This window comes from Streptomyces sp. NPDC088254, assembly GCF_044740925.1.
Taxonomy (GTDB): Bacteria; Actinomycetota; Actinomycetes; order Streptomycetales; family Streptomycetaceae; genus Streptomyces.
On sequence record NZ_JBIURQ010000006.1, the window covers coordinates 450,885 to 508,555 of the forward strand.

The following is a 57,671-nucleotide window of genomic DNA, read 5'->3' on the forward strand; positions in this document are numbered from 1 at the left end:
ACCGCATCCGTGAGGCGGTCGGCCCCGATGCGGTCCTCTGTCTGGACGCCGCCCAGAGCGTGGGCCACCTGCCGGTGTCCGTGACCGATCTGGACGTCGACTTCGCCGTCTTCTCCGGGCACAAGGCCATGGCCCTGCCCGGCACAGGCGCCATCTGGGCCCGCCAGGCGCGCGGACCGGGGTTCACGCCCGGTGGCTGGTCGGGCACCCCCAACACCGTCGGTATCGCCTCCCTTACCGCGGCCCTGGACTGGCTGGACACTGCCGGCACCGACCGGATCGACCGCTGGACGGTGGCACTGACGGCCCGGCTCACCGACGGGCTGCGCCATCTGGACGCCTACGAGATCCTCGGCTGCCAGACCAGCCTGGCCGTCGATTCCCCCGTCCAGCAACGGTGCGGCATCGTCACGTTCCGGCACCGCGCCATCGACTCCGGCGACCTCGGGTTCATCCTCTTCAGTCACGGCTTCATGGTCCGCTCCGACAACCACTGCCAAGGCAGCGCGGGCGAGCAGACCAGCTCCGTACGTGTGAGCCTGCACGTGTACAACAGCGTCGAGGAGATCGACCGGCTGCTGTCCGTCCTCGCCTCACTCGTATGAGCCCATGCTCACGCGCCCCCGACGAAAGGCGGAATGGAAACCGTTTCCACCTGTAGGCTCGGACGCAAAGCAGAGACAGCAAGTGCGAGACGGCAAGGTGGCACGACCGTGGGACTCAGCCTGGCGACGGCAGAACGATGGGTGGAACGGTGGGAGCGCCAGCAGCAGCGGTACGCCACCGACCGCGAGGAGCGCTTCACGGTCATCGCCGACATCGTCGAGCACGTCACGGCGGGCCGCCCCGGCAGGCCCCTCGTTGTCGACCTCGGCTGCGGCCCCGGCTCCCTGGCGGCCCGGCTGGCCCAGAGGCTCCCCAGGGCGGACATCGTCGCCGTGGACCGGGACCCGCTGCTGCTGGAGCTTGCCCGCACCCATCACGCGGACGCGGCCCGCTACGTCGACACGGAGATCGGCGAGCCCGGCTGGACCGAGACCCTGGGCCTCGACCGACCGCTGGACGCCGCCGTATCGACGACCGCACTGCACTACCTGAGCCCCGACGCACTGCACCGCACCTACCGCCGGCTCGCCGCGCTCCTGCGGCCCGGCGGCGTCCTCGTCAACGGCGACCACCTCCCGCACGACGACCCCCGCATCGCCGAGGTCGCCGGGTGCGTCGGACGTCGCCGAGCCGAGCGACAGCGAGCCTTCGCCCACGAAGACTGGTCCTCCTGGTGGACGGCCGTCGCACAAGACCCTGAACTGGCCGACCTGCTCGCCGAACGCCGCGAGCGCGAGCCCACGCCCCCGACCACCATCCCCGCCCCCCTTTCCCTCGCCTCCCATGTCCGGCTGCTGCGGCGGGCGGGCTTCGCCCAGGCCGGCACGGTCTGGCAGTACGGCGACAGCCACGTCGTCGTCGCGATCCGCTGACCGCGGGCCGGTCAGCCGCACGCCCGCGGCCCCTTGCCGGCCTCCGGGAACGCAAGGCCGGCCGCCTGTCCGTACGGCGGTCGCCCGTCACCCTGACCCAGTGCACCCGCCGGCGAACGGCACGGAAGCCTCCACCGAAACGATCCGAAGCGCCACAGCCTCTGCCGTTCTCCCCTCCAGGACGCCCCTGCAGTCCACGAGGGCCACGACCACCAGCACGGCGAGGGCTGCGGACACGTGGCCGTGCCGCGCGGCGCACGCTCTCTCCGACGCATCCAGGCACTGATCACCGCTGCCGAGGCCGACGGACACACCGTGGCGGATGCCCAGTCCCACCAAGCACAGCGCATCGCGGCCGCCATCGCCGGCGGGACTGGGCCGTGAGATCCCCCTCGCCCTTTTCGGCCACAGTATGGGGGCAGTCGTCGCCCACGAGGTCGCCGTGCTGCTGAAGAGCACCCACGACATGCGGTAGCCCAGCCGTAGCGGTCGGGGGACATGGAGGCGTCGGCCTGTTCCAGGGCTTGTCGGGGGTGGCCCAGATCCACAGGCCCGGTGGGCGAGGGCGCGGAGAATGTGGCCGGTGAACAGTCCGTCCTCGGCCTCTGCGGCGATGCGGGCGGCCGGTATGAGGGGATCGATCTTGACAGGCCCACCAAACCTAGTGTTAGCCTTCCGGAGTCGTTGTCGCATAAATGACCGATGATTTAAGTAAGTTCAATTATCATCGACGCGTTCGTTGATTTCAGCTCCGGCAGGTCCGGGCCCTGTGGCCAGTGCAGTGAACTTCGATAAGAGCTTCTCCCGTCTTTCGGTAATTCGATGCACCACTCGTACAGTACGGACAATCCGCAGGTCTAGTCCGGCACCACGTGAACAACCGGCAGCAGGCCGATGAATGCCCTCGGCCCGTCCGGGTCAACGCGTTAGAGACTGCGAACCTGAAGAGGGTGACATGAAGCGCGTTCCAATTATTTCACTTTTCATGGTGGGTAGCTGCCGACGTACGTTAGGTGGGCCGCATTGAGGCCCCTCATCGACCATTACGATCTGATTCTGCTGGACGTCGACGGCGTCCTCGTCCTCGGCCAACAGCCCATCCCGGGCGCGGCGGAGACAGTCACAGCCATCCGCGCCAAGGGCGTGCCGCTGCGCTTCATCACCAACAGCCCCCGCCGCCGCCCCGGCGAGACGGCGGAGATGTTACGCAAGGCCGGCATCGGCGCCACTGCCGACGAAGTGCTGACGCCTACCAGTATCGCCGCCGCAGCCCTGGCTCAGCGCCTTCCATCCAGCGCGGCGGTCCTTGTCGTCGGCCCCGAAGCGTTACGCGACGAGGTGGCAGCCGTCGGGCTCAAGCCCGTCAGCTCCGCCGACGACAGGCCACAAGCCGTGGTGCAGGGCTTCGACCCCACCACCAGCTGGCCCATCCTCGCCGAAGCCGCCCTCACCCTGCAGCGTCCGGAAACACTGTGGTTGGCGACGAACCTGGACGAGACCTGGCCCTCCGAGCGCGGTCCGGTCCCCGGAAACGGGGCCTTCATTGCGGCTCTCACCGCCGCCACGGGCCGCGAGCCGGACCTCTCCGTCGGCAAACCCGAGCCCACCCTGTTCCAGCAGCAGGCCAAGGCCCTCGACGCCCGACGCCCGCTGGTGGCAGGTGACCGGCTCGACACCGACATCGAAGGCGGGTGCCGGGCCGGGTTCGACACACTGCTGGTTCTGACCGGCGTGACGACCCCCGACATGCTGGCCGACTCCGACGTCCGCCCCACCTACATCGGTGAGAGCATCACCCACCTTCTCGCTGATCCCGCGGCTTCCACCGACGCGGCGAGGAGGTGAGGCATGCATCCCCGTGCGGAGAACGATGAGTACGCCACGGCATCGCCGGGACTCCCGAGCCCTACGCGTACGAGCACCGTGCTGGTCATCGGCATGGGCGACATGGGAGAGCGGCTCGCCTACCGCCTGGCGGAAGGCGGGCGCGTGCGGCGCCTGGTGCTGGCCGGACGGTCCACCGAGGCCGTCGAGGCCATCGCCGGCACCGCCGCAACCATCTCCGACGGCGCGGTCGAACCGGTCACGGTGAACGCGACCCGGCAAGACGACGTCGCCGACCTGCTCACCCGTACGCGTCCCGACTTGGTCGTGCAGTGCGCGGCTGTGCGGGGGCCCTGGTCGCTGGCAGGGCGCACGGACCCGGCGGCTTCGGCCCTGCTCGGCGCCGGTCTGGCACTGCAACTTCCGTACCAGCTACCGGTGTTGCTGACCGTTATGCGAGCGACCCGAGACGCCGGCTACACCGGACCGGTCGCGAACCTCTCGTTTCCTGACGTGACCGGACCGATCCTCGCCCGGCTCGGACTGGCCCCCACCCTCGGACTCGGCAATGCCACGATGATCCAGCTGCGCTGCCGCGCCGCGCTGCGCGCCGCCCAGCCGGATGCCGAGGTGCCGCGCATCCGCGTCATCGGTCACCACTCTCAGCTGCTCGGCACCATGCTGTCCCGTGAACCGGCCGATCCCGCCGACCGTTGCAGGGTCTTCCTGGGCGAGGACGGACGACGCGCCGACAAGCTCGCCTACCAGGCGCCACCGATCATGCGGACCCAGCGCTACAACGAGGTCACGGCAGCAGCGACGATCCCCACGCTGCACGCTCTCCTGCCCGGCGCGGCACCCCTGCGCTGCTCGGCTGCCGCACCCGGCGGACTTCCGGGCGGCTATCCCGTACGGATCGACGGCGGCACCGTCAGCCTTGATCTGCCGCCCGGGGTCGATCGAGCGGAATCGATCGCGTTCAACGAGAAGCAGGCGCGCGGTGACGGCGTGGAGCACATCGAAAACGAAGGCACCGTTCATTTCACCCCGGAGGCCCGCAACGCGGTCGCCGATTTCGCCCCCGGCCTTGCCGATCCGCTTCCGGTCGCCGATCTGGAGCAACGGGCCAGGCTCCTCGACGCATTACTCGCGTGAAAGGAATCGCCATGGCAGATGAGAACGCCGACCTGACCGTTCCCTACCGCGTGGTCGTCAATGACGAGGATCAATACAGCATATGGCCCGCGGACAGGGAGGTCCCCGCGGGCTGGCGAGCAGTACGGGAAGCCGCCCCAAAAGCCGACTGCCTCGCGTACATAGAAGAAGTCTGGACTGATATGCGCCCGGCGAGCCTGCGCCGCGGAGCGGCCCTGTCGGAGCCCGCACCTGGCGCACGCTGATCGATATTCGGCGTGCAGGGATCTGCGCCTTGATGTCCCCTCTGCCAGACCATCAAAAATCCGCCGTTCAGACGTCTCGTACCGTTATCCGGCAGGAGCAGACTTGAGCAGCATCGAGGATTCCACCCACCACGAGTTATTCCGGACTCCAGTGGATCAGACTTCTCTCCACGAACTGTTCGAAGCCCAGGTGGACCGCACCCCCGAAGGCGCCGCCCTGGTCTTCGAGGACCAGGAGTGGACCTACCGGCAGCTCGACGAGCGAGCCAACCAGATCGCCTGGGGCCTGCTCGCACAGGGTGTCGGACCGGGGCACATCGTCGCCCTGCACACCCGCCGCTCCTTCTCGACGATCGCCGGACTGCTCGGTGTTCTCAAGGCCGGTGCCTGCTACCTCCCCGTCGACCCGGCACTTCCCGCCGCCCGCATCGCCTACATGCTGGAGGACTCCGGCGCCACGCTCCTGCTCGCCGACCGTGCCACCGCCCGGACGGGCAGCCACCTGGACACCCTCGTCCTGGAGGACGCGGAGACCTGGACGCGACACTCCCGCAGCCGCCCGAACGTCACCGTCGACCCCGGCCATCTCGCCTACCTCATCTACACCTCGGGCTCCACGGGCCGGCCCAAGGCCGTCATGGTCCCGCACAGCGCCATCGTCAACCACACCGTCTGGGTCGTCTCGGACGTCTGGCACGGCAAGCCGCTGCGATTCCTGCACCGCATGTCACTCAGTTTCGACGCCTCGAACCTGGAGATCTACGGTCCGCTGACCTCCGGCGGCACGGTCGTGCTCACCCCGAGCCAGGCCGGGATCGACATGGACGAACTGCGGGAGCTGGTCATCGGCGGGCGGATCGACGTACTCGGGGTGACGCCACCCGTGCTGCGCGAAGCCCTCGCCGTGCGTGCCCTGGCCGGGACGGGCCTGCGCTGGCTGATGTGCGGCGGAGAGGCGCTGGAGCTCGACCTGGTCGCCGAGTGCGCGGCGCAGGTCCCCGGCATCGAGGTGGTCAACTTCTACGGGCCGACCGAGACCTGCGTCAACGCGACCTACCTGCCCGCCCGCCTGCACCAGGGTCCGGGGCCGTTGCCCATCGGTTCGCCGATCCGCGACACCAGCGTGTACGTCGTGGACGAGGCATTGAACCCGGTCCCGGACGGCGAGGCCGGGGAGCTGCTGATCGGCGGCGCCGGAGTCACGCGCGGCTACCACGGCCGCCCGGACCTGACCGCGGAACGCTTCATCCCGGATCCCTTCGGCCCCCCGGGCGCCCGCCTCTACCGCACGGGCGACCTCGTCCGCTGGGGAACGACGGGACAACTGGAGTTCCTCGGCCGGATCGACCAGCAGGTCAAGCTGCGCGGCTTCCGCATCGAACTGGGCGAGATCGAAGCGGTCCTGGCAGGGCTCGAAGGGGTCAAGGACGCCGTGGTGACGGCGATCCACCACCCAGTCCACGGGACCCGGCTGGCCGGCTACGTCACGGGAAGCGCGGACACCAGGGTGCTGCGCGCCGAGCTGAGTGCCCGGCTGCCGGACTACATGGTGCCGTCCACGCTCACCCGCCTGGACGCGCTCCCCCTGACGTCCAGCGGCAAGCTCGACCGTGCCGCCCTTCCCGAGCCGGACCCCGTAGGCTCCGGTGAGGACTACGTCAGCCCGCGCGACCCCACGGAGCAGCTCCTCACGGACCTCGTCGCCGAAGTCCTGGGCATCGACCCGGCCCGCGTCGGCGTCCACGACGACTTCTTCGAGCTGGGCGGGCACTCGCTCCTGGTCACCCGGCTGATCGCGCGGGTCGGGGCCGCCCTCACCGCCTCGCTGTCAGCGCGGGACGTGTTCCAGGACCGGACCGTCGCGAAGCTGGCCGGGCGACTGCGCCAGGCCCGGAGCACAGCACCGGTCCAGCCCATCCGCCCCACCGGACGCGGCGGCCGGCCACCCCTGTCACCGGCTCAGGAACGGCTGTGGTTCCTGGAGCAGCTGCAACCGGGAACCACCACGTACACGGCCGCCGTGGAGTACCGCTTCCTCGGCGTGCTGGACGCGGCGGCGCTGCGTGCGGCCCTGTCCGACGTGGTCGACCGCCACGATGCCCTGCGGACCGTCTTTTCCTCCAGCGGGGAGCGGCCGGAACAGATCGTCCTGGAGCGGATCGACCTGCCGTGGGACTTCCACGACCTTCGAGGGCGGGACGCGGCCGCGGTACGGGCACGCGTGAACGACATCGTGCGCGAACCGTTCGACCTGACCGCGGGCCCGCTGCTCCGGGCCCAGCTCCTGCGCATCGGCGCCAAGGAGCACCTTTTGGTGCTGACCGTCCACCACATCGTCTTCGACGGCTGGTCCTTCAACGTTCTGACCCGCGAACTCGGGCAGTGCTACCGGGCCCGGGTGGACCGCACCGCCCCCGACCTGCCGCAGATGTCGCTGCAGTACATCGACTTCGCGGACTGGCAACGGGACTGGCTGTCCAGCGGACCGGCCGCCGAACAGCTCGAGTACTGGCGGGACCGTCTGGCGGACGCGCCGGCCGCGCTGAACCTGCCGACGGACCGGCCTCGCCCGGCCGTCCAGTCGCACCGAGGCGCGTTCGAGTCGGTGCTGATCCCGCCGGAGCTCGTGGAGCGGCTCCGGGACCTCGGCAAGCGCGAAGGCGTCACCCTCTTCATGACCCTGCTGGCCGGGTTCAAGATCCTTCTCGCTCGCCACACCGCCGGCACGGACATCGTCGTGGGCACCCCCGTCGCGAACCGCAACAGGGTCGAGCTGGAGCAGCTGATCGGGTTCCTCGTCAACACCCTGCCGCTGCGCACCGACCTGAGCGGCGATCCCGCCCTCTCCGAGCTGCTGGGCCGCATCCGGGAGACGTGCCTCGGCGCGTACGCCCATCAGGACGTGCCCTTCGAGCAGGTCGTGGAAGCCCTGCGGCCCACGCGGGACCTGAGCAGGTCGCCGGTGGTCCAGGTCATGTTCGGATTCGACGTCGCGCCGGCGCGGGAGGACTCGCTGCGGGACGGCCTGAGTCTGGACTTCACCAGGCTCGAGAACGGCTTCGCCGTCTGCGACGTGATCCTCGACCTCGTGGACGGCCCGCACGGAGTGACCGGCGGCTTCACCTACGCGACGGACCTCTTCGACGCCACGACCATCCGCCGCATGGCAGGCCACTACCTCACCATCCTCGACTCGATGACGCGACACGATACGGCGACGCTGCGGACGTCACGGGTGGAGCTGCTGCCGGCCGCCGAGCGAGCCGAGCTCATCGCGGCCGGCACCGCACCCGAGACCACGTGGCCGGACCACGTCGGCCTGCACGAAGAGTTCGCCCGGCAGGCGGACCGGACCCCGGACGCCATCGCGGTCCGCTGCGCCGACCAGGCGTGGACATACCGTCAACTGGACGAACGGGCCAACCGCATCGCCTGGCGACTGCGCGGCCAGGGCATCGGCTGCGAGGACGTGGTGGCGCTGTGCACCCAGCGGTCCCCGCACATGGTCGCCGGGGTGCTCGGCATCCTCAAGGCGGGCGCCGCCTACCTGCCCATCGACCCCGCGCTTCCGCCCGCTCGCATCCACTACATGCTCGACGACGCGGCCAGCACCACGCTACTGACCGACCACGACACGCTCCCCCGCGTCGAAGACCGGGGGGAGGTGCTCCTCCTCGACGACGAGGACGCCTGGGCCCCTTACCCGACGGACCGCCCGGCTGTCAGCGTGCACCACGACCATCTCGCCTACCTCATCTACACCTCCGGCTCCACCGGTCTGCCCAAGGCCGTGACGATGAGCCACCGGGGCATCCACTGGCTGGCGGTGTCCCTGGCGGGCGAGATCATCGGCGACGGACCGCATCCGAAGGCGGTGGCGCTCAACTCCCCGGTCTTCTTCGACGGCCACGTCATCCAGTTCTCCTGGATGGCCGGCGGATCGACGATGGTGATCGTCCCCGAGGACGTCAGGCGCGATCCTCATCGGCTGGTGGACCTCCTGATCCGCCACGAGATCGACCTCATGGACTGCACGCCGTCCCAACTGGACATGGCGACGAGCTTCGGCGTGCTGGGCGACATCCCGGCCACCACGAAGATGCTGGTCATCGGAGAGGCGGTCAGCGAGAAGCTCTGGCGCACGCTGGGTGCGGGCCCCTGGCAGGCGTACAACCTGTACGGCCCGACCGAGACCCATGCCGCCACGATGACGGTCATCGAACCGGACGAGCCGCTGAGCATCGGTGTCCCGCTCCCGGGGTACGACGCCTTCGTCGTCGACGCGCACGGTGAGCTCGTGCCCCAGGGCGTGGCCGGGGAACTGCTCGTCGGCGGCGGCCGCATCGCACGCGGCTACCACAACCGGCCGGCCCTCACCGCCGAGCGTTTCGTGCCCGACTCGTTCACCGGTCGCGCCGGGCGCCGGCTGTACCGGACCGGCGACATCGTGCGGCGGACCTCGACCGGGGACCTGGAGTTCATCGGCCGCCGCGACAACCAGGTCAAGGTCCGGGGCTACCGGATCGAGCTCGGTGAGATCGAGGCGGCGGTCCTGCGCGAGCCGGGCGTCACCGCCAGCGCGGTGATGCTGCGGGACGGGCCCGCCGGGGACACGCGCATCATCGCGTACTACGTGGCCCCGCCGACGACGACGGAAGCGCACGTCCTGCGGGCGCTGGAGAGCCGGCTGCCGGAGTACATGATCCCGTCGGCCCTCCTCCGGCTCGACAGCTTCCCGATGACCAGGAACGGGAAGGTCGACCGGTCCGCGATGCCTGAGCCGACGTCCGTCGCCACGGTCGAAGGGGACGCCGCACCCCCGGGCGACGAAACGGAAACCCTGCTGACCGGCCTGTGGTCGGAACTGTTGGACGACCGGAGCCTGGGCGTCCACAGCCACTTCTTCAAGAGCGGCGGCCACTCGCTGCTGGCCATACAGCTGATCGCGCGGATCAACAAGGCATTCGCGGTCGACCTGCCCTTGCAGGTGCTGTTCCGCAACCCGACACCCCACGACATGGCAAAGGAGCTGCGCACGTGGCGTTGAACTTCGTTCTGATGCTGACCGAACAGGACCGGACCATTCCGGACGCGGTCGACGTGTACGAAAAACTGTTGGTCGACGAGCTCCGGCTCATAGCCTTCAAGGACGTAGGCACCGATCCGCACATGGCCAGGGATCTGACCGAGGCCGCGCACGCGGACGGCCGGTCGGTCCTGCTGGAGCTGGCCGACACGAGCGACGCCGGCCAGGAGATCGGATGTCAACTGGCGCTGGACCTCGGCGTCGACCGGGTGGTCGGTACGTGGCGGCCGAGCGCGGCAGCGGCCTTCGCGGGCAACGACTCGATCGAGTACTGGCCGTTCGCCGGGGCCATGTCCGGAAGCCCGCTGGTGCTGGACAGCTCGCCCGACGAGCTGGCCGCGGAGGCGCAGCAGCTGAGCGCGACGGACGGTGTAGCGGGCGTGGTCCTCATGCCGTACCGGCAGACCTCCTACGACCCTGTGCTGCTGATGAAGCGCACGGCGTCCGCGGCGAGCGTGCCCTTGCTGATCGCGGGAGGCGTGCGCGATGCGGCGCAGATCACCGACATCGCCGCCGCGGGCGCCTGGGGCTTCACCATGGGCGGCGCCGCGCTCGCGGACAGGCACGACGATCCGGCCTCGGTGACCAAGCGCGTCTCCGAGACCATGCGGCTTTGCCGGCAGGCGTCGTCCGACGCGTCCTGAATTTCCTCCGAGGGAGCGAGAGAATGAAGCTCATCTGCACCACATGTTCCAGCGCGCCCGGCGCCGGCGCGGTGGACGGCCCCAACGAATGGCTGTGCACCCGCTGCGGCGAAGCACTGGCGCCGTCCCTCCCCGACGTCGGGAGCTGGGCGGACGCGGTCACCGACATCCCGGGGGTCGGCCGCTACGCCGCGCTCCTCCCGGTGTCCGAGCCGGACAACCTGCGCAGCAACGAGAAGGCTCTGGTCCCCGTGGAGAGCCCGCAGCTGGCTTTATCGCTCGGTGTCGCGTCCGTGCGGCTGCTGCCGCAGACCTGGAACGACACCGGCACGTTCAAGGACAACGAGGGAGTGCTCATAGCGGCCAAGTGCCTTGAGTGGGGGCTGTCGTCGGTGTCGATGCACAGCTCCGGCAACACCGCACGGGCCTACCAGTACTACACGGACAGGCTGGGCATCACGTGCACGGCGTTCGTGCCGCAGGCCTCCGCCTACAAGTGCCCGACCAGGTCGATCGGCAAGTCGTGCGTGGTGGCTGTGCCGGGCAACATGGCCGACGCGGCCGAGGCGGCCATCGCGTTCAGCAAGGAACACGGCGCACTGCGGCTGACACCGAGCCAGTGGAAGATCGAGGGCAAGGCACCGCTGGGGCTGGCGATCGCGGAGCGGTGCGCCGACGCCACGGTCATCGCGGTGACGATCGCCAGCGGCTACGGCCCGCTCGGCATCGAGCGCGGCATCCGCCGCGCCGGGGAGGCAGGACTGCCGACCGTGGGCGAGCACACATATCGCCTGTTCCAGGCATCGGACGCCGGAGTGCTGGGCGAGGCGCTGCGGGACGGCCGTGACGAGATCGACCTGGGTGACATGGTGCCGCCGGAGAAGGCCTTCGAACCCACACTCCAGTCGACGAACCCGAACCGCACGCTGCCGTTGGTCCGTCAGCTGGTGGCGGAGACCGGCGCGCACGTCGACCCCGTCGAGCCGTCACGGGTGGAAGCGGAGGCGCCGCTGCTGATCGACGCCTGCGCCGAGCTGGACATCCCGCTGGCGTACGAGACGGAGAAGTCCGCCTTCATCTGCTGGGGCGGGCTGCGGCAGGCCGCGCAGGCCGGCCGGCTGGCGCCCGACGACCGGATCGTCATGGTGGTCAGCGGATCGACGCCGCTCGACCGCCTGCCGTAGTCACGACGGAGCGGGCCAGACTGGAATGAACTCGAAAACCACGCCTCTGTATGAGTGGTTCGCCGCCTCGGCGAAGCGCTGCCCGGATCGGCCCGCGCTGCAGACAGCGGGTCAGGTCGTCAGCTACGCGGAACTTGAAGGCATGGCGCAGAGCATTGCCGTCCGGCTGCTCGAAGCACATGACGGCATCGTGCCCAGGCGTGTCGGTCTGCTGACTGCAGCGGGCACGCTGTCCGCGTACGCCGGGTACCTCGCCGTCCAGCGGCTCGGTGCCGCGGTCGTGCCGCTCAACCCGTCGTCCCCGGCCGCTCGTAACGCGGTCATCGGTCGAGCCGCCGGGCTCGACCTGGTGCTGGTCGACCCGGAAGTCGACCAGGAAAGGGACGGCGCCGACCTGCCCGTCCGAATACTCGCCGCGGACCGCGGCGGGAATTCGGGTGCGGGTGACCTTCCTGAAATCGTCGTCCGGCCGGAAGACCTGGCCTATATATTGTTCACCTCGGGCTCCACCGGTGAGCCCAAAGGGGTGCCTGTCGCGCACCGCAATATATCGGCGTATCTGAGCCACTGCATCGGGCATTACGAGCTTGCGCCCGGGTGCCGCGTGCTTCAACCGTTCGACCTGACCTTCGATCTGTCGGTGCTGGCGATGTTCGCAGCGTTCGGCTCCGGCGCCACGGTGGTGGTCCCCGGTCGCAACGATCTGCTGGCGGCGGCCCGCTTCGTGCGGCGCCAAAAACTGACGCACTGGTTCTCGGTCCCCTCGGTGATCTCCTTGACCCAGCGGGTGGAACCCCTGCGGCCGGGGTCGATGCCCACGCTGCGCCACAGCATGTTCGCCGGCGAGCCGCTCACCCTCCAGCAGGCCGAAGCCTGGCACGCGGCAGCACCGAACGGGGTGGTGGAGAACGCCTACGGGCCGACCGAACTCACCATCATCACCACGGAGTACGTGTTGCCCAGGGAGGTGGCGCGATGGCCGCGTACCTACAACGGAACAGTTCCCATCGGGCACGGCCTCAGCTCACTGGAATGCGTTGTTCTGGACGCCGACGGAAGGCAGGCGGAGGAGGGTGAGCTGTGCGTCAGGGGTCCGCAACGCTTCGCCGGATACCTCGACCCGGCGAACAACGAGAACCGGTTCCTGACCTACGAAGGGGACAAAGCCACACCGTACGATCCGGGGACCCCGCTGACCGACCGGCATTGGTACCGAACCGGCGACCGGGTTCGCGTCAGTGCCGACGGCTACATCTACTGTGAGCGTCTGGACCATCAGGTCAAGGTGCGCGGATACCGCATCGAACTGGGCGAGATCGAAGCAGTACTGCGGGAACAGCCCGGGGTGCGGGACGCCGTCGTGGTCGCCCGATCGGCACCCGGCGGCGACGCCGAACTGGCCGCTGCGTGCACGGGCCGCATCGGCAGCACCGAAGTCCTGCTCCAAACGCTCCAGGAGAGGCTTCCCTCCTACATGGTTCCTGCCTCGCTGACAGCGTTCGAAGATTTTCCGCTCAATGCCAACGGAAAGGTCGACCGGCGACGGTTGGCCGATGAACTGTCCAGTTGAGCCCACCCAGTTGGAAGATCCGGCTCGGAAAGGGAACATAGTGATGTCTGAGGGAAACCACTCGTACGACGTCGTTGTGGTCGGCAATGGCGCGTTGGGACTCTCACTCGGCCTGGAACTCGCCCGGCGCAAGGTCCGCGTGGCCGTGCTGGGTCAACCGCACCGGCCGGGCGCCGCGTCCGCGGCCGCGGGAGCCATGCTCGGCGCCTTCGGTGAGGTGACGGCCGACCACCTGACCAGCGAACACGGCCGGATCAAGCTCGACTGGGCCCACCAGGCGAGCAAACTGTGGCCCGAGTGGCTGAGCCGGCTTCGCCTCGACTCCACCGACACGGATCTGCTGACGGCCAAGGGAACCGTCGTCATGCTGAACACCGTCGGCGTGCCCGGGATCGACACCCGGAACTACAAAGCCATCCGTGAATCGCTCATCACGTACGGCGAGAAGTTCGAGGACGTGGACCCCGAGGACATCGACTGGTTGGACGCCGAGCCCTCGGCACGTCCGCTCCAGGCGATGTTCCTGCCGAACGAACACGCGGTGAACGCCACCGAGTTACTGATGCGCCTGGAGAAGGCGTTCGTGGCCGCCGGCGGAATGCTGATCGCGGAGCGCGCGACGCGAGTCGACCATGCCCATGGACGAGTGCGCGGGATCTCGCTGGAGTCGGGCACGACACTGCGGACCGGCAAGACCGTGCTGGCCGCCGGGGCCTACTCCCAAGTCGTCCTGGACAGCGTGCCTGAACAGGCCGTCCAGATCCCCCGGCTCATCAGCGGCTACGGCGTCTCCGCCGTGGTGGACACCGCGGACGGCACCTGCCCGCCCAGCGTGATACGCACGCCCAACCGCGCCTTCGCCTGCGGCCTGCACGTCGTTCCGCGCCCCGGCGGCCGGCTCTATGTGGGGGCGACGAACATCGTCTCGGTCGAGCCGCGCGAGACCGCGCTCATCTCGGATGTCCTCTTTCTGCTCAACTGCGCCCATCGCCAGGTCCGCAAGGACCTGGCCGACAGCGGACTGCGCAGGATCCAGGTCGGAAACCGGCCCGTGTCGCTCGACGGGATGCCACTGTTGGGTGAGACGGGGCTCAGCGGCCTGTGGATGATGACCGGTACCTACCGGGACGGTCTGACCCTGTCGCCGCTGCTGGCCCGGGAGATGACTGCGCTCCTGCTCGAAGAGGCGTCCTCCATCGACCTGGAACCCTTCAGGCCGGTCCGCCCGCCCATCCAGCCCGCAAGCCGCGAGGAGGTGGTGGACGCCACCGTCACCCACATGCTGGCGACCGGCTACGAGTCAGACTGGGCCGTCCCCATCTACTGGCCCGCCGCCATGGAGCACTACCTGCACGTCGCCTACACCCAGCGGGCGCAGGAGCTGGATCCGATCTTCACGCCGCCACCGGAGCTGCTCGCGGCCTCGCGCCTGAACCCGCCACTCACGCAAGCCCTGCTGGACTACTACGCGGCCAGCCGAGGCGGCGTGAAGGTCGGCGACTCCTCCCCGGCGGCCCAGAGCCCGAGCCCCGGGCAGCTGACGGTCGACGACCTCGCTGAGGAAGTCGTTCGCACGTTGACGAGCGGCGGCGTGCCGCGCCCGCGACGGGACGCCGACGCGCTGCTGGCCCATGTCCTGGGCTCACCCGGGCCCAAGGACCAGGTGCCCGAGGAGGCCGCACACGAGGTGCGTGCGCTCGCGGCCAGGCGAGCCGAACTGATACCGCTCGGCCACATCCTCGGGCGCGCTCGGCTGGGTGGTGTGGAGGTAACGGTCACCGAGGGCGTGTTCGCGCCCCTGTTCCCGACCGAACGACTCCTGGAATGGGGTCTGTCGGCCATCTCCGACATCCGGAATCCTGTGGTGGTCGACCTCTGCACGGGCTCCGCTGCGGTGGCGCTGGCCGTGGCCCACGCCCGCCCGGATGCCCAGGTTCACGCAGTCGACCTGGACGAGGCGGCGCTGGAGTGCGCACGCGGAAACGCGGCTGCGCGGGTGGCGGCGGGTGACACGCCGATCACCGTGCACGCGGGCGATGTCGCCGACGAGGAGCTGCTGGCGTTCCTTGACGGCAAGGTCGATCTGGTGCTGGCCAACCCTCCCTATGTTCCTGTCGGCACCGAGATCTCGCCGGAGTTCGGGAAGTACCACCCGGAACGAGCCATCTTCTCCGGCGCCGACGGGCTCGACGTGATCCGCCATGTGATCTCCCGCGCCGGGCGACTGCTGCGGAGGGGTGGCGCACTGGCGATCGAGCATGACGACCCGCAGATCGATGTCGTGCCGGGTCTGCTGGCGGCCTCCGGCCTCTTCAGCGATGGTGAGGGCCACCGCGATCAGGAGGACCGCCCCCGCTACACCACCTCCTTCAGGAAGTGACCATGGCTGCAACGGAAAACGACGACCACAACGGCCTGGCCCGCATGCGCGCCGAACTCGACGGTATCGACAACCGGTTACTGGACGCCGTGCGCGACCGTATCGAGGTCTGCGTACGGATCGCACACTACAAGCGGGAGCACGCGGTGCCGATGATGCAGCCGCACCGCATAGACGCGGTCCAGCAGCGTGCCGCGAAGTACGGCGCCGAGAACGGGGTCAGCCAGGCATTCTTGTCCCAGCTCTACGATTTGATCATCGGGGAGACTTGCCGGGTCGAGACCTTGGTGATCGACGAGGGGCGCCAGGGCGGGGAGACCGTCGCGGAGGGCCCGCGGTGAGCGAACCGGTCCGCACACTCCTCATCGACAACTACGACTCCTTCACGTACAACCTCTACCAGCTGCTCGGCGAGGTGAACGGGCAACCGCCCACGGTGGTGCGCAATGACGTCGACTGGTCCGCGCTCAGCCCTCGGGACTACGACAACATAGTGATCTCGCCGGGGCCCGGACACCCCGGCCGGCAGCGGGACTTCGGCGTCAGCGCCGCCGCGATCCTGGACTCGCGCCTACCGGTGCTCGGCATCTGTCTGGGACACCAGGGCATGGCGGAACTGTTCGGCGGCTCTGTCCAGCACGCGCCCGAGCCGATGCACGGAAGAATCTCGCACATACACCACACCGGCGAAGGGCTCTTCGCCGGACTACCGTCACCGTTCTCCGCGGTGCGCTACCACTCGCTCGCGGTCACCGGACTTCCGGACGAGCTGAGCCGCACCGCATGGACGCAGGACGGAGTCCTGATGGGGCTGCGACACCGCAGCAAGCCGATCTGGGGAGTGCAGTTCCATCCGGAGTCCATCTCCAGTGAGTGCGGCCGCGAACTGCTCGGGAACTTCCGGGCACTCACCCTGCGCCGGCGCGACCGTGCGCGCGTCACCGGGCCGTCCTCCCCCACACCACTGCACGTTCGGCGCCTGGCCTGCTACCCCGACACCGCCACCGTGCACGCCGAACTCTTCGCCGGGAAGCGGGGCGGCTTCTGGCTGGACAGCAGTTCGCACGCCGAGGGAAACTCCCGCTTCTCCATCCTGGGCGACGGCACGGGCCCGCTTGCCGAGTACGTGACCTACCGGGTGGCCACGCGCTCGGTACGGGTGGAAAAGGCCGACGGGCTGATCGAGCACCACGATCAGGGCATCTTCGAGTACCTGGACGCGCAACTCCGCTCCCGGGAATCACCCGCTTCGCGTGATCTCCCCTTCGACTTCAACCTCGGCTACGTGGGCTATCTGGGATACGAACTCAAGGCCGAGATCGGGGCGCACGCCGCACACACCTCGCCCACGCCCGACGCCGCACTGCTGTTCACCGACCGGGCGGTCGTCGTGGACCACGCCGATCAGTGCACGTACCTGCTGGCTCTGGGCACGACGGCCCACGACCCCGACGCCGCGAAGTGGCTCGACAAAACCGCGGCCCGCCTCGAATTGCTGCCCTCGCCCGAGACCCACCCGCGGCGTCCACCGGTCACCTCCGCGACGCTCGGGGACACCTTCGTTCCGCGCCACGACCGCGCACAGTACCTGGCGCGGATACACGAATGCCTTGAGGAGATCAAGAACGGTGAGTCGTACGAGATATGCCTCACCAACATTTTCAGCACCGACGCGATTCCTGACCCGTCGTCCACGTACCGGCTGTTCCGGGACATCAGCCCCGTCCCGTACGGCGCCCTGTTCGAGTTCCCGGATATCGCCGTGCTCAGCGCGTCCCCGGAACGCTTCCTCGCCATCGACGCGAACGGCGTAGCGGAAAGCAAGCCGATCAAAGGCACGCGGCCGCGTGGGGCGACACCCGCAGAGGATCTGGCGTTGCGCGAGAACCTGCTGAACAGCGAGAAGGACCGCGCCGAGAACCTGATGATCGTCGACCTGCTGCGCAATGACCTGAACACCGTCTGCACCGTGGGTTCCGTTCATGTGCCGAAGCTGTTCGACGTCGAGACGTACGCTCCCGTGCACCAGCTCGTGAGCACCGTCCGTGGCCGGCTGCGTCCGGGGGTGTCGGCAGTGGAATGTGTCCGGGCCTGTTTCCCCGGCGGCTCCATGACCGGTGCGCCGAAACTCCGCACCATGGAGATCATCGATCGGTTGGAAGGGGGGCCGCGCGGGGTGTACTCGGGTTCGCTCGGCTGGTTCTCGTTGAGCGGCGCCGCGGATCTCAGCATCGTCATCCGCACGATCGTGGCGACGCCTGAGCAAGCCTCCTTCGGAGTCGGCGGCGCGGTGATCAGCCTTTCCGACCCTGCCGCGGAGTTCGAGGAGACTTTGGTGAAGTCCCGCGCGATGGCGCTGGCACTCACCGGCTCCGTGCGGCGCGCCGAAGAAGGCGAGGGCCGGCATGAGTGATGCCGCAATCGCGACGCCCCCGGGAGGCATCCGGCGCGCTGTCGTGGCCGGCGGGTCCGGCGCGATCGGCCAGATGTTCACCGCGCTGCTCGTCGGATCCGGCCTCTCGGTGTGCGTGGTGGATCCCCAGCCTCCGGCGTCGACGCATCCGGGTGTGCGCTGGATCGCCGGGGACATCAGCTCACCCGGCGAGGACGTGGGCGCTGAGTTGGCACGCGTGGATCTGCTGCTCCTCGCCGTGCCGGAGCCGGTGGCTGTCGCGGCGGTGCCGGCCTTGATGGACGTGCTCCCCGCACGGGCGTTGCTGGCCGACACCCTTTCCGTGAAAACGCGCATGGCAACCACGGTGCGCGGCTACCACGGTCGTCAAGCCGTGTCGCTCAACCCGATGTTCGCTCCGGCACTGGGGATGCGGGGGCGGCCGGTGGCGGCCGTGGCGCTCCATGACGGGCCTCTGGTCGATGAGTTGCTGGCCCTGGTCGAGGCGCACGGCGGACGGGTCGTGCGCATGGACGCAGCGCGGCACGACCGGCTGGCTGCCGTCTCGCAGGCGCTGACGCACGCGACGGTACTGGCCTTCGGGCACGCACTGCATACCCTCGACGCGAACGTCGAGGAGCTGATCGCCGTCGCGCCGCCCCCTCACGCCACCCTGCTGGCCCTGCTGGCCCGTATCAGCTCCGGTGCTCCCGAGGTGTACTGGGACGTCCAGTCCGGAAACCCGCTGACAGCGGACGTTCACGAGGCGCTCGCCCGCGGGGTGGAGCACCTGCGAGACGTCGTGGCACGCGGCCACGCCGCCGGTTTCGAAGGTCTGCTGAGTGACGCCGCCGGCGTTCTCGGCGAGCGACGCCGGCCCCTGGAAGACATGTGCGCCCACATGTTCGCAAGCGCCTCGCTCGTCTTCGCCGAGCGGAGCGAGTCCACCCTTGAGTCTGGCACCGGTCAGTGGCAGACGAGAAGGTAACGGAAAATCATGGGAGTAGAACGATGAAAGTGACCGACCTGCGTGGTCCGGCCCGCACCCTCGCCGTGGTTCAGCTGATCAGCAGAACCGGTGACGGCGCGTACTACGTGACGTCGGCACTGTTCTTCACGCAGATCGTCGGGCTGTCACCGGCCCAGCTCGGTCTCGGACTGACCGTCGCCTGGTCCGTGGCGTTGGCATTGGGTCTACCCCTCGGACACGTCACGGACCGCCTTGGCGCGCGGGAAACCGCGGTCTTCTTCTACGGCTGCGCCGCCCTTGCCGTAGGCTCCTACCTCTTCATTCGCTCCTTCCCGCTGTTCCTGCTGGCGGCCACGCTCTACGCCGTCGGGCAGCGCAGCGGTTCCGCGGCTCAACAGGCGCTGCTGGCCGGGGTCGTGCCCAAGGACCAGATCACCACGGTGCGCGCCTTTCTTCAGGCCGGGTTCAACGCCGGGCTGGCGATCGGGGCCGCGCTGGGTGGCATGGTGCTGTTCTTCGACACGCGAGAGGCGTATCTCATCGCGTTCGCCCTTGACGCGTGTGCATTCCTGGCAGCATCACTGGTGCTGCTGAAGGTGCCGCGCGTCGCCCGGACTCCGGCCAAGGAAAAGGGCGAGAAATCTCAGACGGTGCTGAAGGACCGCCCTTACGTCGTCATCAGCCTGCTGAACGTGATCCTGGTACTGCACGGTCCGCTGATCGACGTGGCCCTGCCCTTGTGGATCGTGAGGCACACCGAGTCTCCCAAGTGGATCGTGGCGGCCATGTTCGTCCTCAATACCTTGGCAGTCGTCTTCTTCCAGGTACGCGTCGCGCGCCGGGTCACCGACATGGCGAGTGCGGGACGGTACGTGGTGAAGGGCGGCCTGCTGCTCGGCGCGAGCTGTGTGGTCTTCGCCTATTCCGGGAGTGGTGGCTCGACATGGTCGGCGGTGGTGCTGCTCCTGACCGCCACCGCGATCCAGACCCTCGGTGAGATGATGCAGTCGCCCGCTACTTGGGAGATCAGCTTCGGTCTCACGCCCGAGGGCCGGCACGGTCAGTACCAGGCGTTCTTCGGATCCGGCCTCACCGTGGCGGAGCTCATCGGCCCGCTGGTGCTGACCGGCCTGCTCGTCTATTGGGGATCGTTCGGCTGGATTCTGCTCGGCGCGCTCTTCGTCGCGGCCAGCTTTCTCATGGTTCCGGCCGTGCGGTGGGGAGAGCTCCGTCTGGATGCCGCGAAGGTGACGGCAGGAGAAGCTCAGTGAGCTCTGGAGCCGACTCTCAGCAGCCGAAGTGGTCCGATCGGGCGGCCCTCGCCCAGGTGACCGCCAGGCTGGCGGTCAGTCCTCCTCTGGTGCAGGCGAAGGACGTACGAGAGTTACGGACTTCCCTCGCGAACGTAGCCTTGGGCAACAAACTGGTGATACAGGCGGGCGACTGCGCCGAGGACCCGGCGGAGCGGACAGCCGCACATGTGCGCAGCAAGGTGGCGCTGCTCGATCAACTCGCCGAGCGCGCCACGGACATCACGGGACTGCACGCCCTCCGTGTGGGTCGCATCGCCGGACAGTTCACCAAGCCGCGATCCCGGCCGACCGAGTGGATCGATGGCCGGGAACTGCCCGTGTTCCGCGGGCACATGGTGAACAGCCCCGTACCGGATCCGCTGCTTCGACGACCGCAGCCGCGACGCATACTGGAGGGTGACCACGCGGCGCGCGAAATCATGGCCCACCTGAACCGGGACACTCAGGTGTGGACGAGCCATGAAGCGTTGTTGCTCGATTACGAGCTACCGATGGTACGGCGCGATGAGCTGGGCCATCAGTTCCTCGGCTCGACCCACTGGCCGTGGATCGGCAACCGGACCCGCAGCATCGATGGCCCTCATGTCGCGCTGCTCGCGCGGGTTGTCAATCCGGTGGCATGCAAGATCGGCCCTGGGATCGCCGAGAACGAACTGCTGTCCCTGTGCGAGCGCCTGGATCCTGATCGCGTGCCCGGCCGATTGACCCTTGTCGCGCGTATGGGCGCAGGCAGCGCCACGGAGAAGCTGGCGAGCCTGGCCAAGGCGACTCGTGTCGCCGAGCACCCGGTGATTTGGCTGATAGACCCCATGCACGGAAACACGGTGAATACCCCCGGCGCCCTGAAGACCCGGTTGATACAGCATGTCGTCTCGGAAGTGTGGCAGGCGACGGAGGCCATTCGCGATGCCGGCGGAGTGGTCGGGGGTCTGCATATAGAAACCACTCCGGATCAGGTCACCGAGTGCGTGTACGAGGCGGGGCAATTTGATCTGGTGGGAGAGCGGTACACGACATACTGCGACCCCCGACTGAACCCCGGCCAAGCGCTGTTGGTGGTATCCGAATGGGCAAGGTGTGCGGTCAGCCGACGGCATCAATAGCACCGTCAACGGAGGAATGTCATGATCCGTCAGGTCTCAGCACCGCAGCAGGAAGCGCTGTGGTGGATCCAGCAGCGGTCATCTCACAAGGATCTTTACAACCTGACGTGGCGGATGTCCGTCGGCCGTCTGGACGTGCCGGCGCTCGAACGAGCCTGGCAGGCCTTGGTGGACCGGTACGAGGTCCTGCGAACAGCGCTTGTTCACGAGGACGGTGCCGTCTGGCAGGACATCCACGCACGGGCGCCGGCCGCCCTCAACGTGCTGAAATGGCCACAAGAAGCCCAGGACGCCGTGGCGCCGCGGCATGATCTGCTGGACGAACTGGCCAAAAACCTGCACAAAACGCCGTTTGAATTGAGCGTCCCCCCACTCGCCCGCCTCTCTCTGGTCACCGTGGGGCAGAGCGACGAGTTGTTGTTGACCGCGCACCACTCGATGCTGGACGGCTGGTCGATGCAGCGAGTGGTCCGTGAACTGGCCGAGGTTTATCACGCCGAACTGGCTCACCCCGGAAGCGCGCATATCGCCGAACCTCCGGTGCAGTTCGCCGACTATGCGGTGAGGGCCAGAAAGGCCGAATCCGACGGCAGTTGGCAGGAGGGTACGGACTACTGGGTGCGCACGCTGTCCGGTGTCGACAGCGCCACGGTGAAACCCGACCGTGTGCGGCCGCAACAAGTTCCCGGCGCGCCGGGCGCCGTGGTGCGTCACTCGCTCAGCTCCAAGGCGTCCGAGGGCGTGGCCGCGTTGACCGACCGCGGCGGCATGACCCCGTTCGCCTGCTATCTGGCCGCCTTGTACACCGTGCTCGGACTCGGCGGCGTCCACGGGCGGTTCGCCGTAGGGGTCGGGGTGGCCAATCGACTCACCGAGCGCGACGCCGCTTGTGTCGGATATCTGACCAATGTCGTTGTCGCCACCGGGGAGTTGTTCGAGGGCGACACTCTGGATGATGTGGTCGCAAGGGCGCGCGACGATTTCTGGGACAGCCTGCCCCACCAGCAGGTCCCGTTCTCATTGGTGCACAATGCGCTGTCCGTCGAGGACAGGAACCGCCTGGGTGCGACTCCGAGTGTGCTGCTGACGTATCACGGGAAAATCGGTGCCGGTGTCCTGCTCGGCGAGCGGGAGACCGAACTGAAGGCGAGCCCCAATTCAAGTGCTGTCAACCACATCACGCTGGGCATCTTCGAAGAACCCGAAGCGACGGTGATCGAGGCGGGGTACGACACCAGCCGTTTCGATGAATCCACGGTGCGCGCCCTGCTTTCGGATCTCGAACAGGTACTGGAGGTGGGAGTACGAGCCGAGGTTCCGATCACTACGCTGCACGTCCGAACGCGCTCCACCACGGCCCGGACGGTCACGCGAGCCGATGCCGTCGACACGGTGCGGAGTTCTTCGATCGCGGAGGCAGGGGCGGAGGGCGGCGAGGGCCTGCGAGGGTCGGTACGCGCCATCTGGTGCGAGACGTTGGGGCTGACTCAGGCGGATCCGGAGAGTGACTTCTTCGCGGTCGGCGGGCATTCCCTGCGTGTGTTCGTCCTCTTCGCGAAGCTCCAGGAGGCCACAGGCTGCCAGATAGACATGATCGACTGGCTCGACACCCCCACCCTGGGCAAGCTGATCCACCTCACAGAGCGGTCGGTCACGACCGAGCAGCCGATCGAGCACAGCGTGCTGCTGAGGCAGGGCGATCGTGGCGGGCCGCACCTGCACCTCATTCATCCGGCAGGCGGTGCCGACCAGACCACCTACAAGGATCTGACGAGTGCGCTGCCGGATGGATGGCGGGTGACCATGACCCCTGACGGGGATCAGGAAACCCTTGAGGAGCTGGCGGACCACCACCGGGAGAACATGGACGCCGGCCGGACGCCGGACGTGCTGGGCGGTTGGTCGCTCGGTGGCCTGATCGGCTACGTCATGGCCGTACGGATGCGTGCGGACGGCGTCACGCCGCCCCCGCTGTTGCTCATCGACCCGCCCGCCCCGGACGGCAGTGCGGCGAACGAAGCGCACAGCGAGCTCGACGCGTTCATTTACACCATCCTGCGTGCCGTGGACGCGCCAGCGCTGATGCCGACCGAGTTGCTGCTGTCGCCCGGCGACACCGAGCACGGCCTGAGCGTGTTGGAGGCACTGGTGAATGCCTCGGGTTCCGCGATGTCGATCGACGTTCTGCGGGAGCGCTTCGACGCGATCCGCAGGCACTGGACGGCCGCGGGTGAGTACGTCTCCGACGAACCGATCGACGTTCCGTCGGTCCTGGTGGCCGCCGAGCTGCCCGAGGAGGCTGTCGCCCACTGGAAATCCCTACTCGGCCCCGGCATGGTGCTGGTCGAGGTGGATGCCGACCACTTCGCGGCGGTCAAGGATCCCTTCGCGGCGCGGATTGCTGAGGCGGTCGTGGCGTTGCTGAAGGGCAGAGTTGGCTGAAAGGCAGGGTGGACTCCAGCGCGCGCAGGTGGAGCGGGTTCCGTGTTCGCCTCGATGACGGCCGGGTCGTCCGAGGCGAGGCAGACCGCGCCGGAGGGCATGACGCCCTCGCCCGGCATCGGAACCGGCCCGGGAGAACGGGATGCTCCGCCGGTCCGCGGCGGAGTCCGACCGGCGGAGGAGTGCGGAGATCGGACGGGCTGTGCCCGTCCTCATCCGGATCAGGCATGGCATCAGGAAAACGACTGACCAGGACGGGTGCGGAAAGGGGAAACGGAAGGCGCCTTCGGAGCTTCCGGACGGGCAGTCGGTGAATCCCTTCGGGCGCTTCCGGTTTCCCTGATTCCGTTTGCTCAGAGCCCCATGATTTCCGGATGCTCGGCGAGCTTGGCGAAACATTCGGCCGGATCCGAGACGAGCTTCCGCTTTTCGAGGTCGATGAGCCCGGCGATGCTGGTGATTTCGCAGGCCAGCACACCGTCGGCGCGCCGGATCTCCTGTTCCACCCGGAATGTCTTTCCTTCGCCCCAGATCCACGCGCACGTAACGTCGACTTCATCGCCGCCGCGCAGCTCGTGCCGGAACCGCATAGTGTTCTCCAGCACCGCCGGGCCGACTCCGCTGTCGATCAGTTTGTCCTGGGAGATCCCGGCCGCTCGCAGGCTCTCCCACCGCAGATGCTCGAAATACTGCAGGTAGACGGCCTGGTTGAGGTGCCCCTGTGTGTCGAGTTCATAGCCCCGGACGACGAGTCGTAACTGAAACGGTTCCGTCATGCTCAGCCGGCCTCTCTTTTGTCGATTCCTGGAATTCTTACCCGATGTGATCGTACGGAGCAACCCGCTCCACAATATGAAATGTGATGTGGATCACGCACTGACCTTCTTGACCCTCCGACGTACGGGAGTGTTACGTTCGCCACCATGTCTTGCTGGGTGATCGTTTCTGTAAAACTTCACTCCCGACTCTTATCCGGCCCGACCGTTCCAGCCGTTTTACCCGCCGTTTCCGAGAATGCGGAACGACTCTGATGGCGGACGTCGTCGCCGCTCTCGTCGCAGCAGCCCGCGCCTTTCCCGAGAACACCGCCGTCGCCCACGGAGACCAGGAACTGACCTATGCGGAGCTGCTCCGCCAGGTCCGGGCGACGGCCGACCGACTGGGGCCGAGTCCCGGCCCGGTCGGAGTCCTGACGGACCGCTCGCCGGCCACCGTCATCGCTCTGTTCGGCATCCTCGCCGCGGGCGGCGTCTACTGCCCGGTCGACCCCGTCTTCCCCGCCGCCCGCCAGAAGGCGCTCCTCCAATCCGCAGGATGCACCCGGGTGATCGTCGCCCGAGCCGGCGCTCGGGTACCCGAGGGGGTGGAGGCCGTCCACCTGCCGGTCCCCGACACCGCCCACGCCACGGGCCTCCCGGACCTTCCGGCGCCCGCGGATCCCGGCCGTCCGGCGTACACGCTGTTCACCTCGGGGTCCACCGGCCGGCCCAAGCCGGTCGTGACACCCCGGCGGGCCATCACCGTCTCGGTCGCCTCGCTCCGCGAACTGTTCGGCCTGAGTTCCTCGGACCGCGTCCTGCAGTTCGCCTCGCTCAACTGGGACACCTGCTTCGAGGAGATCCTCCCCACGCTCACCGCCGGCGCGACCCTCGTCTTCCACGACGAGGCGTACACCGGCTCGCTGCCCAGGCTGCTCCGGGCCGCGGCCGCCGCCCGCGCAACCCTGCTCGATCTGCCGACCGCCTTCTGGCACGAACTCGTGCGTCACCTCGTCGAGAACGACGAGTGGCTGCCCGATTGCGTGCGGACCGTTGTCATCGGAGGCGAGGCCGTCAGCCCTGCCCGGCTCGCTGAGTGGCGCGCCCTCGGCACCGGCAGGGTCAGACTGATCAACACGTACGGCTGCACCGAGACGACGCTGATCACGCACGCGGTGGACCTCGACGGCCCCGGGGCACCCGGCGTCCGGTGGGACGAGCACGACCGCGTCCCCATCGGCCGGCCACTGCCGCACGTCACCGAGGACATCGGTCCCGACGGCGAACTCCTCGTTGCCGGGCCGGCCTTGGCGCTCGGCTATCGGGGCCTTCCGGAGGCAACCGCCGAACGTTTCGTGACCCGTGCCGACGGGACGGGCCGGACCCGCTGGTTCCGCACCGGCGACCGGGTCTCCCGCCGCCCCGACGGCCATCTCGTGCACGAAGGCCGGCTCGACGCGGAGATCAAGGTACGCGGCATCCGCGTCGACCCCGGCGAGATCGAGGCCCACCTGACCGCCCACCCGCAGGTCGGCGCCGCTGCCGTCATCGGCACGAAGACCGGCGACCGCACCACTGTCACCGCCTACCTGGTGCCCCAGCGCGCCGACAGCGCCGACGCGGACGTCCTGGCCCGGGAAGTCCTGCGTCATCTGCGAAGGACCGTGCCCGGCCACCTCGTCCCGCACAAGGTCGCCGTCGTCGGCGAACTCGTCCACACCGCCGGCGGAAAGATCGACCGGCTCGGCACCCACCGGCGCCACACACCCGCCGCTGTGCCGCCCCAGCCCGCCGCACCACACGGCCCCCTCGCAGAAAAGGACCAACGATGAGCCCCGACGACATCGTCGGCATCTTCCGGCGTGTGCTGGAGACGGACAGCGTCTCCGTGGACTCCGACTTCTTCGACCTCGGCGGCGACTCCCTGCTTGGCACCCGCGTCCTCAGCGCAATTGCCCGCGCCCAGGGCGTGGAGCTGACTTTCGCCGACATCGTCGACGCGCCCACCCCGGCCGCCCTCGCCGACCGCCTCGCGAGCGTGACCCGATGACCGTCGTCGTCGTGGGAGCCGGCCTCGCCGGTCTCACCGCAGCCGCCGACCTGGCCGCGCGCGGCATCGAGGTGACCGTCCTGGAGGCCCGGGACCGGGTCGGGGGGCGGATGCACGGCATCGAGGTCGTCCCGGGCAGGTGGGCCGACGCCGGCGCCGCGTACCTCGGCGAACGGCACACCGAGCTCCTGTCACTGATGGCCGAGTCCGGCCTGAAGACCGTTCCGACCACCATGGACGGCGAGAGCCGCTTCGCGCTCGGCGGCGCCCCCGCGCGGAGCGTCCCGGGCCGCTTCCCGCCGCTGAGCGGCGTCGCGCTCGGCGAGATGTTCGATCTGCTCGACGAGGTCACCCGGTCCGTCCGCCCGGACGCGCCGTGGCTCACCCCCGACGCCGCGCACCTCGACGCGATGACGGCCGCGGAGTGGGCCGACGCCAACCTGAAGCACGAGGACAGTCGGCAGTTCTTCCCGCTGTTCCTCGGCGAGATGATGGCCGCCGCCCCCGCCGACGTCTCGGTCCTGCACATGGCCTTCTACCTCCGTTCCGGCGGTGGCCTGCGCTACCTCAACGCCTTTGCCGGCGGTGCCCAGGAGTGGCGGATCGACGGCGGCGCGCACCGGCTGTGCCAGGCACTTGCCGCGGGGCTCGGAGACCGGGTCCGGCTGTCCGAGCCGGTCACCGCCGTGGAGCAGGACGACGAGGGGGTCGTCGTACGGTCCACCGGGGGCGGCACCCGCGCCCGGGCGGTCGTGGTCGCCCTGCCTCCGGTGCTCGCCGACCGGATCGACTTCAGGCCCGGCCTGCCCGCGCCGCGATCCGGTCCGCGTACCGCGCCCGGCTGCGCGGTCAAGGTGCATCTGATCCACCCCTCGCCGCTCTGGCGCGAACAGGGCCTGTCCGGCTGGTCGGTCAGCAACGACGGCCCGCTTCTGTCCACCGTCGACGACTCGCCCGCCGACGGCGGCGCGGGCATTCTGACCGGCTTCGTCACCGGTGAGGAGGCCCACCGCTTCGCCACGCTGAGTCACGAGGAGCAGCGCGCCGCCGCCGTCGGGCATGCGGCCCGGCTCTTCCCCGGCCTGCCGGAACCGATCGGGTTCCATGTCACCGACTGGGTCAACGACCCGTACAGCAAGGGGTGTTACGCCGCCCTGTTCGGCCCCGGTGACTGGCTCTCGCTCGGCCCCGGGCTCACCGCCCCGCACGGCCGGGTGCACTGGGCCGGCACCGAGACCAGTACCGAGTTCTTCGGCCTCATGGAAGGCGCGATCCGCTCGGGCCACCGGGCCTCCGCCGAGGCGGCCGCCCGCCTCTAGGGGTGTCTTCTGGATCCTGCCGACGACGCGTGGCCTGGCACGCTCCCCAAGCTCTCGGCTTCGCTCGAGCAGGGGGCACCCCATGCCCCCGCTCAGGCCGGCCGGAAGGCACCGCCGCTTCCCGGCGACCTGATCCGGAAGACACCCCCTGGTACGCGACCGCACACGCTCGGCACCAGCCGGCCGGTAGACCGTCGGCCCGATCCTCACCTCCTCAGGAGAGCACTGTGACCGTCAGCCCCATCGCACCACTCGACGTCCGGAAGCAGTTCATGACCGATCTCGCCCTCGGGGCGGGCAACTTCCTGCAGAAGGCCCTGGAGGCCAACCCGCACAACACCGTCCCGTTTGCCTTCAGCCACACCACCGACCACCGCGGCGAGGTCGTCCTGCGCGGCCACAGCCTGCGCGATCTCGCCGCGCTGCGCGACCGGTACGCCCGCTGGTATCGGGCCAACGGCGTGGAGGCGGGCGAGCCGGTCGCCGTCCTCGTCGGCGAGGGCCTGGAGCCGATCCTGCACTTCCTGGCGCTCACAGCCCTCGGCGCCGTCCCGGCGCTGATCAACGACGCCATGCCGGAGCGCAGCGCGATCCGGTACATCGATCACGTCGGCGCGGTGGGCCTGGTCGCCGACGACCCGACCCGGCTGGTGGCCGCGTACCGGGCCGACGGCAACCGTCGCCGGCCCCGCTTCATCGTCCCGGCCGCCGAGATCAAGGCGTACGACCCCCAGGACGACACCGCTGGTGCACTGCCCGCCGGCTATCCGTACCAGCACGCCGCCGACGAGGTCGTCGCGCTCATCCATTCCTCCGGCACCACCGGAACCCCTAAGTCGACGATGCTCGCGCACCGTCAGTTCTGGGAGGGCAAGCAGCCCCGGATGGAGCGCTTCCCGGCCTCGCCCGACGACCGGCTGATGTCCCTGATGCCGCACACCCATGCCGGGGGCCTCAGCTACTTCCTCACCGCCACCTTGCTCGGCCTGCCCACCGTGGTCATGTCCGACTGGCGGCGCACTGCCGTGGAGCCGGTGATGGAGGCCTTCCAGCCGACGATGGTGGCCTCCTTCCCGCGTACCTTCGTCGAACTGGCCACCGGCGAGTTGCCGGTCAAGGGCGCCGCTAAGGTGCACAGCTGGTTCAACACCGGTGACAGCGCCCACTACGGGCACGTCCGTCGCCTCGTGCAGCTCGGCGAGCGGCCCGTCGGACTGATCAAGCCGTGGCTGCTACCGCGCGACCACGAGGCCGAAACAGCCATGCCGGGCTCGCAGTTCATCGACGGTCTCGGCTCCTCGGAGATGGGCATGGCCCTGTTCGGACAGGTCACGACCCCTGAGTCGCAGCGCAACGACCGCTGCGTCGGCAAGCCGACCGAGGTCGTCACGGCCGCTGCGGTCCTCGACCCTGACGGCCAGGAGGTGCCTGTCGGCACGGTCGGCCTGCTGGCCGTCAAGACGCCCTCACGGACCCCGGGTTACTGGAACGACCCCCAACTCACGCGTAGTTTCGAGCTCGACGGTTACTGGCTGACCGGCGACGTCGCCCGCAAGGACGAGGAGGGGAACTTCTACCACCTCGACCGGACCGTGGACGTCATCGACACCGAGGACGGGCCGGTCCACAGCCTCCCGATCGAGGAGGTGCTGCTCGCCGACTGCGGCCACGTCGTGCAGGACTGTGCCGTCTTCGGCGTCCCCGCCGAGAACGGCCTGGGGCAGCGCCCCGTCGCCGTCGTACGGCTCCAACCGGGCATCGCCGAGCCCTCCGCCGACGAACTGCGCGATCAGGCATGCAAGGAGCTCGCCGCCGCCGGTCTCAGCCCGCTGGCCGCCGTCATCGTCGCCCACGGCACGGCCGACTTCCCGACCGGCGTCACCGGCAAGGTCCTCAAGCGGGAGCTGCGCACCCGCTGGGCCACCCTCCTCACCGGTGCCGGCCGGGCCTGACTTCCCACCGGCACCCGCGATCAGTCAGGAAATGTGATGGAAGCCTCGCGCTTATCGCCGTCCGTCCTACCCGCCCAGCAGCCCTACGAGTACGAGCGCGTCGTCCCGGTGGAGCCGGACTGGCGCCGCCTTCCCGGCTGGCGCGACGTCACCGCCGCCCAGTGGCGCGACGCCCAGTGGCAGCGCGCCCACTGCGTCAAGACGCCCAAGCAGCTCAAGGCCGTCGTCGGCCCTCTCCTCCAGGACCGGTTCTTCGACGACCTGGAGGCCGATCGCAAGAACTTCGCCGGCATGTCGATGCTGGTGCCCCCGCAGATGCTCAACACCATGGCCCCCGGCGCGCCCACCGAACCGGTGGCCTACACCGAGGCGTTCCTCGCCGATCCGGTCCGCCGCTACCTGCTGCCGGTGGCGTCGGACCGCGACCCCGAGTGGCCCAGCCATCCGTACGCGGAGCGGGACTCGCTGCACGAGGCGGAGATGTGGGTGGTCGAGGGACTCACCCACCGTTATCCGACCAAGGTACTCGCCGAACTGGTGTCCACCTGCCCGCAGTACTGCGGGCACTGCACCCGCATGGACCTGGTGGGCGGCTCCACACCCCAGGTGGAGAAGCTGAAGCTGACGCTCAAGCCGGCCGACCGCCAGGACCTCATGATCGACTACCTCAAGCGGACGCCGGGCGTGCGTGACGTGGTGGTGTCCGGCGGCGACGTGGCCAACGTGCCGTGGCCGCGCCTGGAGTCGTTCCTGATGCGGCTGCTCGACCTGGACAGCGTCCGGGACATCCGTCTCGCCACCAAGGCGCTGGCCGGGCTGCCGCAGCACTGGCTGCAGCCCACCGTGCTCGAGGGAATGGAGCGGGTGGCGCGCACCGCCGCCCGGCGCTCGGTCAACCTGGCCGTGCACACCCATGTCAACCACGTCCAGTCGGTCACCCCGCTGGTGTCTGAGGCGGCGCGCGCAATGTTGGACGCCGGCGTTCGGGACATCCGCAACCAGGGCGTCCTGATGCGCGGGGTCAACACCACCCCCAAGGCGCTGCTCGACCTCTGCATGGTCCTCCAGGGCGAGGCGAACATCCTGCCCTACTACTTCTACATGTGCGACATGATCCCGAACGCCGAGCACTGGCGCGTCGCCGTCTGGGAAGCCCAGGAGCTCCAGCACGCCATCATGGGCTACCTCCCCGGCTACGCCACCCCGCGGATCGTCTGCGACGTACCGTACGTCGGCAAGCGCTGGGTCCACCAACTCGCCGACTACGAACGGGAACGGGGCATCTCCTGGTGGACGAAGAACTACCGGACCGCAATCGAGCTGGACGATCCGGACGCGCTCACACGCCGCTATCCGTTCCACGACCCCATCTCCACCCTTCCGGAGTCGGGCAGACGCTGGTGGCGGGAGAACGGGCACAGGAAGGAATGACATGACCGACCGAGGTATCGAGAACACCACGGACACGACGGCTCTCGTCACCAAGGACACGGTGCGGGAGCTGGACCGCCGGGCTGTGCTGCGCAGCGCCGAGATCGTGGCGCAGGTGGGGGACGATCAGTGGGACCTCCCCACGCCCTGCGGCGACTGGACGCTGCGCCGGCTGCTCGCCCACATGACCGCCCACCACCTCGGCTTCGCCGCGGCCGCCGCCGGCGGTCCCGCCGACCCGGCGGTGTGGCGTGAGGACCCGCTCGACGACCCCGGCCGCGCCTATGCCGACTCCGTCGAACGGGTGCTCGCCGCGTTCGCCGCCGACGGGGTGCTGGACCGCTCCTTCGTCCTGCCGGAGATTCACCCGACGATGGCGTTCAGCGCTCCGCGGGCCATGAGCTTCCACTTCGTCGACTACGTGGTGCACGGCTGGGACGTCGCCGCGGCCCTCGGAACCCCGGCGGGCTACGACGACGATCTCGTCGCCGGTGCGTTCGAGGTGAGTGTCCGCGAAGTACCCGTGGGCCCCTCGCGGGAGCGGCCCGGCGCCTCGTTCCGGCCGCCGGTCGAACTGACCGGCCCCTCCGGCGCCGAGGACCGCCTGCTGGCGTTCCTGGGCCGCGACCCGCGCTGGTCACCCCAGTGAGCGGATCACCCCCCGGTCACCTCGGCGGTCGGCCGCACCGGCCGGCCGCCGAGCATGTGGCTCTGTCCCCGGAACTCCGCGATCACCACACCGTCCGCGCGGCGCACCGTCGCGTCATACACCCCGCTCCGGCCGAACCGGGTCCGCTCCACGGCCTCGGCGACCAGCTCGTCGCCCACCTCGGCCGGACGCAGGAAGGTGATCTGCGCACCCTGGGCGACGGTCGCCGGACCATGCGTGTTGCAGGCGAACGCGAAGGCCGCGTCGGCCAGCAGGAAGAGGAACCCGCCGTGCCCCGTGCCGTGGCCGTTCACCATGGTCTCCGCGACCCGCATCGACACCGTCGCCCGGCCGGGGCCGACGTCCTTCAGCGCGATGCCGAGCAGTTCACACGTGCGGTCCGTCGCGTACAGCTCCTCGGCCCGTCTCCGGGCCGCGAGTTCCGGGTCGCGTTCCCCGACCGTCCCCGTCATGGCAACTCCCCCGCATCCTTTCGTCTTCCGAGCATGCGAAGCCCCGATCATTCCGTCCGGAATGATCGGCGGTCAACAAGCAGTGAAAATCCATACCGAGGAGCAGCGTGACTTCTCCCACACCCTGGCTTCAGGAATTGTCCGAAACCCCGCCGGCCGAGCGCAGGGCCCGGTTGGAGTCGCTCGTGGTCGCCGAGTTCAAGCGCGAACTGATGATGGACGAGACCGATGTGCTGCCCTCTCACGTCAGCTACTTCGAACTCGGGCTGACCTCGCTCGGCGCCACCGACACCCGGCAGCGCCTGGAGCGCGGGCTCGGCCGCCCACTGGACTCCGCGTTCCTGTTCAACCACCCGACGGTCGGCCACCTCGTCGACTTCCTGACCACCGACGTGATCCCTGAACTCTTCGCAGTCGGCGAGCGGCCCGCCGCCGCAGCGGCCCCGCAGGACTCGGGAGCCTCCACGAAGAACCTGGTCGACGACGTTCTCAAGGAGCTCTACCAGTGACCGACACGGCTGCGTCGCGCAACGACGTCCTGCTCCGCGAACTGCTTCTGGAGAAGTACGAGCCGATCGCCGTCATCGGTATGGGCATCCGGTTCCCGGGGGACAACGACACCCCCGAGGCGTTCTCCGCGTTCCTCCGTGAAGGCCGTTCCGGAACCGGCCCCGTTCCCGCCGACCGCTGGGACATGGACGCCCTCCAGGCAGCCGAGAAGGAGGCCGGCCGGCGGCCCCTCGCAGCCGGCGGCGGCTTCGTTTCCGGCATGGACGAATTCGACCCGAAGTTCTTCAACATATCCCCGAAGGAAGCCGAATTCGTCGACCCCCAGCACCGGTGGGCGCTGGAATCGGCCTGGCGGGCGCTGGAATCCGCGCACATCGATCCGGCGACGCTCCGCGGCGGAAAGGGCGGAGTGTATCTGGGCGTCGGCCAGATGGACTTCGTCATCGACGTCGAGGCCCTGGACAACGAGGACCTCGACGCCCACGTCGCCGCCGGCACCGCGCACAGCGCCGCCGCCGGACGGCTGTCGTACTTCCTCGGCTGGCGAGGCCCGTGCCTCAGTGTCGACACCGCCTGCTCCGCCTCCCTGGTCGCCCTGCACCTGGCCGCCCAGGGGCTGCGCCGAGGGGAGTGCGACATCGCCCTCGCCGGCGGCGTCAACGTCAACCACCACCCGCGCAACCACATCGTGTACTCGCGCGCCGGGATGCTCTCGCCCGACGGGAAGTGCAAGACGTTCGACGACTCCGCCGACGGCTACGCCCGCAGCGAGGGCTCGGGCATGGTCGTCCTCAAGCGGCTCTCCGACGCCCGCCGCGACGGCGACACGGTGCTCGCACTGATCCGTGGCTCGTCGGTCCGTCAGGACGGCGAGAGCGGCGGCCTCACCGTCCCGAACGGCACCGCGCAGACCGCCCTCATGCGCGATGCGCTCGCCGCCGCGAACCTGGAGCCCGGGGACATCCAGTACGTCGAGGCACACGGCACCGGCACCTCCCTCGGCGACCCCATCGAGATGGGCTCCATCAACAGCGTCTTCGCCGACTCCCGCACCGACGACTCCCCGCTCGTCGTCGGCTCGGTCAAGACCAACATCGGCCACATGGAGGCCGCCGCCGGCATCGGCGGCGTCGCCAAGGTGATCCGTCAGCTCCAGGAAGGCGTGATCTACCCGCACATCAACCTGAAGAACCCGTCCCGCCACATTCCGTGGGACCGCTACCGGGTCACCGTCCCCACCGAGCTGCGCGAGTGGAAAGCGGACGGACCGCGCCGCGCGCTGGTCAACTCCTTCGGCTTCGCCGGCACCATTGCCTCCGTCGTCCTCGAACAGGCCCCGCCCGCCCGGCAGTCGCCCGCCGCGCCCGAGGACGGCGGGGCGGTCCTCACCCTCTCCGCGAAGGACCGGATCGCGCTGCGCGCCCAGGCCCAGGCGTACCGCGACTTCATCGACGCCCACCCGGACGTCTCCGTCGCCGACCTCTGTTACACCTCCAACACGGGCCGCGCCCACCTGCCCGCCCGGCTCGCCGGTCCGGTCTCCTCCCGCGAGGACCTGGTGCGGCTGCTCGACCGGGCCCTCGCCGCCGCCGACAGCGAGGGCAGCGAACCACGGCCCGCCGAGGCCGGTTTCCTCTTCTCCGGGCAGGGGACGCAGTACACCGGTATGGGCCGCGGGCTGTACGCCCGCCACCCCGAATTCCGTCGCCACCTCGACGACTGCGACCGGCTGTTCGCCGGACACCTCGGCCGCTCCGTCAAGGACGTCATGTTCGGCGAGGCGCCGGACAGCGCGCAGGACATCAACCGCACCCTGTACACCCAGCCCGCACTCTTCTCCCTGGAGTACGCCACCGCGCGGCTGTGGATGTCCTGGGGTGTGCAGCCCGGCATCCTGCTCGGGCACAGTGTCGGCGAGATCGCCGCGGCCGCCGTCGCCGGCCTGTTCTCGCTGGAGGACGCCGTCCGGCTGGTCTCCGTGCGCGCGCGCCTCATGCAGTCCGTCTCCGCGCCCGGCGGGATGGCCGCCGTCTTCGCTCCCGCCGAGGACGTCGCCCCGCTCCTGGAGAAGTACCCCGACGTCAGCTTCGGAGCCCTCAACGCGCCCCGCCAGTGCGTGATATCCGGCGGCCGCGAATCGCTCGCCGAACTCGTCACCATCCTGCGCGAACGCGGCGTCGACGTCCGGGACCTGCCTGTCTCGCACGCTTTCCACTCCCCGCTGATGTCCGAGGTCTTCGACACCTTCCGGGAGGCCGTCGCCGGCATCGCCTTCCACGAGCCGAAGATCAGCTTCGTCTCCAACCTCACTGGCCGGATCGCCTCCTTCGCCGAGGTCGGCACGCCCGACTACTGGGTCAGGCACATCGCCGAGCCCGTCGACTTCGCCGCCGGCGTGCGCTGCCTCCAGGCCCGTGGAGCACAGGTTCTCGTCGAGGTCGGTCCTTCCGCCGCGCTCGTGAACATGGGTCGGCAGAGCGCCGATCCGGACGGTCACGCGTGGGTCGCCAGCATGTCCCGGTCCGACACCGACGGCTCCGTGATCCGTACCGCTCTCGCCCGTGTCTACGAAACCGGACTGCCCGTCTCCTGGACCGGCTACCACGCCGGGGGCGGCGGCCGGCTCATCGACCTGCCCGGCTACGTCTTCACGAAGAAGCGCTACCCGCTGCCCTCCACCCGGGTCGTGCGAATCCCCGCAGGCCGCGGCAACGGCCCCGTCCACCACCCGCTGCTCGGCGTCGAGATCACCACCGACGCGCAACGGGCCCACGGTGAGCGGGAGTTCGCGACCCGGCTGGCCCCGGACGCGCCGGCCTACCTCGCCGACCACGTCGTCACGGGGCAGGCCGTCTTCCCCGGCGCAGGCCACGTCGAGATCGCGCTCGCCCTCCAGGACGCCGTCCACGGCGAGACCGGCCGGCTCCTTCAGGACCTGCGCATCCACGAGCCGCTGTTCCTGCGCGACGGCGAACCCGTCGAGGTCCGTGTCCGACTGCACCCGCGCGCCGACGAGGACACCGCCGACATCGAGATCGTCAGCCGTGTCCAGGGACGCGACGGCGCCATCGAACGCGTCCACGCCACCGCGGTCCTCGGCGAGCCGCCGACCGGCCGGGCCGCCCTCTCCGAGGTCGTCGACCGGCTCCGGAAGGCGGCCGCCACCGCCGGCCCGCCCGAGGCCCGGCACCACGGCCCAGACCTGTACGAACGCTACGCCGAGCTGGGACTGCCGTACGGCCCTGAGTTCCGGCGTGTCCTCGGCGTCGACCGCCACGCCGACGGTTTCGCCGTGGGCGAGCTGCGCGGCCTCGACACGCCCGTCGGCGAGCACCTGCGCGCATCCGTCCTCGACTGCGCCATGCAGACCCTCGGCGCGGCCGTCGACCTCGACGGCACCTACCTGCCCGTCGGCTTCGACTCCGTCGAACTGCTCAAGCGCCCCAAGGGGGACCTGCGGATCCTCATCCACGTCGACCTCGACCCGGCAGCCGGCGAACTCGCCGCCGACATCGTCGCCCTGGAGAGCGAGCGCCCGGTCTTCGTCGTCCACGGGGTCCGCCTCAAGAAGGTCGCCGACGCGCCGGGCGACCCTGCCGGGCGGATGCTGCTGCGGCCCCGCTGGCTCAAGCGCTCGCTGCCCTCCGCCCGTACCGGCGGCGACGGCCGGCGCGTCCTCGTCGTCCACCCCGGTGACGGCCTGCCCGCCGACCTGGCCGAGCGGCTCACCGGCACGGGCATCGAGGCCTGCCACGCCCCCGATGCGCGCGCCGCCGTACGGCTGCTCGCCGAGGGCCCCTCCGTCACCGACCTGGCCTGGTTCTGGAACGCCGAGGAGGGCCTCAGGGGTGAGGAGCGGCTGCGCGTCGAGACCGAGCGCAACTACCGGGACCTGCTCACCCTGACCGCTGCCGCCGAGGAGTTCGGGTCCGGCCGCGACCTGCGGATCTGGCTGGTCACCGAGCGCGCCCAGTGGCTGCCCGGCGACCGGACCGACACCCTGGACGCGCACGCCCTCGCCCCGGCCTCCCTGTGGGGCTTCGGTGCGGTGCTGCTCAACGAGTACCCGGCCCTGCGCACCACCCTGGTCGACCTCGACGGCGACGACCTCCAGCCGCTCGTCGACGAATGGCTCGCCGGCGACGCGGCGGGCGGCGAGCACCAGATCGCCCACCGCTCCGGCATCCGGCACGTCAAGAGGCTGTCCCGGCCCGCAGGCCCCGCCGACGACGGCAACACCGAACTGCGGATCACCGAGTACGGCCAGTTCTCCGCCGTGAAGCCGGTCCCGGTCCAGGACCGTGCCCCGGTCGGCGACGAGGTGACCGTGCAGGTGTACGCCGCCGGCCTCAACTTCAAGGACGTCCTCAACGCACTCGGCATGCTCAGGCAGTACGCGCTCGACACGGGGGTGCCGTACGAGCCGTTGCCGCTCGGTTTCGAGGCATCCGGCGTGGTCGTCGAGGCCGGCCCCGAAGCCGCCTTCACGCCCGGCGAAGAGGTCGTGCTCAGCCGGATCGGCTGCATGCGCCGCCGGGTCACCGTTCCTTCCGGGGTCGTCGTGCGCAAGCCCTCCAACCTCGGTTTCACCGAGGCCGCCGGACTGCCCGCCGCGTACATCACCGCCCACCACGCGCTGCACGGTCTCGCCGGCATCAGGGCGGGCGACCGGGTCCTGGTCCACGCCGCCGCGGGCGGCGTCGGTCAGGCGGCCGTGCAACTCGCCAAACTCGCCGGAGCCGAGGTGTACGCCACCGCCAGCCCCCGCAAGTGGCCGCTGCTGCGCTCCCAGGGCGTCGAGCACGTGATGAACTCCCGCACCCTCGACTTCGCCGACGAGGTGCTCGCCGCGACCGGCGGCAAGGGGGTCGACATCGTCCTCAACAGCCTCAACAAGGACTACATCCCCGCCGGGCTGCGCTGCCTCGGCCGGCACGGCCGGTTCGTCGAGCTCGGCAAGATCGGCGTCTGGACCCCGGAGGAGATGCGGGCAGAGCGCCCCGACGTGGACTACCACAACTTCGACCTCAGCGAGCTGCCCGCCGATGAGCTCAACCGCCTCAACCACGACATCCTGCACACCGTCGCGGAGCACGTCGAGGCCGGTCGGCTGGCCGCCCTGCCCACCGTCGGCTACAGCCTCGACGAGGTCGAGGAGGCCTTCGGCGTCCTCAGCCGGGGCGCCAACGTCGGCAAGATCGTCATCGAGTTCCGCGACGAGCGCGACCTGCCCGACAGGCCGGTCCGTGTCACGGCAGAAGAGACGTACCTGGTCACGGGTGGTCTCGGCGCGCTCGGCCTGGCCTCCGCGCGCAAACTGGTACAGGAGGGCGCCCGCCGGATCGCGCTCGTCAGCCGACGGGCCGTCGACCCGCAGGAGACGGCTCGGATCGCCGCCGGACTCGGCGAGGGCGTCGAGGTCACCGTCCACCAGGGTGACATCGCCGACGCCGCCGACGTCGAGCGGATCGTCGCCGCGATCTCCGAGTCCGGGGCTCCGCTGGGCGGCGTCCTGCACGCCGCCGGCGTCCTGGCCGACGCCCCGTTGAACGCCCAGACCTGGGAGAGCATGGACACCGTGTTCCGGGCGAAGGTGCACGGCACCTGGCTGCTGCACCGCGCGGTCGCCGCCGTCCCCACGGTGAGGTTCTTCGTCGCATACTCGTCGATCGCAGCGGTGCTCGGTGCGGCCGGACAGGCCAACTATGCGGCCGGCAACGCCTACATGGACGTCCTCATGCAGTGGCGTCATGCCGCCGGACTGCCCGGCCTCAGCGTCAACTGGGGTCCGTGGGCCGAGATCGGCATGGCCGCGGGCCTCACCCAGCGGCAGATCGACGGCATCGAGGCCCGCGGCCTGAAGTTCGTCAAACCCGCCACCGCCCTGCGAACCCTGTTCGCCGCGCTGGCCGGGCCGTACGCCCAGACCGTCGTCGGCGAGTTCGACTGGGACGCCTACACCGACGGGCAGCCTTTCGCCAACGCCCTGTTCAAGGAGCTCCGTTCCGGTGACGGCACGGCCAGGACCCGTACCGTGTGCGACGTCGACACACTGCTCACCCGGCCCCGGGCCGACCGCGAGGCCGCTCTGCGCGAGCTGCTGCGCGAGCGGATCGCCGAGGTACTGCGCTACGACGCGCCCGAGGACGTCGACGTCGACGCCCGGTTCCTCGACCTCGGGCTCGACTCGCTCGGCTCGGTGGAGCTGAAGAACGCCCTGGAGGCCGCGCTCGGCATCCCGCTGCCCGCGTCCACCCTGTTCGACCACCCCGCCGTCCGCCCGCTCGCCGCGTTCATCGACCAGCAGCTCGTACCGCACCGAGCCGAGGAGGCGCAGACCGCCGAGGTGACAGGGACCGACGAGGAGGACGTCAGCGGGCTGACCGATGCCGAGGCGGACGAGGAACTCGCCGCGCTGCGCGAGATGCTCCAGTGACGGGAGGACGAGCGCTTTGAGCTACATCGACGAACTCGAGACCCTGTCCAGGAAGCAGCTCATGGTGATGCTGGCCCGCCGGCACCACGAGCAGACCCAGCCCATCGCGGTCGTCGGCCTGGGCTGCCGGCTGCCCGGCGGCATCGACGACCCGCACGCCCTGTGGACCGCCGTGCGCGGGGGACGGGTGGTCGTCACCGAGGACGACGGGATCCCCCTCGACAGCCGTGGCCGGCCGCGCTGGAACGTGGAAGCGCCCGACCTGGCACCACTGGCGGACCGGCTGCGCCAGGGCGCCTACCTGCCCGGCGTGGACCTGTTCGACGCCGAGTACTTCGGCATCCCCGAGCAGGAGGCCGTGCACATCGACCCGCAGCAACGGCTCCTCCTGGAGGTCGCCGTCCAGGCACTCGCGGACGCCAACCTGTCCCAGGAGCGGCTGCGCGGACGCGACGTCGGTGTCTACGCGGTCGGCGGGCCGGTGGAGTACCCCTACGCGTGGCTGCGCGGCGGGCTCCCCCACGACGGCCTGTCGGCGCACATGAGCACCGGCAGTTCGCCCAGCGCCTTCTCCGGGCGGATCGCGCACGCCCTCGGCCTGAGCGGCCCCGCGGTCACCGTCGACACCGCGTCGTCGTCGATGCTGACCGCCCTGCATCTGGCGGTGCGGGCCCTGCGGCTGCGCGAGTGCGACGTCGCGCTGGTGGGGACCGCCAACCTGGTGCTCTCCCCGTTCAGCACCGGCATCCTCGACCGGGCCGGGATGCTGTCGCCGAGCGGCCGCAGCCGCCCCTTCACGCGGCGGGCCGACGGGCACGTCCGTGGCGAGGGCTGCGGGATCCTCGTCCTCAAGAGGTACGGCGACGCCGTCGCCGACGGGGACCTTCCGTACGCCCTGGTCCGCGGCAGCGCCGTCCACGCCCAGGGTGACCGGCCCGGTCTGTCGGTCGCCTCCGCCCGAGGACAGAAGGCGGTGATCGAACGGGCGCTGCGCGACGCGGGCGTGACCCCGGCCGACGTCCACTACGTCGAGGCACAGGCCAACGGCTCCCGGCTGGGCGGCCAGATCGAGGCCGAGTCGCTGGCCGCCGCGTACGACCGTCGCTCGCCGGACGCCGCCCCGCTGTACCTCGGCTCGGTCAAGGCCAACATCGGCTACCTGGAGACCGCCTCCGGCGGCCCCGGCCTGATCAAGACGGTGCTGGCACTCGCCCACGCGGAAATCCCGCCGCAGCCGGGGGAGGACGAGCCGGACCCCGAGATCCCGTGGGACCGCACCGCCCTGAAGCTCGCCGCCAAGCCGCTGCCGTGGCCCGGCGCGGGCCCCGGGCGGGCCGGAGTCAGCGGCTTCGGATTCTGCGGCACCAACGCCCACGTGATCCTGGAGAGCGTTCCCGAACGGCCCGCCGGACCCGTGGAGTCCACCGGCCCGTGGCTGCTGCTGCTCTCCGGGCACAACCCGCCGGCGCTGGCCGGCGCCGCCGGCCGGCTCCACCGGCACCTGCGGGACACCGCCGACTGGACCCCGGCCGGGGTCTGCCGGACCCTCGCCGAGGGCCGTGACCACCGCGCCGTCCGTTACGCGGCCGAGGTCCGCGACCGGGACGGACTCCTCGACGTCCTGGCCCGGGCGGCGAAGGGCGCCGGGCCCCCGGCACCCGCGGCGGCCGGTCCGTTCGCCGCGCAGGCCGCGGCATACCTCGCCGGATCGGCCCCGGACGCCGCCGCTCTCTGGCCCGCCGACGCGCCGCGCCCCCCGCTGCTCCGGTTGCCCGGCCCGTTCCTGACCGGTCGGCGGCACTGGCCCGACCACCACGACTGGCGCTGACTCCTACCGATTGGACATCTCCTCATGTATCACCCCGGTCTGAGGACCGCCGTCGACACGGTGACGTTCCACGCCGCCCACCACGCGGACCGGACCGCCCTGGTCTGCGAGGGCCGCGAGGTCACGTACGCGGCGCTGCACCAAGAGAGCAACCGGACCGCCCACGCGCTCGCGTCCGCCGGGATCGAGCGGGGCTCCCGCGTCGCCTACCTCGGCAAGGAGTCCGAGGACTACTACGAGATCTTCTTCGCCTGCGCCAAGACCGGCGCCGTGCTCGTCCCCATCAACTGGCGGCTCAGCCCCGCCGAGGTGGAGCATATACTGCGCGACTCCGGCGCCGAACTGCTCTTCGTGGAGCGCGAGTTCGCCGGTACCGCGGAGCGACTCCGGGCCGAGCCACCCGCCCTTCCCGCGGTCGTCGAGCTGGACGGCCGCGAGGAACGGGGCACCGGCTTCCGCGACTGGAAGTCCGGGCAACCGGACGACGACCTCCACGTCTCCGCCACGCCCGACGACCCGATCGCGCAGATCTACACCAGTGGTACCACCGGACTGCCCAAGGGCGTCGTACTCGCCCACCGCAGTTTCTTCGCGATCCGTGACCTGGGCGCCGAGCACGGCCTCGACTGGATCGACTGGCGACCCGGTGACGTCAGCCTGATCAGTATCCCCGGCTTCCACGTCGCCGGCCTCTGGTGGGCCATGCAGGCGTTCAACGCCGGGGTCACCAGTGTCGCCATGCGGATGTTCGCCGCGCACGACGCCGTCCGTCTCATCCGAGAGCACGGTGTCACCACCACCTGCGCCGTCCCCGCCATGCTCCAGATGATGCTGTCCGAACCGGGCGTCGGACGCGACGACTTCACCTCGCTGCGCAAGGTCACCTACGGCGGCTCGCCGATCTCCGAGAGGCTGATGCTGCAGTGCGTGGAGGTACTCGGCTGCGAGGTGGGCCAGCTGTACGGGCTCACCGAGAGCGGCAACGCCGCCCTGTGCCTGCCACCGGCCGACCACCTGCCGGGCAGCGGCCGACTGCGGTCCGCCGGACGACCGTGGCCCGGCGTCGAGGTGATGATCGCCGGCGACGACGGGACCCGGCTGCCGGCCGGGGAGATCGGCGAAATCTGTCTGAGGACACCCGCGGTGATGGTCGAGTACTGGGGCATGAAGGAGGCCACCGACGAGACCCTGGCCCGCGGCTGGCTGCACACCGGCGACGCCGGGTACGTCGACGAGGACGGCTATGTCTACGTCTGTGACCGCATGAAGGACACCGTCATCGTCGCCGGCGAGAACGTGTACCCGGCGGAGGTGGAGAACGCGCTCTGCAAGCACCCGGGGGTGGTCGAGGCGGCAGTGATCGGCGTCCCCGACGAGCGCTGGGGCGAGGCCGTCCGGGCCTTCGTCGTGCTGCGCCCCGGAACGACGGTGAAGCCGCGCGAACTGAAACTCCATCTCCAAGGACTTGTCGCGGACTTCAAGACACCGTCAGGGTACGAGTTCGTCGAGAGCATCCCGCGCAATCCCAGCGGGAAGATCCTCCGCCGGGAACTCAGGGCGCGTTTCTGGGCAGGCCGCGACCGCCAGGTGAACTGACGGGCACGACAGGCCGGAACGTGCCGGCGGGAACGGCCCGGAGGGAATGATCCGGCGGAGGCCGGGACGGCATCGCGTCGGCCCCTGCCGCCGCGTGCCCGGGCTCAAAAGCCGCGGCAGCGGCCGTGGTACCGCCGTTCCACCCCGCGGCGGTCCTGCCCCTTTGCGTCCGCGGGCTGGACGTGGCGTCCGCACCGGGTTCGCCGGCCGCGGACGCCACGTCGGCCGCCGAACGGAACGGGCGAGCAGTTCCTGCTCCCGTGTACATACTGACCGTCGTCGTGTGGACGCTCGGTGAAATCCTCAACTCACCAACGTGTACGGCCCTGATGGCCGCACTTTCACCGGTGGACGCACGTGGGCGCCACCAAGGGTTCGGTGCTGACACCCTGTGGCTGGGCTGCGCGGCCACCGGTACTCTTGCCGCTGCCGGCTGCTGTCCCGACACGCCATCACACCTCAGGTTTCGCCCTCCGGGAAGGCCCAGGCCGAGCCGACACCGCGAACGGAACGATCTGATGCGCATACCCCGGCTACGGAAGGGCGGCCGACGCCATGAAGGCACGTGATCTGCTGCAGAGGTGGCGCACCGCTCTGGTGGCCGACGTGTGCTGTCCTGAGTGCGTCATCATTCTCTCCAGGGGGCTGAAACCCGCTGGCCACCCGCATACTGGACCTTCAACACCTCCGTCCGAAAACCCTGCACGGCATGATGGTTCGGAGCGGACAGGCCATGCCGTTGAGGACGCCTCCCCGACGTGACGGGGCGTGGCCGGGATGCAACCGCGTGGCGCCCAAGGCTGCCCGTGCTGCCCGGACACCAGCGCCGCATGGCGTCTCATGGGTGGGCACCCGGCTGCACCAGCTTCGGAGACACCGGTAACCGTGCGCCACGACTGCGCACCTGACGCTTTCGATGTGCCGATGGTCCGGAGCTCAGGCGATGCGGGCGAGGGTGGGCGCGCGGTCACGGGTGGCGATGACGGCGCCGACGGAGACTTGTCTCATGACGCCTCGGGGAGTCGGTCGAGGGCGTCCAGGACGTCCTCGGAGCGGATGCGGAGGAGGACCGGGTCGGTGCGGCGCCCGTGCGGGTCGCCGGCCGGCCCCCGGCGCCACAGGACCTGGTGGCGCGGATGTGCGGGCGGGCCCCAGCGGCTGGGCGGCACCGGGCCGAACATGGTGACGGAAGGGGTGGCGTGGGCGACGGCGAGGTGGGCGATGCCGGTGTCGCCGCTGATGACGGCGCGGGCGTCGGCGACGAGGGCGGAGAGCCGTCCGAAGGGGAGGCCGCCGCCGAACACGTCGGTGTCGGGCAGACGGGCCTCTTTGGCCAGCCGCGCCACGAGGTCCTCCTCGTCCGGTCCTCCGGTGACCACGACCCGGTGGCCGCGCTCGCGGAGGGCGGTGGCCACGGTGGCGTACCGGTCGACGGGCCAGCAGCGTGAGGGCGCTCCGGCGCCGGGGTGCAGGACGATCGCGCCGGGGGCCGGGGACGGGTCCGTCGGGCGCGGCAGCCGCAGGTCGCTCGCGTCGGCGCGGATGCCGTAGGCCTCCAGGAAACGGCACCAGCGGTCCCGTTCGTGTTCCTCGGCGTACCAGGGCGGTCCGTCGATCTCGGGTGTGTCGGGGTGCGCGAAGGCCAGGAGTCGGCGCGGGTGCAGGGACTGCAGGAGCCGGTGGCTGGGCGGGCCGTTGCCGTGCAGGTCGACGGCGACGTCGGGCGGCGGGCCGGTCCAGTCCAGGCGGCGCGGTACGGCCCGGCCGGGAGCGGAGGCGGTCAGCAGCCGGTCGACCGCTCCCGTGGCCGCGGCCACCGGGGCGAGTTCCTGCGGGGCGGCCAGCACCAGTTCGTGGTCCGGGAAGCCCCGGCGCAGCGCGCGCAGGGCGGGTACACCGGCCAGGAAGTCGCCCAGGCCCAGGGCACGCAGGACGAGCAGACGCGGACGTGTCGTCATCGGGCTCCTTCCCTCACCGTGCCACGCCGTGCTTGCGGCGGCTCAAGCGCTCCTCTCCGGCCGCCGCTACCGTGCGGCCGTCGACGACGAGGGCGGCGGCCGGGTCGTGGAACAGGGCATTGACGCCAAGGATGCGCATGGAAGGTCGCTCCGTCCCACAGGCCGCTGTGGTTCCAGCTCAGTTCTGCGAGTGCCAGTACCGAGGTTGTCTCAAACACTTGGAGACAGCTCACCCCGATCGCCGACCGCTGTCACCCAGAGCGCCTCGGCAATCACTTTCGGCCACAGGACTCCGTACGGAACAGGCAACTGGCTATGAGGCCGGAACCGTGCCACGCCGCTGCTCACGCAGGCGTAGGCCGCCCACGTCCATGATGAGCCGGTGGACCGTTCGATCGGCCCCGGATACACCGAACGGCCCACCACGGGGCCGTTCGGCAGGTGTCGTGTGGCACTCAGGGGTGATCGGGCTGCTGTGCCGGAGGCACTCCGCCGCCCTCTCCGCCGCCCTTGTCGCCCTTGTCCGTGCCGTGCGGGTGACCGCTCGCCCCGCCGCCTGTCTGGCCTGCCTTCAGCTGCCGGCTGTCTTCGGGGGTGGCGGCGCCCTTGTCGTTGCGCCGTATTTCAGGCTGCTGTGGGTTGGGCATGCGCCGTGCCTCCTCTTGCTGGCGGTTCTTGCTCCGGGCGCCACCCGGGTTCCCAAGCAAATCCGGGTGATGCATGGCGCCTGCGGACGGGTAGCGGCGCGGCGGGCACCGGCGGGCCACCGCCGGAGGCGTTCGACTTTGCGGAAGCGAATGCTATGACCTCTTGGTGACCAAGGGCCCCGGGCCGCATCTTGTCTCGCTCACCCGTCAGACCCTCTTGTCTCTCGCGGGCGCCCCTCCGACGAGACAGAAGATCGCACTGGCAGGATCACCTTGTCCCGCTCTGCGGGTACCGTCAGGGCATGAGTCATCCGCACCCCGCGCTGAAAGCCGCCCCTCCTCTTCCCGAAGGAGGCCTGCGGGTCATCGCCCTGGGCGGCCTGGGCGAGATCGGCCGCAACATGACCGTCTTCGAGCACGCCGGCAAGCTGCTCATCGTCGACTGCGGAGTGCTGTTCCCCGAGGAGACACAGCCCGGCGTGGACGTGATCCTGCCGGACTTCACCTCGATCCGGGACCGGCTGGACGACATCGTGGCCGTGGTGCTCACCCACGGCCACGAGGACCACATCGGCGGCGTGCCGTACCTGCTGCGCGAGCGGTCCGACATTCCCGTCGTCGGCTCCAAGCTGACGCTGGCGTTCCTGGAGGCCAAGCTCAAGGAGCACGGCATTCGGCCTCGCACGGTGCGGGTGCGGGAGGGCGACCGGCGTGGCTTCGGGCCCTTCGACTGCGAGTTCGTGGCGGTGAACCACTCCATCCCCGACAGCCTCGCCGTCGCGATCCGCACCCGGGCCGGGATGGTGCTGCACACCGGCGACTTCAAGATGGACCAGTTCCCTCTCGACGACCGCATCACCGATCTGCGCGCCTTCGCCCGCCTCGGCGAGGAGGGCGTGGACCTGTTCCTCACCGACTCCACCAACGCCGAAGTACCCGGATTCACCACCTCCGAGCTGGAGCTGAACCCGGCCATCGAGCAGGTGATGCGCACCGCGCCGCGCCGGGTCATCGTCTCCAGCTTCGCCAGCCACGTGCACCGCATCCAGCAGGTCTTGGACGCCGCCCACCAGCACGGCCGCAAGGTCGCCTTCGTCGGCCGGTCGATGGTGCGCAACATGGGCATCGCCCGTGACCTGGGCTATCTGAAGGTCCCCTCCGGCCTGGTCGTGAGCACGAAGGAACTGGAGAAGCTCCCGGACCACAAGATCACTCTGGTGTGCACCGGCTCCCAGGGCGAACCGATGGCCGCGCTGTCCCGGATGGCCAACCGGGACCACGTGATCCGCATCGGCAAGGGGGACACCGTCCTGCTCGCCAGCTCCCTCATCCCCGGCAACGAGAACGCCATCTACCGGGTGATCAACGGACTCACGCGGTGGGGCGCCCACGTGGTCCACAAGGGCAACGCCAAGGTGCACGTCTCCGGGCATGCCAGCGCCGGCGAACTCGTCTACTGCTACAACATCGTCAAACCCCGCAACGTCATGCCCGTGCACGGGGAATGGCGCCACCTGCGGGCCAACGCCGACCTCGCCATCCGTACCGGTGTCGACCCCGAGCGGGTCGTGATCGCCGAGGACGGCGTCGTCGTCGACCTCGTCGACGGGCGCGCGTCCATCACCGGCAAGGTCCCCGCAGGCAACGTCTATGTGGACGGCATGGAAGTCGGCGGCGCCACCGAAGCGTCCCTCAAGGACCGTCTCACCCTCGCGGCCGAAGGCGTGGTCACGGTGGTGGCGATCGTCGACGCGGACACCGGCGCGCTCGCCGAGGCCCCCGACTTCCTGGCTCGGGGCTTCGTCCACGACGACACCACCTTCGAGGCGGTCATCCCCGTCATCGAGAAGACCTTGGCGACCGCGGCCCAGGAAGGCGTCGGGGACGCGCGCCAGCTCGAACAACTCATCGCCCGCGCCGTGGCGAACTGGGCGTTCCGCACCTACCGCCGCAAGCCCCTCATCATCCCCGTCATCATCGACGCCTGAGCCGCGGTCGCGTCGGCCTCGGCGCCGCAACGGCAGGGCCGCGCAGCGATGGCGCCGCAACGGCAGGGCCGCGCAGCGATGGCTGCGCGGCCCCTCACGTCTGCGAGGTCAGGCCAGGTTGATGTTCTCGGCCTGCGGACCCTTCTGGCCCTGGGTGACGTCGAACGTCACGGCCTGGCCCTCCTGGAGCTCACGAAAGCCGGTGGAGTTGATCGCGGAGTAGTGCGCGAAGACATCCGGACCGCCGCCGTCCTGCGCGATGAAGCCGAAACCCTTCTCGGCGTTGAACCACTTCACTGTTCCCGTTGCCATGTCTGAAGCCCTCCAGTCGATGAACGCCTCCCACACCATGTGGCAGACGGAGGTGATCGCCCTGGTCCCTGCGGCACAGCACAGCAAAACGCCCACACACCAGGCGTGGGCAAGGGGGGAATTCCGAACCACGACAGCTGACGCAGACGTTACACGCCCGCACACCGCGTCACCACAGGAAAGATCACGCCACACACCGAAACCATGCGTGCGACGCCCGCCGCCGCTGACGGGCACGGCTCATCTCACTCCACCGGCGCGGGGTTCGCCGACTCGGCGGCGCGGCGGTATTCGGCGTTGATGCGCTGGGCTTCCTCGAGTTGGTCTTCGAGGATGACGATCCGGCAGGCAGCCTCGATGGGGGTGCCCCGATCGACGAGTTCCCGGGCGCGGGCGGCGATCCGCAGTTGGTAGCGGGAGTAGCGGCGGTGGCCGCCTTCGGAGCGCAGGGGTGTGATCAGGCGGGCTTCGCCGAGGGCGCGGAGGAAGGCAGGGGTGGTGCCGAGCATCTCGGCGGCCCGGCCCATCGTGTAGGCGGGGTAATCGTCGTCGTCGAGACGGCCGAACGTGTCGTCTGCTGTCATTGCACCTCTTTGTGGAACGCGTCGAGGGGCCCTGGCGCCGTCCCGGCACCAGGGCCCCGAAGGAACTACTACACCATCTGCCGGCCCTGACACTGCACCGGCCCTCTGTTTCCGCAGACCCGACCGACACGCTGTCGGGGGCGCGGGGATCGCGGTTGCTTGACCGGAGACCACCTCACTATCGATGTCCTACGGTACCCGGGCCCCATGCGTTCGCCCGGGCGATCCTGATGGCGTTCGGCTCCTCCGTTCTTCCCTCTTGATCAACTACTCACTGGCGGAAACTGCGAACTGTCGGCGGCCCCTGATCACCGCGGGCCGCCCGGTGCGGCCGTCAGTCCCGTCGCCGTCCTGCAACCGCCTTGGCTTCGGAACTCCACCACCGCACCGTCCTGCGAACTTCCTTCCACTCCCGGCAGTTCACCTCTGCCGGGCCTCTGTCGATCTCGGCTACGAGAGAAACCATAACCACGCCACGACCCAATGTCTACTCTTGCCAGGATAGATTTTCGCGTGCTCGAAGATGAGGTAACCCGCCTCGACCGGTCCACAGGTGGTCTCGGCCGTCCCGATCACTGAGCGACGGCGACGCTGCACGCGTTGTGGGCCCGACCGGCGTACCGGTCGGGCCCACAAGGCTTGTCAGATGTCGGTTCGTGCCTGTTCGCCGGTCAGACCGTCACGGGGGTGCCGAGCATCGCGGAGGCGTACTGCAGCGAGCCGGGGGCGCCCGAAGGCGCGGCTTCGGGGAGGGCGCGGCAGGTGAAGCCGAGCCGGGTCATGGCCCGGAGGACTTCGGTGGCGGTGAAGTCACGGCGGTCCTGGCGGGTGACGACTTGGCCGACTTGCTTGACGGGGTAGTGGCGGCGGCCGATGATCACCGATTCTCCGGTGACCGGTTCGGGCTTGACGCCCTTCATCGATTCCAGCACTCCGTCCTTGGTGAGCTCGAAGGGGAAGCGGGCGATGACGCAGCGCATGGGGCCTCACAGGGAGAGGGAAGACGGTCCGACCGGGGCAGGCGATTTCAGCGGGCGGCGAGGACGTCACGCAGGCGGACGCGGTCCGTGCGAGCGCCGCTGTCGCGGACGGCGGTGAGCGCGGTTCGGGTCACCAGCCCGATCCGCTGCTCGTCCTGGTCGCAGACGACCAGTCGGCCCGTGCGTGCGGCGGCCATGACGGCCAGCGCCACCTCGACGCTCATGTCGTCACAGACCTGCGGTCCGGTCGCGTCCATGACCTCCACCGCCGTCCTGTGCACGGGGTAGGCGTCCGCCGAGCGGGGCTGCGTCTGAATCAACGTCAAAGAGTGCCTCCTGCAGGGATGGGTCGATTCTGTCGACCACGAAGGTTCTAGGCCACCGTGTCGAGGACGGGCCGGCCTACGGGGGCGCGCCGGGTCGCCGAGGAAGGGCGGCGTCGGCCTCGGGAGGAGGCGCCGCGCTTGGGGCGTTCGGCCACCGGTGCGGTGATGACGACCGGGATGCCGGACGGGGCCTGGGCGCCGGTGATCCGGCTCAGGGCCTCGTCTCCCGAGCGGATCTGGGTGGTCTGCGGCCGGATTCCGGCGTCCGACATGAGGCGGACCATGCCGCGACGCTGGTTCGGTGTGACGAGCGTGACGACACTGCCGGACTCGCCGGCGCGGGCGGTACGGCCGCTGCGGTGGAGGTAGTCCTTGTGGTCGGTCGGCGGATCGACGTTGACGACCAGGTCGAGGTTGTCGACGTGGATGCCGCGCGCCGCGACATTGGTCGCCACCAGCACGGTGACGTGCCCCGTCTTGAACTGCGCCAGCGTGCGGGTGCGTTGCGGCTGCGACTTGCCGCCGTGCAGCGCGGCGGCGCGCACCCCGCTGTCGAGCAGGTCCTGGGTCAGCCGGTCGACGGCGTGCTTGGTGTCCAGGAACATGATCACGCGGCCGTCGCGGGCGGCGATCTCGGTGGTGGCGGCGTGCTTGTCGGCGCCATGGACGTGCAGGACGTGGTGCTCCATCGTCGTGACCGTGCCGGCCGACGGGTCGACCGAGTGCACGACGGGGTCGGTCAGGTAGCGGCGGACCAGCAGGTCGACGTTGCGGTCCAAGGTGGCGGAGAACAGCATCCGCTGCCCCTCCGGACGCACCTGGTCGAGCAGCGCGGTGACCTGCGGCATGAAACCCATGTCGGCCATCTGGTCGGCCTCGTCCAGCACTGTGATGCCCACGTGGTTCAGCCTGCAGTCTCCACGGTCGATGAGGTCCTTGAGCCGTCCGGGCGTCGCGACGACGATCTCGGCCCCGCCGCGCAGCGCGCCGGCCTGCCGGCCGATCGACATCCCGCCCACCACGGTGGCCAGCCGCAGCCTGAGGGAACGGGCGTACGGTGTGAGCGCGTCGGTCACCTGCTGCGCCAGCTCACGCGTCGGCACGAGGATCAGCCCGAGCGGCCGGCGGGGTTCGGCACGCTGTCCGGCGGTACGGGCGAGCAGGGCGAGGCCGAAGGCGAGGGTCTTGCCGGAACCGGTGCGCCCGCGGCCCAGTACGTCACGGCCCGCCAGGGAGTTCGGCAGCGTCGCTCCCTGGATGGGGAAAGGTGCGGTCATACCTTGCTTGCCGAGTTCGGTCAGCAGGGGCTCGGGCATGTCGAGTTCGGCGAAGCCTTCGACGGGGGGCAGCGCGGGGGTGATCGTCCTGGGCAGCGCGAACTCACCTTGCACTGCGGCCGGCCGGCGGCCGTGACCGCCGGAACGGCCAGGGCCGCCGGAACGGCGCGGTGCCTGCGAGCCGTAGCCGCTGCCGCCCCTTCCGGCGTCGGCACGGCGGTCACGGGTGCGGGCGGGGCGGTCGTTCGTGTACGTGCGGTTCATGCGGAACCTTCCTCGATGTGGCACATATCAAGGAATTCCCGCAGCAATGAACAGCATGGAGAATCACGAGTATGGACCGATGGCAAAACCAGAAAAGGGATGTGCGCAGCTGGGGCCCGCACCCCGAAGGATGCGGGCCCCAGCTGCAGAATGTGGGTGAGCGTCAGGCCGGAACGATGTTCTCGGCCGTCGGGCCCTTCTGGCCCTGCGCGATGTCGAAGGTCACCTTCTGGCCTTCGAGGAGCTCACGGAAGCCCTGCGCGGCGATGTTCGAGTAGTGGGCGAACACGTCGGCGCCGCCGCCCTCCTGCTCGATGAAGCCGAAGCCCTTTTCCGCGTTGAACCACTTGACGGTACCAGTAGCCATGTCATATCTCCTTCGGGGCAGTACATCGGGCTCCGCACTGCGCGGACGCCCTGTCGCCGCAATGATCACCCCGCCCGGAAATGACCGGAAATACAAAAGCGCCCCCAACGGACAGAACCGGGTGGGGCACTCGAAGTTTCGGGAACCACGACTGCAACCGAGGTCGACGGTAGCACGCTGGAACGGCCTGTGCGCAGTATGCAATTCCGCTCCGCTCGGCGCGGCAAAAACTCTCACCGCGCGGTCCGTCAAAGCCTCACTTCGCAAGCACAGATTTTGATCCACCCGGAGTGCCACGTTTCACGAAGAGCGGTCTCGGCACACCGCGTCATTCCGGAGGAACGCGAAACTCGAATTCGGGACGGTCCCACAGCACGGCGGGCGGGTTCGCGAGCGTGGTCCCGATCCGCACCGCACCGGCGCGGTGGTAGAAGCCCTCGGCGGGAGGATGCGACACGACCTTGACACTGTGGAGCCCGGCGGCACGGGCCTCGGACTGCATGTGCGCGACGAGCAGCCGACCGACACCCCGCCCTTGCGCTTCGTCAGCGACGAACAGCAGGTCGAGCTCCGGTGGGGAGAGGATCAGCGAGTAGAACCCGAGGACCCGGCCTCCCTGCTCGTCGGCGCCGACGGCCACGAAGGCGCGATGTGCCTCGATGTAATCAGGACCGACCCGGTAGCCCGCGACTGCGGCCGCGTACTTGCCCTCGTAGGCGCTCGAACCACGCACGAGCCGCGTGAGCCGTTTGGCATCCCGCGCGGCGGCCCTCCGTATCGTGATCGATGGGCCGATCGGGGAAGTGCGTGAACTCATCGGGGAAGTATCTCGCACCGGGGAGTGCCCTGGTCCCGACCTGGATGGGGACGCGACACGAGCGGGTGGCCGTTGGGTGGAGTTCCGTCCGGACGGGCTCTTCGGAACGGTCGCCGGGCGCGACGGCGACTGGATGCGTCTGACCGCTCTACCGCGAAGCCGCCGGCTTCGTGACCGCATCCGCCATCCGCAGCGCCATCTGCACCTGACTGGCGTCCCGGTGCGTCGGCGTCCACGAGAACACCGCCCTGCGGCCGAGGTCCCGCGTCGCCATCATCGCCGAGTTGTAGCCGTACTGCTCACCCGTCTTACCCCACAGGACCACGCCGTTGACCGTGACCGTCTGGAGGCCCACGCTGTAGCGGGCCGGGGAACCGTCCACCATCCGCACTTCCGGCGCCGGCAACTCGAACATCTTGTCCAGCGTCGTCCTCGGCAGCACCTTGCCCGGCGTGAACAGGGCCGTGATGAAGCGGTCCAGGTCGCGTGTGGTCGAGATGATCTCGCCCTCGCCCCACGCCTCGGACTGGTTGTATTCCGTCACGTCCTGCAGGGTGCCGTCCGACATCGCCAGGTAGCCGTGGACGTGCGGGCGGTGGATCTTCGGGTCGTTGCCCGGGAAGGACGTGTGACACAGGCCCAGTGGGCGCAGGATGCGGTCGCCGATCACCTTGCCGTACGGCTTGCCCGTCACCTTTTCGAGCAGCATGGCCGCCAGGACGTAGTTCATGCCCCGGTACTCCTGCTTCGTGCCCGGCGTGAACTTCATCGGGGCGCCCTCGGGGAGAGTGGCCACCAGTTGCATCGGCGTCCACTGGTCGAAGCGGTGCTCGAGTATCTGCTCCGGGGTGTCGGTCCGCTGGGAGTCCGGGATGTGCTCGTCCGGCAACCCGCTGGTGTGGTCCAGGAGTTGGGAGACCTTGATCGGGGCGTAGCCGTCGGGGAGCAGGCCGGGCAGGTAGTCCTGAACCGGCTTGTCCAGGTCCAACCGGCCCTCCGCCGACAGTTGCAGCACGGCCGTCGCCACGAAGACCTTCGTGATGCTGCCCGCCCGGAAAGTGTCGTCCTGGCCGACCGGTGCGCCCGTCCTTCTGTCCGCCACACCTGCCGTGCCGTACCAATGTCCCGCCTTGCCGCTGACCAGCAGTTGAGCGGCCGTCGCCTGCGGGTGGTCCAGATCGGAGATCGCGGCGCGGAGTGCCGCAGTGTCGAGCGGCGGGAGCGTGGTGGACGCGGGCGACGCCGCGGGCGACGGTGTGGCGGCCATCGCGGCAGGGGCCGCGGCGGCCGTGAGGAGGGTGGCGGTCAGAGCCGCGCCCACGAGGGCCCGACGGGACAGGAAGGTCGAAGTCATGACGATCATGATTTCGTCACGCGCCCGCCGTGCCATCCGGGAACACCCCCACACCTCCCCCCAAACGTCCCTGACGACTGATCAGGGTGGGCATCTGTCGCCCGGGGGCGCGACTCGGGGTCGATTACCAGCGGTTGCAGCACTGGCGGTTGGCCGGGGCCCGGCGCGCGAGGGTGCAGCGGCGCGCCGATGGGCGGGGCGGCCGGGTCGGGCCGTTGCGGAATCGTGACAAGTGGCGGGTCCGCTCCCTCACCTGCGCGGGCGCACCCATCGCCATGAGCTACACACCGTGTGTATACATATCGCGTATACACGATGCGTATAGTGAGCCCATGTCCATCGGTCACACCCTTCTGGGGCTCCTGGAGTCCGGTCCGCGGCACGGTTACGAGCTGAAACGGGCCTTCGACGAGACGTTCGGTCACGATCGGCCGCTGCACTACGGCCAGGTCTACTCGACGATGTCCCGGCTGCTGAGGAACGGTCTCGTCGAGGTCGACGGGGTCGAGGCCGGCGGCGGCCCGGAGCGCAAACGTTACGCGATCACCCACGCCGGCGTCACCGATGTGGAGCAGTGGCTCGGGACCCCGCAGAAGCCGGAGGAGTACCTCCAGTCGACCCTCTACACCAAGGTCGTCCTCGCGCTGCTGACCCACCGGAACGCCGCCGACGTCCTGGACACCCAGCGCTCCGAGCATCTGCGCAGCATGCGCATCCTGACCGAACGCAAGCGCAAGGGCGACCTCGCGGACCAGCTGATCTGCGACCACGCCCTGTACCACCTGGAGGCGGACCTGCGCTGGCTGGAGCTGACCGCCGCCCGACTCGACAAACTCCGTGAGGTCATAGCCCGATGACGACTCCTCCCCCCGGTTCCCTGCTCACCGCGCGGGACCTGCGCAAGACGTACGGGCGGACCCACGCCCTCGACGGCGCCGAATTCTCCATCCACCCCGGCGAGATCGTCGCCATCATGGGCCCCTCCGGGTCCGGCAAGTCGACGCTGCTGCACTGCCTCGCGGGCATCCTGCCGCCCGACTCCGGGTCGATCACCTACAACGGGCGTGAGGTGACGACGATGAGCGACGGCCGGCGCAGCGCCCTCAGACGCTCGGAGTTCGGGTTCGTGTTCCAGTTCGGGCAGCTGGTGCCGGAGCTGACCTGCGTGGAGAACGTCGCCCTGCCGCTCAGGCTCAACGGCTCCTCCCGCAAGGAAGCCGAGCGGGCGGCGCTCGGCTGGATGGAACGCCTGGAGGTCGACGACCTGAGCGGCAAACGGCCCGGCGAGGTGTCCGGCGGCCAGGGCCAGCGCGTCGCCGTGGCCCGCGCGCTGGTCACGAACCCCCGGGTGGTGTTCGCCGACGAGCCGACCGGCGCACTCGACTCCTACAACGGCGAGCGCGTGATGGAACTGCTCACCCAGGCGGCCCGCTCCACCAACGCCGCCGTCGTCCTCGTCACCCACGAGGCACGGGTGGCCGCGTTCTCCGACCGCGAGGTCGTCGTGCGCGACGGCAAGTCCCGGGACATGGAGCGCGCCGTATGAGTCCGCGACAGTGGGCCGTGGACCTGGCCATGGGGGCCCGGTTCGCCGTCACCGGCGGCCGGGAGGGCTGGGTCCGCACTTCGCTGACGGCCGTCGGCGTCGGCTTCGGTGTGGCGCTGCTCCTGCTGTGCAGCGCGGTGCCCAACGTCCTCGCCTCCCGCAGCGAGGTGAACGACGCCCGCTACGTCAGCATGTTCGCCCAGAAGATCCCGCCCAGGGGCGACGACACCCTCCTGGTCGCGAGCGCCGACACCACCTGGCGCGACGACGACGTCATGGGCCGGCTGATCGAACCCGAGGGCGGGCGGGCGCCGCTGCCCCCGGGTGTCGACCGCTTCCCCGGCAAGGGCGAGATGCTGGTCTCCCCCGCGCTCAAGGACCTGCTGGAGTCGGACGACGCGAAACTGCTGCGGGAGCGGCTGCCCTACAAGATCACCGGCACGATCGGCGAGAGCGGGCTGGTCGGCTCGCACGAACTGGTCTACTACGCGGGCGGCTCGGGGCTGAAGCTCACGGATTCCACCCAGGTGACGCGGCTCAACCGGTTCGGCAAACCGGAGGATCTGACAGTGCCCGAGAAGACCGACCCGGTGCTGCTGCTCATGGTCCTGGTCGTGTTCGTGGCGCTGCTGACGCCGGTTGCCGTGTTCATCGCCGCCGCCGTCCGCTTCGGCGGCGAACGCCGCGACCGCCGGCTCGCCGCGCTGCGCCTGGTCGGCTCCGACCGGGGCATGACCCGGCGGATCGCGGCGGGCGAGGCGCTGGCCGGGGCACTGCTCGGCCTGGTCGTGGGCACCGGCTTCTTCCTGCTCAGCCGTCAGAAGCTGGGCTCCGGCGAGTTGCTGGGCATGAGCGTCTGGCCCAGCTACCTCGACCCCGCTCCCGCGCTCGTCGCGCTGGTCGCGGTGGCGGTGCCGGTCGCCGCCGTGCTCGTCACGCTGCTCGCGATGCGCGGCGTGGTCGTCGAACCCCTCGGTGTCGTGCGTGCGGCCAAACAGCGCCGCCGCCGGCTGTGGTGGCGGCTGCTGCCGCCGCTGGCCGGCCTCGGGATGCTCTACCCGATGATCGGCCAGGGCCACGAGAACGGGGAGTTCAACCAGTACCTCGTCATCGGCGGCGTCCTGATGCTGCTCATCGGCATCACCGCCCTGCTGCCCTGGGTGGTGGAGGCGGTCGTCGTCCGGCTCGGGAAGGGCTCGCTGTCATGGCAACTGGCCGTACGCCGCCTGCAGCTGAGCAGCGGCACCGCCGCCCGTATGGTCAACGGCATCGCCGTGGCGGTGGCCGGGGCGATCGCGCTGCAGATGCTCTTCACGGGGACGCAGAGCCAGTACACCAAGAGCACCGGCCAGGACCCGAGCCGGGTCCAGATGCAGGTCGAGTTCAGCGACCCCATACAACTGTCCGGCGTCGACAGCGAGTTCGCCGGCGCCAAGGGCGTACGGGCCGCGGTGACCCTGGCCCGCGCCGGGTACGGGGACGCTCGCCGCGACCCCGAGTACGGCAACAGCATCACCGTGGCCACCTGCGCCGCACTGCGCGAGCTCGCCACCCTGCCCTCCTGCGAGGACGGCGACGTGTTCGTCACGCGAACGCGCAGCGGCTACGCGGACCCCGACAACTCCTCGGAACTCGCCCTGCTGAAGCCCGGCCGGCAGCTCTGGATCGACCCGTCGTACGACGGCGGCGACCACGGCATCGAGGTGCCCTGGACCGTTCCGGCGAACGTTCGGGCGGTGGACGCGCGCAAGGACTCGCTGCAGGACTACGACAGCGTGCTGGCCACCCCTGGCGCCCTGCCCCGCGCGGCCGCGCCCGCGGTGATCTCGGACGGCGTCTACCTGCGGCTGGACCCCTCGGTGCCGGATGCACGCGAGTACGTCCGTAACGTCGCCGCCCGCCTCGACCCGCTGGCGCAGACCTACGGCTGGTCGGCGTCCGAGCAGAACGCCAAGTACACCTCCATACGCACCGGCCTGTTCGTGGGCTCCGCCTTCGTGCTGGCGCTGATCGGGGCGAGCCTGCTGGTCTCCCAGCTGGAACAGCTGCGCGAACGCAAGAAGCTGCTCTCCGCGCTGGTCGCCTTCGGTACCCGGCGCCGCACACTGAGCCTGTCGGTGCTGTGGCAGACGGCGCTGCCGGTCGGCCTCGGCCTCGCACTGGCCACCTCGGTTGGCGTCACCCTCGGCTCGTTGCTGCTGAAGATGACCGACACCCCGGTGACCATGGACTGGGCGAGCGTCCTCACCATGACCGGCGTGGGCGCGGCCGTGGTCGGCGTGGTCACGCTGCTCAGCCTGCCGCCGCTGCTGCGGATGATGCGCCCGACGGGCCTGCGCACGGAGTAGCTCCGCGCGCTTCCTGAAGTGGGCTCCTCCGGCCGGGGGAGTCCACTTCTTTGCGTGGTCGGGCCGTTCCTTCTCAGAAGTCGTCGGCGCCGTCGAGGCCGGTCAGGGCGCCGAC

44 protein-coding genes and 2 pseudogenes (2 of these 46 cut by a window edge) are annotated in these 57,671 nt (G+C 69.8%); 31 read left to right on the plus strand and 15 right to left on the minus strand.

The window, feature by feature from the left end:
* From ACIOC0_RS20425 to ACIOC0_RS20435, 3 genes are all read left to right on the plus strand, one after another.
* Positions 1-605 carry the 3' end of an aminotransferase class V-fold PLP-dependent enzyme gene (locus tag ACIOC0_RS20425; RefSeq protein WP_402156504.1) on the plus strand. Its footprint begins 613 nt before the window's first position, so the window shows 605 of its 1,218 coding nt (coding positions 614-1,218); its start codon lies off the left edge, out of view; it ends in the stop codon at positions 603-605.
* A gap of 108 nt (positions 606-713) precedes the next feature.
* Positions 714-1,478, plus strand: a complete 765-nt coding sequence (locus ACIOC0_RS20430) for a class I SAM-dependent methyltransferase (RefSeq protein WP_402156505.1) — start codon at positions 714-716, stop codon at positions 1,476-1,478.
* A 322-nt stretch (positions 1,479-1,800) separates the two neighbouring features.
* Entirely contained in the window at positions 1,801-1,953 is a 153-nt protein-coding gene (locus ACIOC0_RS20435) for a thioesterase domain-containing protein (RefSeq protein ID WP_402156506.1), read from the plus strand.
* Here the strand turns inward: ACIOC0_RS20435 and ACIOC0_RS20440 are convergent.
* Positions 1,949-2,102 (minus strand): annotated as a pseudogene (locus ACIOC0_RS20440) (Tat pathway signal protein); the annotation flags it as partial. The gene ACIOC0_RS20435 and the pseudogene ACIOC0_RS20440 overlap by 5 nt on opposite strands.
* Before the next feature lie 399 nt (positions 2,103-2,501).
* Between ACIOC0_RS20440 and ACIOC0_RS20445 the strand changes: the two are divergent.
* The 14 genes from ACIOC0_RS20445 to ACIOC0_RS20510 all read left to right on the plus strand — a co-directional run bounded on the left by ACIOC0_RS20445 (position 2,502) and on the right by ACIOC0_RS20510 (position 23,786).
* Positions 2,502-3,323, plus strand: coding sequence for an HAD-IIA family hydrolase (locus ACIOC0_RS20445; protein WP_402156508.1), 822 nt, complete (start codon positions 2,502-2,504; stop codon positions 3,321-3,323).
* A gap of 78 nt (positions 3,324-3,401) precedes the next feature.
* A complete protein-coding gene (locus tag ACIOC0_RS20450) occupies positions 3,402-4,457 on the plus strand; it encodes a saccharopine dehydrogenase NADP-binding domain-containing protein (RefSeq protein WP_402156510.1) in 1,056 nt (351 codons plus the stop codon).
* Between the two features lie 11 nt (positions 4,458-4,468).
* The gene (locus ACIOC0_RS20455; RefSeq protein ID WP_402156511.1) at positions 4,469-4,702 is read left to right on the plus strand and encodes an MbtH family protein; all 234 of its coding nucleotides are present in this window, start codon (positions 4,469-4,471) and stop codon (positions 4,700-4,702) included.
* A 151-nt stretch (positions 4,703-4,853) separates the two neighbouring features.
* Entirely contained in the window at positions 4,854-9,749 is a 4,896-nt protein-coding gene (locus ACIOC0_RS20460; protein WP_402156512.1) for an amino acid adenylation domain-containing protein, read from the plus strand.
* Positions 9,740-10,432, plus strand: coding sequence for a hypothetical protein (locus tag ACIOC0_RS20465; protein WP_402156514.1), 693 nt, complete (start codon positions 9,740-9,742; stop codon positions 10,430-10,432). The genes ACIOC0_RS20460 and ACIOC0_RS20465 overlap by 10 nt, the downstream gene beginning before the upstream one ends.
* A 23-nt stretch (positions 10,433-10,455) precedes the next feature.
* Positions 10,456-11,616, plus strand: coding sequence for a pyridoxal-phosphate dependent enzyme (locus tag ACIOC0_RS20470; RefSeq protein WP_402156515.1), 1,161 nt, complete (start codon positions 10,456-10,458; stop codon positions 11,614-11,616).
* A 25-nt stretch (positions 11,617-11,641) separates the two neighbouring features.
* Positions 11,642-13,186, plus strand: coding sequence for an amino acid adenylation domain-containing protein (locus tag ACIOC0_RS20475; RefSeq protein WP_402156517.1), 1,545 nt, complete (start codon positions 11,642-11,644; stop codon positions 13,184-13,186).
* Between the two features lie 43 nt (positions 13,187-13,229).
* Positions 13,230-15,566 (plus strand): FAD-dependent oxidoreductase, encoded by a 2,337-nt coding sequence (locus tag ACIOC0_RS20480; protein WP_402156518.1) that lies wholly within the window; start codon positions 13,230-13,232, stop codon positions 15,564-15,566.
* Positions 15,567-15,568: 2 nt separating this feature from the next.
* Positions 15,569-15,907, plus strand: a complete 339-nt coding sequence (locus ACIOC0_RS20485; protein ID WP_402156520.1) for a chorismate mutase family protein — start codon at positions 15,569-15,571, stop codon at positions 15,905-15,907.
* Positions 15,904-17,979, plus strand: coding sequence for an aminodeoxychorismate synthase component I (pabB, locus tag ACIOC0_RS20490; protein WP_402156521.1), 2,076 nt, complete (start codon positions 15,904-15,906; stop codon positions 17,977-17,979). Before ACIOC0_RS20485 ends, pabB begins: the two co-directional genes overlap by 4 nt.
* A 73-nt stretch (positions 17,980-18,052) precedes the next feature.
* On the plus strand, positions 18,053-18,946 hold the full coding sequence (locus tag ACIOC0_RS20495; protein WP_402156523.1) for a prephenate dehydrogenase dimerization domain-containing protein: 894 nt from the start codon (positions 18,053-18,055) through the stop codon (positions 18,944-18,946).
* A 23-nt stretch (positions 18,947-18,969) separates the two neighbouring features.
* On the plus strand, positions 18,970-20,199 hold the full coding sequence (locus ACIOC0_RS20500; RefSeq protein WP_402156525.1) for an MFS transporter: 1,230 nt from the start codon (positions 18,970-18,972) through the stop codon (positions 20,197-20,199).
* The gene (locus tag ACIOC0_RS20505) at positions 20,196-21,344 is read left to right on the plus strand and encodes a 3-deoxy-7-phosphoheptulonate synthase (RefSeq protein ID WP_402156527.1); all 1,149 of its coding nucleotides are present in this window, start codon (positions 20,196-20,198) and stop codon (positions 21,342-21,344) included. Before ACIOC0_RS20500 ends, ACIOC0_RS20505 begins: the two co-directional genes overlap by 4 nt.
* Positions 21,345-21,365: 21 nt before the next feature.
* Entirely contained in the window at positions 21,366-23,786 is a 2,421-nt protein-coding gene (locus tag ACIOC0_RS20510) for a condensation domain-containing protein (protein ID WP_402156529.1), read from the plus strand.
* Positions 23,787-24,139: 353 nt separating this feature from the next.
* Here the strand turns inward: ACIOC0_RS20510 and ACIOC0_RS20515 are convergent, their stop codons facing one another.
* Positions 24,140-24,562, minus strand: a complete 423-nt coding sequence (locus ACIOC0_RS20515) for an acyl-CoA thioesterase (RefSeq protein WP_402156531.1) — start codon at positions 24,560-24,562, stop codon at positions 24,140-24,142.
* Between the two features lie 254 nt (positions 24,563-24,816).
* On the opposite strand from ACIOC0_RS20515, the gene ACIOC0_RS20520 reads away from it, so the two are divergent.
* The 6 genes from ACIOC0_RS20520 (at position 24,817) to ACIOC0_RS20545 (ending at position 31,945) form a co-directional block, all read left to right on the plus strand.
* Positions 24,817-26,376, plus strand: a complete 1,560-nt coding sequence (locus ACIOC0_RS20520) for an AMP-binding protein (RefSeq protein ID WP_402156532.1) — start codon at positions 24,817-24,819, stop codon at positions 26,374-26,376.
* Positions 26,373-26,594 carry a phosphopantetheine-binding protein gene (locus ACIOC0_RS20525; protein WP_402156533.1) on the plus strand — a complete coding sequence of 74 codons (222 nt, stop codon included), beginning with the start codon at positions 26,373-26,375 and terminating at the stop codon, positions 26,592-26,594. Before ACIOC0_RS20520 ends, ACIOC0_RS20525 begins: the two co-directional genes overlap by 4 nt.
* Positions 26,591-27,913 (plus strand): flavin monoamine oxidase family protein, encoded by a 1,323-nt coding sequence (locus tag ACIOC0_RS20530; RefSeq protein WP_402156534.1) that lies wholly within the window; start codon positions 26,591-26,593, stop codon positions 27,911-27,913. Before ACIOC0_RS20525 ends, ACIOC0_RS20530 begins: the two co-directional genes overlap by 4 nt.
* A 227-nt stretch (positions 27,914-28,140) precedes the next feature.
* The gene (locus ACIOC0_RS20535) at positions 28,141-29,865 is read left to right on the plus strand and encodes a class I adenylate-forming enzyme family protein (protein WP_402156535.1); all 1,725 of its coding nucleotides are present in this window, start codon (positions 28,141-28,143) and stop codon (positions 29,863-29,865) included.
* Between the two features lie 36 nt (positions 29,866-29,901).
* Positions 29,902-31,296 carry a KamA family radical SAM protein gene (locus ACIOC0_RS20540; protein ID WP_402156536.1) on the plus strand — a complete coding sequence of 465 codons (1,395 nt, stop codon included), beginning with the start codon at positions 29,902-29,904 and terminating at the stop codon, positions 31,294-31,296.
* Between the two features lies 1 nt (position 31,297).
* Entirely contained in the window at positions 31,298-31,945 is a 648-nt protein-coding gene (locus ACIOC0_RS20545) for a TIGR03086 family metal-binding protein (RefSeq protein WP_402156537.1), read from the plus strand.
* Between the two features lie 5 nt (positions 31,946-31,950).
* On the opposite strand, the gene paaI is transcribed toward ACIOC0_RS20545, so the two are convergent.
* Positions 31,951-32,418, minus strand: coding sequence for a hydroxyphenylacetyl-CoA thioesterase PaaI (gene paaI, locus ACIOC0_RS20550; RefSeq protein WP_402156538.1), 468 nt, complete (start codon positions 32,416-32,418; stop codon positions 31,951-31,953).
* Between the two features lie 107 nt (positions 32,419-32,525).
* On the opposite strand from paaI, the gene ACIOC0_RS20555 reads away from it, so the two are divergent.
* Genes ACIOC0_RS20555 through ACIOC0_RS20570 form a run of 4 tightly spaced genes read left to right on the plus strand, consistent with a single transcriptional unit; the run spans position 32,526 to position 42,788 of the window.
* Complete coding sequence (locus tag ACIOC0_RS20555; RefSeq protein ID WP_402156539.1) at positions 32,526-32,927, plus strand: acyl carrier protein; 402 nt, start codon at positions 32,526-32,528, stop codon at positions 32,925-32,927.
* Entirely contained in the window at positions 32,924-39,364 is a 6,441-nt protein-coding gene (locus ACIOC0_RS20560; protein ID WP_402156540.1) for an SDR family NAD(P)-dependent oxidoreductase, read from the plus strand. The genes ACIOC0_RS20555 and ACIOC0_RS20560 overlap by 4 nt, the downstream gene beginning before the upstream one ends.
* 16 nt (positions 39,365-39,380) lie before the next feature.
* Positions 39,381-41,192 carry a polyketide synthase gene (locus tag ACIOC0_RS20565; RefSeq protein WP_402156542.1) on the plus strand — a complete coding sequence of 604 codons (1,812 nt, stop codon included), beginning with the start codon at positions 39,381-39,383 and terminating at the stop codon, positions 41,190-41,192.
* 24 nt (positions 41,193-41,216) lie between these two features.
* Positions 41,217-42,788, plus strand: a complete 1,572-nt coding sequence (locus tag ACIOC0_RS20570) for a fatty acid--CoA ligase (RefSeq protein WP_402156543.1) — start codon at positions 41,217-41,219, stop codon at positions 42,786-42,788.
* Between the two features lie 1,004 nt (positions 42,789-43,792).
* Here ACIOC0_RS20570 and ACIOC0_RS20575 read toward each other — a convergent pair.
* The 3 genes and pseudogenes from ACIOC0_RS20575 to ACIOC0_RS20585 all read right to left on the minus strand — a co-directional run bounded on the left by ACIOC0_RS20575 (position 43,793) and on the right by ACIOC0_RS20585 (position 45,393).
* Positions 43,793-44,746: a glycosyltransferase family 9 protein gene (locus ACIOC0_RS20575; RefSeq protein WP_402156545.1), complete on the minus strand. Its 954-nt coding sequence runs from the start codon at positions 44,744-44,746 to the stop codon at positions 43,793-43,795.
* Positions 44,747-44,771: 25 nt separating this feature from the next.
* Positions 44,772-44,885, minus strand: a pseudogene (locus tag ACIOC0_RS20580) (carbamoyltransferase N-terminal domain-containing protein); the annotation flags it as partial.
* Positions 44,886-45,201: 316 nt separating this feature from the next.
* A complete protein-coding gene (locus tag ACIOC0_RS20585) occupies positions 45,202-45,393 on the minus strand; it encodes a hypothetical protein (RefSeq protein WP_402156547.1) in 192 nt (63 codons plus the stop codon).
* A 302-nt stretch (positions 45,394-45,695) separates the two neighbouring features.
* Here ACIOC0_RS20585 and ACIOC0_RS20590 point away from each other — a divergent pair, with 302 nt between their 5' ends.
* On the plus strand, positions 45,696-47,381 hold the full coding sequence (locus ACIOC0_RS20590) for a ribonuclease J (protein WP_402156548.1): 1,686 nt from the start codon (positions 45,696-45,698) through the stop codon (positions 47,379-47,381).
* Positions 47,382-47,489: 108 nt separating this feature from the next.
* On the opposite strand, the gene ACIOC0_RS20595 is transcribed toward ACIOC0_RS20590, so the two are convergent.
* The 8 genes from ACIOC0_RS20595 to ACIOC0_RS20630 form a co-directional block, all read right to left on the minus strand.
* A complete protein-coding gene (locus ACIOC0_RS20595; protein WP_030052720.1) occupies positions 47,490-47,693 on the minus strand; it encodes a cold-shock protein in 204 nt (67 codons plus the stop codon).
* A gap of 245 nt (positions 47,694-47,938) precedes the next feature.
* Positions 47,939-48,277, minus strand: a complete 339-nt coding sequence (locus ACIOC0_RS20600; protein ID WP_351092524.1) for a helix-turn-helix domain-containing protein — start codon at positions 48,275-48,277, stop codon at positions 47,939-47,941.
* A gap of 671 nt (positions 48,278-48,948) precedes the next feature.
* Complete coding sequence (locus ACIOC0_RS20605; RefSeq protein ID WP_402156550.1) at positions 48,949-49,257, minus strand: SCO5918 family protein; 309 nt, start codon at positions 49,255-49,257, stop codon at positions 48,949-48,951.
* Between the two features lie 47 nt (positions 49,258-49,304).
* Positions 49,305-49,583, minus strand: coding sequence for a CBS domain-containing protein (locus ACIOC0_RS20610; RefSeq protein ID WP_402156552.1), 279 nt, complete (start codon positions 49,581-49,583; stop codon positions 49,305-49,307).
* A gap of 47 nt (positions 49,584-49,630) precedes the next feature.
* Positions 49,631-51,124 carry a DEAD/DEAH box helicase gene (locus ACIOC0_RS20615; protein WP_402156554.1) on the minus strand — a complete coding sequence of 498 codons (1,494 nt, stop codon included), beginning with the start codon at positions 51,122-51,124 and terminating at the stop codon, positions 49,631-49,633.
* A gap of 163 nt (positions 51,125-51,287) precedes the next feature.
* Entirely contained in the window at positions 51,288-51,491 is a 204-nt protein-coding gene (locus ACIOC0_RS20620; protein WP_369212344.1) for a cold-shock protein, read from the minus strand.
* A gap of 328 nt (positions 51,492-51,819) precedes the next feature.
* On the minus strand, positions 51,820-52,308 hold the full coding sequence (locus ACIOC0_RS20625; protein ID WP_402156556.1) for a GNAT family N-acetyltransferase: 489 nt from the start codon (positions 52,306-52,308) through the stop codon (positions 51,820-51,822).
* 148 nt (positions 52,309-52,456) lie between these two features.
* Positions 52,457-53,662 (minus strand): serine hydrolase domain-containing protein, encoded by a 1,206-nt coding sequence (locus tag ACIOC0_RS20630; protein ID WP_402156557.1) that lies wholly within the window; start codon positions 53,660-53,662, stop codon positions 52,457-52,459.
* A 332-nt stretch (positions 53,663-53,994) separates the two neighbouring features.
* Between ACIOC0_RS20630 and ACIOC0_RS20635 the strand changes: the two genes are divergently transcribed.
* Genes ACIOC0_RS20635 through ACIOC0_RS20645 form a run of 3 tightly spaced genes read left to right on the plus strand, consistent with a single transcriptional unit; the run spans position 53,995 to position 57,556 of the window.
* Positions 53,995-54,519, plus strand: coding sequence for a PadR family transcriptional regulator (locus tag ACIOC0_RS20635; protein WP_402156559.1), 525 nt, complete (start codon positions 53,995-53,997; stop codon positions 54,517-54,519).
* Positions 54,516-55,208 (plus strand): ABC transporter ATP-binding protein, encoded by a 693-nt coding sequence (locus tag ACIOC0_RS20640; RefSeq protein ID WP_402156561.1) that lies wholly within the window; start codon positions 54,516-54,518, stop codon positions 55,206-55,208. Before ACIOC0_RS20635 ends, ACIOC0_RS20640 begins: the two co-directional genes overlap by 4 nt.
* The gene (locus tag ACIOC0_RS20645) at positions 55,205-57,556 is read left to right on the plus strand and encodes an ABC transporter permease (protein WP_402156563.1); all 2,352 of its coding nucleotides are present in this window, start codon (positions 55,205-55,207) and stop codon (positions 57,554-57,556) included. Before ACIOC0_RS20640 ends, ACIOC0_RS20645 begins: the two co-directional genes overlap by 4 nt.
* A 73-nt stretch (positions 57,557-57,629) precedes the next feature.
* Here ACIOC0_RS20645 and ACIOC0_RS20650 read toward each other — a convergent pair whose 3' ends face one another.
* Positions 57,630-57,671 carry the 3' end of an SWIM zinc finger family protein gene (locus tag ACIOC0_RS20650; protein WP_402156592.1) on the minus strand. 2,325 nt of this gene lie beyond the right edge of the window, so the window shows 42 of its 2,367 coding nt (coding positions 2,326-2,367); its start codon lies off the right edge, out of view; the stop codon is at positions 57,630-57,632.

Coding starts and splice junctions, on each gene's coding strand:
- ACIOC0_RS20510 (WP_402156529.1), top strand. CDS start 21,366: ATGATCCGTCAGGTCTCAGCACCGCAGCAGGAAGCGCTGTGGTGGATC.
- paaI (WP_402156538.1), bottom strand. CDS start 32,418: ATGACGGGGACGGTCGGGGAACGCGACCCGGAACTCGCGGCCCGGAGA.
- ACIOC0_RS20615 (WP_402156554.1), bottom strand. CDS start 51,124: ATGAACCGCACGTACACGAACGACCGCCCCGCCCGCACCCGTGACCGC.
- ACIOC0_RS20570 (WP_402156543.1), top strand. CDS start 41,217: ATGTATCACCCCGGTCTGAGGACCGCCGTCGACACGGTGACGTTCCAC.
- ACIOC0_RS20525 (WP_402156533.1), top strand. CDS start 26,373: ATGAGCCCCGACGACATCGTCGGCATCTTCCGGCGTGTGCTGGAGACG.
- ACIOC0_RS20455 (WP_402156511.1), top strand. CDS start 4,469: ATGGCAGATGAGAACGCCGACCTGACCGTTCCCTACCGCGTGGTCGTC.
- ACIOC0_RS20605 (WP_402156550.1), bottom strand. CDS start 49,257: ATGCGCTGCGTCATCGCCCGCTTCCCCTTCGAGCTCACCAAGGACGGA.
- ACIOC0_RS20540 (WP_402156536.1), top strand. CDS start 29,902: ATGGAAGCCTCGCGCTTATCGCCGTCCGTCCTACCCGCCCAGCAGCCC.
- ACIOC0_RS20520 (WP_402156532.1), top strand. CDS start 24,817: ATGGCGGACGTCGTCGCCGCTCTCGTCGCAGCAGCCCGCGCCTTTCCC.
- ACIOC0_RS20485 (WP_402156520.1), top strand. CDS start 15,569: ATGGCTGCAACGGAAAACGACGACCACAACGGCCTGGCCCGCATGCGC.
- ACIOC0_RS20620 (WP_369212344.1), bottom strand. CDS start 51,491: ATGGCTACTGGTACCGTCAAGTGGTTCAACGCGGAAAAGGGCTTCGGC.
- ACIOC0_RS20475 (WP_402156517.1), top strand. CDS start 11,642: ATGAACTCGAAAACCACGCCTCTGTATGAGTGGTTCGCCGCCTCGGCG.
- ACIOC0_RS20435 (WP_402156506.1), top strand. CDS start 1,801: ATGCCCAGTCCCACCAAGCACAGCGCATCGCGGCCGCCATCGCCGGCG.
- ACIOC0_RS20635 (WP_402156559.1), top strand. CDS start 53,995: ATGTCCATCGGTCACACCCTTCTGGGGCTCCTGGAGTCCGGTCCGCGG.
- ACIOC0_RS20575 (WP_402156545.1), bottom strand. CDS start 44,746: ATGACGACACGTCCGCGTCTGCTCGTCCTGCGTGCCCTGGGCCTGGGC.
- ACIOC0_RS20645 (WP_402156563.1), top strand. CDS start 55,205: ATGAGTCCGCGACAGTGGGCCGTGGACCTGGCCATGGGGGCCCGGTTC.
- ACIOC0_RS20640 (WP_402156561.1), top strand. CDS start 54,516: ATGACGACTCCTCCCCCCGGTTCCCTGCTCACCGCGCGGGACCTGCGC.
- ACIOC0_RS20530 (WP_402156534.1), top strand. CDS start 26,591: ATGACCGTCGTCGTCGTGGGAGCCGGCCTCGCCGGTCTCACCGCAGCC.
- ACIOC0_RS20625 (WP_402156556.1), bottom strand. CDS start 52,308: ATGAGTTCACGCACTTCCCCGATCGGCCCATCGATCACGATACGGAGG.
- ACIOC0_RS20600 (WP_351092524.1), bottom strand. CDS start 48,277: ATGACAGCAGACGACACGTTCGGCCGTCTCGACGACGACGATTACCCC.
- ACIOC0_RS20545 (WP_402156537.1), top strand. CDS start 31,298: ATGACCGACCGAGGTATCGAGAACACCACGGACACGACGGCTCTCGTC.
- ACIOC0_RS20585 (WP_402156547.1), bottom strand. CDS start 45,393: ATGCCCAACCCACAGCAGCCTGAAATACGGCGCAACGACAAGGGCGCC.
- ACIOC0_RS20495 (WP_402156523.1), top strand. CDS start 18,053: ATGTTCACCGCGCTGCTCGTCGGATCCGGCCTCTCGGTGTGCGTGGTG.
- ACIOC0_RS20630 (WP_402156557.1), bottom strand. CDS start 53,662: ATGACTTCGACCTTCCTGTCCCGTCGGGCCCTCGTGGGCGCGGCTCTG.
- ACIOC0_RS20470 (WP_402156515.1), top strand. CDS start 10,456: ATGAAGCTCATCTGCACCACATGTTCCAGCGCGCCCGGCGCCGGCGCG.
- ACIOC0_RS20500 (WP_402156525.1), top strand. CDS start 18,970: ATGAAAGTGACCGACCTGCGTGGTCCGGCCCGCACCCTCGCCGTGGTT.
- ACIOC0_RS20480 (WP_402156518.1), top strand. CDS start 13,230: ATGTCTGAGGGAAACCACTCGTACGACGTCGTTGTGGTCGGCAATGGC.
- ACIOC0_RS20595 (WP_030052720.1), bottom strand. CDS start 47,693: ATGGCAACGGGAACAGTGAAGTGGTTCAACGCCGAGAAGGGTTTCGGC.
- ACIOC0_RS20590 (WP_402156548.1), top strand. CDS start 45,696: ATGAGTCATCCGCACCCCGCGCTGAAAGCCGCCCCTCCTCTTCCCGAA.
- ACIOC0_RS20515 (WP_402156531.1), bottom strand. CDS start 24,562: ATGACGGAACCGTTTCAGTTACGACTCGTCGTCCGGGGCTATGAACTC.